Origin of the sequence: Paraburkholderia fungorum (assembly GCF_046026025.1) — a bacterium.
GTDB classification, from domain to species: Bacteria; Pseudomonadota; Gammaproteobacteria; order Burkholderiales; family Burkholderiaceae; genus Paraburkholderia; species Paraburkholderia fungorum_E.
Genome location: NZ_JAQQFL010000055.1, coordinates 1 through 40,565 on the forward strand (window position 1 = coordinate 1; position 40,565 = coordinate 40,565).

Sequence of the window (40,565 nt, forward strand, 5' to 3'; positions counted from 1 at the left end):
TCGTTGACAACTATCCTGGCCGCCGGAGACGACGAGCCATCGGCGCTGCCGGATCGACGGGCCTAGGATGGCTGACTGAAGCTAAAAAGAAACGGTCAGCCCATGTCTGAAACCCGCATCACCGACCAACAGGTCCGGCTCTATATGAACAAGCGCAAACACAACACCCAGGAAGCCGCCGCTGCCAAGGTAGGCATGAGCTCGCGCACGGCTCGACGCATTGAGCGCGCGACCAGCTTGCCTTCGCAGAAGGCGGAGCGTGATTGGCGTACCCGTACAAACCCGTTCGCCGACGTTTGGGAAGGCGAAGTGGTCCCGTTGCTGCGCAGTGCCCCGCGGCTGATCCCGGTCACGATCCTGCGCAAGCTGCAGGAGGATCACCCGGGTCGGTTTCCGGATAGCATGCGACGCACGCTTGAGCGGCACATCAGCCAATGGCGTGCGCTCGAAGGTCCGGGCAAGGAAATCTTCTTTCCGCAGGAGTATCTACCAGGGATACGAGGCCTGTCGGACTTCACTCACATGGAGAAACTGTGCGTGACTCTCGGCGGTGTCCCGTTTGACCACCTGCTGTATCACTTCATACTGGCGTTCTCGCGCTGGGAGTACGCCTGCGTGATTGATGGCGGAGAGAGTTTCGAAGCGCTCGCGACAGGGTTACAGAATGCGCTGTGGCAGGCTGGCGGCTGCCACGCGAACACCGCTCGGACAGCCTGTCGGCGGCCTTCAGGAATTTGCAGGAGCAGGAGGACTTCACAACCCGGTATGCATCGCTGCTCGAACATTACGGCATGGAGGGCACGCGCAATAACCGGGGTCTCGGTCACGAGAACGGAAGTGTGGAATCCTCGCATCGCTACCTGAAGGACGCCGTCGATCAGGCCCTGGAACTGCGAGGTCATCGTGATTTCGCTGATCGTTCAGCCTATGACGAGTTCGTACGCGGGGTAGTGATGCGTCGGAACCGGCGCAATTCGGCAGCGTTTCGCGTCGAGCGTGAACACCTGCAGGATCTGCCTGAGCTCCGTACCACGGACTTCGTCGAGGAAGAGGCGCGCGTGACCCGCTGCAGTACCTTCACCGTGTGCAACATTCTTTATAGCGCCCCGTCTCGCCTGATTGGTCATATGCTCAAGGTGCGTCTGTACATCGACCGACTTGATTGCTATCTGTCTGGCGCGCTGGTGCACAGCACGCCACGGGGAACGGTTACGCCCGGGCGCAGCCGTGTAACGCATTGACGATGTCAACTTTGCGCCATTAAAGTTGTCAACTGGACGGGATCTCGAACCGTGAATAACGTGCAGGCATGCTGGGCAATGGATTCCCGTGCGCGAATTAAACATGTCAACTGCCGCCGGAAGCGCACCGGGTTCCGATCGGGACGAGGCTGCGTATCCAATCCAATCATGCATGTGCAACGAGCTCACAGCATCCGGTCTATCAGGCGCTCGCGAAGGACGGTACAGTCGAACGTGGCGCCGGTTTTACGGATGGTCATTCGGCTGGATCAGTTGATCCAGCCGAATGACCATCCCACTGCGGTTCGACAGGACACGCGACGTGTCTGCGAGGTGAACGGCGGTGACGCAAGTTCTGCAGTCAGTTCAAGCCGTATTCAGTAACCTCCTCCAGTTCCCGCAACGAACGCGGCACTTGCGGACTGCGTGCAAATAGCCGCACAGCGGTCCGGCTGGCGCTGCCATTTTCGAAGTCAATCGCCATCACGTACGGTCGAGCGAGATTGAGAAGTGCGACCGGGTCGGACTACCGGGTTGGCCAAGGTAGCGGGCGGGTAACGCAAACGCCGCGTCAGGCGACGTTGCCGGTCCGCGACCATGGAATGCAGGTCGCGCGGTTGAATGCAGGCTCAGTTGCAAATAATCCGGGTTCGTGCGCGCCGTCGGTTGCAGCTTAGGCTGGCGCAAAAAGCGTGGATTGCAGGTTCGGCTGTTTTGGATTGCAGTTCATACAATTATGCAACGTCATCGTACCGGTCCCTCAGTCAGCGTTTTCCTTGGCACCTAGCGCAAACGGATGAAGTGACCGACTTCCGTCGGTCCTCACGGGCCAGGTTCGCCTTGCTACTTCAGGATTGGTTCAGGCGACCCCGAGCAGGTTTCTCCACTCCGGAAGGCTTCCCTTGGGATCCAGTGCTTTGACCAACGGTGCGGCACGCGTCGCCAGGTCCTGTTGTACGTCGGCGATAGCATTTGTGAGGGCACTCGACATTCCTAAGCCGTCTAGCATTAACGCTGCTTCGCGCATCTCTTCGGCGCGCCGTTGCCCGTGTTCTACCACGCGACCGATCAGATACGCTTCGTAGCCCTTGTCCCACCCTACACCCGGAAACGTTGCCGCGAGCGACGCAAGCACGCGGCCGTCCACGTCGAACTGTTTGGCCGCCAGCATCGACTGAACGCATAGCGCCTCCATGCCCTTGATCATGATGCTGCGGCATAGCTTGATGGCTGACGCGAGGCCGACTTCCTGCGCCACCGCTTCCGTGCGCATCCCCAAACCATTGAGACGGTCTGCCGTTTGTACAGCGAGTCGGCCGCCCAACAGCATCGGCACCCGTATGCCTTGCGGCGGAACCGGCGCCATCACCGCGGCTTCCACGTAGTCGGCGCCATTGCGCTCGATCTGTTGGCAGTTGCGTTGTTTGACGGCGGGCGAAACCGAATTGAGGTCGAGGAAGATCTGGCCGCTTGTCAGATATTCCGCTGAAGCTGTGGCGACCGCTTCCGCCTGGCTCGCGGTGACCGCGGAGAAAATGAGTTGCGCATCGCGCAGTGCCGCAGGGAGATCGTTGGCTACGTGAACTTTGCATTCGTGGGCCCGCTGCATGATCGTCGGGCGCGTAGCCGCATCTTGCAGCTTGATGTCGAAGATCGACACGTCATGGCCGGCCGCGGTCAATGCGCGACCGAAAATAGGCCCCACTTCTCCGAAGCCGATAATTGCGATGCGGCCAATAGGCTGAGTGCGATTTTGAGCCATGCTGATTCTCTGCGAGTGAGGGTGGAAAATGACAATATGAAGTGAAGGAGCGCCGTGATTTGTGTCGCGACCTCAACGCGGATGTTCAGACGCCCAGACTGTCACCGGTCCGGCTGACGGCGCGTGACGGTCGCTCACGTAGGCGTCGAGTTTCTGCTGGCCGAACATGCGCTCCCATTTTGACAGCACGAGCGTTGCCGATCGCGTTGGCCGTCGACGTGGCGATCGCGAGCACGCGATCCATGCCCAATAGCCACCCCACAACCGAGGTGGGCAGCATGCTCGATGGCCGGCGTTCCAGCAGCCGTTCGCCGAGCGTTTCTTCGAGTTCCCGCACGGAGCGCGTCACGGCTGATTGCGCGCGAAAGAGCAGTGCCGCTGCCCGGCTTGCGCTGCCGTGTTCGACAACGATGGTGAACACCCGCAGTTGGGCGAGATTGAGCAGTTCGGCGGTCAGGGATCTGGAGTTGGCCATGAGAGCGGACGTGCGAAGTAAACGCAAGGTCAGGCAGCGGTGCCGTAGAGCGGCAATATTTTCGATTCGAGCATGGCGATCGCCTGAATGGCAAGTTGCGACAGCGTGTGCTTGCTACTGGTTGCGATTGCAAGACGGCTGAAGAGCGTCGGCTCGGTAATGCGGATCACCTGGAAACGCCGCTTGAGTGCATCGCTCGTAGTTGCATTGAGCGATAGCACTGCATAGCCGATGCCTTCGCTGACAAGATCGAGAATGGAGGTCACTGCATCGACCTCCAGTTCGATCCGCAATCTTACGCCCTGTTCCGCGGCAGCCGCCTCGACCATCCGTCTGATCGCGTGCATGCGGCCAGGGATGATGAGTGGGTAGCGCACGATTTCCCGCAGCGCGATCGTTGTTGTGGACTCGCCTACTGCCTCTGTGAGTGTATCGCCACTGTCCGGACCGATCAGAAACAGTTCTTCAGTAAAAATGGTTCGCTTGTCGATCAGCGGCGTATCAAATGTGTCGTACAGGACAGCGACGTCGATGCGGCCCATCATCAGCCATTCGATCAGATAGGTGGACAAACCTTGCGCCACCGAGATAGTCGCCCCGGGAAAGGAGGAACGAAAGCCACGCACGAGTTCATGCGTGGCGACCCTGGCAAAGCTGGGGGTAATGCCGATGCCGAAATGACCACCGGGTGCGCCGTGCAACTCGTCCAGATCCTGCGAGGCGCGCTGCACCTGCTGAAGGATACCTTTCGCATGCGCGAGCATCCGTTGGCCGGCCGGCGTCAGCGTCACGCCGCGGCCGGTGCGTTCGAGCAGCGTATGCCGCAATTCCACTTCCAGATGCCGCACCAGCCGGCTCAAGGCGGGCTGATTCGAGTCCAGCGTAATCGCGGCACGGGTAAAGCTGCCGAGTTCAGCGACGTGAACGAATGCCTCGAGCTGCTTCAGGTCCATTGTCGATAACTCATGTGAAATTCACATATCAGCTAGTTGAATATGGCGATTGTATCGATCCATCGTCGCGGCCACAATGCATACAACCCATAGAAAGCCGCGCCATGCGGTCTGACATTGAGACGACGCTCATGAAATCCTGCCTGCCGCCCGATCCCCAACCCGTTCAACCCACCCAGCGTCTGCCTGCCGGTGCTTGCGATGCGCACTGCCACGTGTTCGGGCCGGCCGAAATCTTTCCATATGCGCCGGACCGCAGCTATACGCCGCCCGACGCGCCTTTCGAGCGGCTTGTTGCGCTGCACGATTTTCTCGGCGCGAGCCGCGGCGTGATCGTCCAGGCAAGCTGCCACGGCACCGATAACACCGCGATGCTGGATGCGATTGCGCGCGGCAACGGACGCTATCGGGGCGTCGCGATTGTCGACGGCGACGTCACCGACGAACAGTTGGCTGATCTCGACGCGCGCGGCGTGCGCGGCGTGCGATTCAATTTCGTCGCGCATCTGGGCGGCGCACCCGATCTCGACGTTTTCGACCGCGTGCTCGAACGTATCGAGCGGCTCGGCTGGCACGTCGTGCTGCATCTCGATGCACAGGACATCCTCCAATACGCCGAACGGATTGCGCGTATCAAGGTGCCGTTCGTGATCGACCACATGGGTCGCGTACGCGCGGAAGCCGGAGTCGATCAGCAGCCGTTCCGCCAGCTTCTGGAACTGATGCGCAATCCGCTTGCCTGGGTCAAGGTGTGCGGGGCCGAGCGCGTGTCCGCGGGTCGCCGTCCGTTCGACGATGCGATTCCCTTCGCGCGCACGCTGATCGAAGCCGCGCCCGACCGCGTGCTGTGGGGTACCGACTGGCCGCATCCGAACATCAGCAAGGACATGCCGAACGACGGCGAACTGGTCGACCTGCTGTTCCGCTTCTGTGCGGACGCAGCGCTGCGCGAACAACTGCTCGTCACGAACCCGGCGCGGCTTTACGGGTTCTGAGCGAACCGCTCCCTTCTCTCACTTTTGAACTGCCACACCAAGAATGGCAGTCAGCCGGAAATCCGGAATCGACCGGCTTTCCGCTCACCATTCGAATCAGGAGACGACGATGACCGATATGTATCGCCACGCGGCTAAGGCAGCCTCTTTGGCCGATTCAGGAGCAGCGCCATGAACGATAGCGCTGTCATGACGCCCCCCGCGCGCAGCGCGAAGAAACCTTTCTATCGCACGCTGTATTTTCACGTTTTACTCGCGATCCTGCTCGGCGTGCTGCTCGGTCATTTCGCGCCGTCGCTTGCCGTGCAAATGAAGCCACTCGGCGACGCCTTCATCAAGCTGGTCAAGATGGTGATTGGCCCGATCATCTTCTGCACCGTTGTCACCGGCATGGCCGGCATGGGCGATATCAAGAAGGTCGGGCGTGTCGGCGGCAAGGCGTTGCTGTATTTCGAAGTCGTATCGACGGTGTCGCTCGTCATTGGGCTCGTGGCCGGACATCTGTTTCATCCCGGCACCGGCTTCAATCTGAATCCCGCGACGATCGATACCAAAGCGCTCGCCGGATTCACGACTGCCGCGCATGAACAGAACACGGTCGAGTTTCTGATGCACATCATTCCCGACACCGTCGTCAGTGCATTCTCGACCGGGAACGTCCTACAGATTCTGCTGATCTCGGTACTGTTCGGCGCCGCGCTTGCGGCTACGGGAGAATATGGCCGGCCACTGGTTCGCATGATCGACCGCTTTGCGCAGACGTTCTTCGGCATCGTTCACATCATCATGAAGGTAGCGGCGATCGGCGCGTTTGGATCGATCGCGTTCACGGTCGGCACCTTTGGGATCGGCGCCGTACTGCCGTTGCTCAAGCTGATCGGGACGTTCTACCTGACGCTCGCCTTCTTCGTGCTGGTGGTGCTCGGCATCATTTCCCGGTTACTCGGTTTCAGCATCCTGCGTTTCCTGAGCTATATCCGCGAGGAAATCCTGATCGTGCTCGGCACAAGTTCGTCGGAGGCCGCGCTGCCGCGGATGCTCGAAAAACTCGAACGGCTCGGCTGCTCGAAATCAGTGGTGGGTCTCGTGATTCCGGCGGGCTATTCATTCAATCTGGACGGCACCAACATCTACCTGACGATGGCCGTGCTGTTCATCGCGCAGGCCTTCAACATCGAACTCACGCTGACGCAGCAGCTGACGCTCGTTGGCGTGGCGATGCTGACGTCGAAAGGTGCGAGCGGCGTGGCTGGCGCGGCCTTTGTGATGCTGACGTCGACATTGATGGTGTTCCCGATTATTCCTGTGTCCGGAATGGTGCTGATTCTCGGCATTCACCGCTTCATGGGAACGGGACTCGCGATCGCCAACACCATCGGCAATGGTGTCGCCACCCTGGTGGTGTCCGCCTGGGAGCACGAGCTTGACCGTTCGAAACTGAACGCCGAAATGTCGCGCCGTCACACTGAATGACCGGCTAGCCCGCGAGAAAAGCCCTCGTGTATTTCTGTCTGCGTGCGCCACCGGTGCGCGCAGCGGGAAGCGTTCGCGCATAAAACAACAACCTGGTTTGGAGACGAAACATGATGTCAGTAAAAAACAGCGGCACCAGCACACCCTTGAAACTCCATGCGGCATGCCTGGGCGCCGCACTGCTCGCGGCCGGTGGGTTCGTCGCACCTGTCGCGTACGCCGACGATTCGCAGGTAGCGGCCGGCGCAGCGACGATGTCTGGCTCTGCAGTTCAGCTGTATGGACTGGTCGGTATGTATCTCGACAGTTCCAAACTGAGCACCACGCGAGCAAGCACGGTACAGCTAGGCGGCGGTGGGATGACAACGTCGTTCTGGGGCATGCGTGGCCGGGAAGACATTGGCGGTGGCAATGCGGTGTTCTTCGCGCTCGAAAGTTTTTTCAGGCCGAACACAGGGCAGATGGGGCGCAACACGACGGATGGCCTGTTTTCCCGCAATGCGTATGTTGGCCTGACCGGTGCATACGGCACGTTCAAGTTCGGAGAGCAGACCAATCCAACTTATTTCAACCAGATCTTCGTCAATCCGTTCGGTGGATCGGTGGTGTTTTCGCCGTTGATCGTGCAGTCGTACACGGCGAGCTACAGCAATACGCAGATCGGCGACACAGTCTGGCAAAACGCCATCACGTATGTTTCGCCTAGCTACGGCGGCCTCACGGGCACTGCGATCTATGGCGTGAGCACCACCACGGGTCAACAGGGGAAGGACAACATCGGTTTGCATCTGACCTATGCAAACGGGCCGCTGACGGCGGCGTTCTCGGCGCAGCGTGTACGAGCGGCGGCGGTCGCGCCGTCGAGCGGTCAGTATCTGTATCTCGCAGGCGCTGCGTACGATGCGAAGATCGTCAAGGTCTATGGGGCTGCGCAGATGACAAGTAACAACGACGTTGAGACCGGTTCGCATACGTATGAGCTAGGGGTTTCCGTACCGTTTTCACCGTCGAACATGATCCTTGCCGAATGGGCGCGCACGAAGAAGAGCGCACCGCTGAACCATAGCAACGTACGCAACACCGGCTCCATTGCATATGACTACATTCTGTCCAAGCGCACGTATGTGTACGTGGTCTATTCCTACGACAAGCTGACGGCCAATCCGTCGGGCAGTACATACGGTGTCGGCATGCAGCATACGTTTTAGGGCGAGGCGAATCTGCAGCCGAAAAAGGTTCGCTAACGAAGTCGGCGCGCATGTCATCCGCACCATCGCGCCGGTAACTCAACCAGTTTTTTGGAGCGACGATGATCATCGACATTCACGGCCACTACACCACCGCGCCGAAGGCGCTGGAGACGTGGCGCAAGCGCCAGATTGCTGGCATCACAAATCCGTCCGAGGCGCCGAAGGCGTCCGAATTGCACATCGGCGACGACGAGTTGCGCGAGTCGATCGAAAGCAACCAGTTGCGTTTGATGCGCGAGCGCGGCCTTGATCTGACCATTTTCAGCCCGCGTGCGAGCTTCATGGCACATCACATTGGCGACTTCGAAATATCGAGCACGTGGGCCGCCATCTGTAACGAACTCTGCTACCGGGTGAGCCAGCTCTTTCCGGATCATTTCATTCCGGCTGCGATGCTTCCTCAGAGCCCGGGCGTGGACATCGCCACCTGCATTCCCGAACTGGTGAAGTGTGTCGAACAGTACGGCAACGTCGCGATCAATCTGAATCCGGACCCGTCGGGCGGCCACTGGACCAGCCCGCCACTGTCCGACCGCTACTGGTACCCGATCTACGAGAAGATGGTCGAGTACGACATTCCCGCCATGGTTCACGTGAGCACGAGCTGCAACGCATGCTTCCACACCACTGGCGCACATTACCTGAACGCGGACACGACTGCCTTCATGCAATGTCTGACGTCGGACCTGTTCCGCGACTTCCCAACCTTGCGCTTTGTGATCCCACATGGCGGCGGCGCCGTGCCGTACCACTGGGGGCGCTTTCGCGGGCTCGCCCAGGAGCTGAAGAAGCCGCTACTGACGGAGCATCTGCTCAACAACGTCTTCTTCGATACCTGCGTTTATCACCAGCCGGGCATTGACCTGCTTACGCGCGTGATTCCCGTTGACAACATCCTGTTTGCCAGCGAGATGATTGGCGCGGTGCGTGGCATCGACCCGCAGACCGGCGACTACTTCGACGACACGAAGCGTTACATCGAAGCGGCGCACATCGATGCAGATGAGCGGTACAAGATTTACGAAGGTAACGCCCGACGTGTCTACCCGCGTCTGGATGCAGCATTGAAAACGAAGGGACATTGATCATGTACGAACTCGGAGTTGTGTATCGCAACATTCAGCGGGCAGACGGCGACGTCGCCGCGAAGCTCGGTGCTCTCGGGACCGCCACGGTGCACGAAGCGATGGGACGTACTGGACTGATGAAGCCCTATATGCGTCCGATCTATAGCGGCGCACAGGCGAGCGGCACGGTCGTCACGGTCCTGCTCCAGCCGGGCGACAACTGGATGCTGCACGTCGCAGCGGAGCAGATCCAGCCGGGCGACATGGTCGTTGCCGCGGTCACGGCTGATTCCACCGACGGTTTTTTCGGCGACCTGCTGGCGACCAGCTTCAAGGCGCGCGGCGCGCAAGGGCTCATCATCGACGCAGGCGTGCGCGACGTGCGCGTGCTGGCGCAGATGAACTTCCCGGTATGGAGCAAGGCGATCTCTTCCAAAGGGACGGTCAAGGCGACGCTCGGATCCGTGAACATTCCCGTCGTTTGCGCCGGGGCGCTGGTGAATCCGGGAGATGTCGTCGTCGCGGATGACGATGGTGTGGTCGTGGTGCCCGCAGCATTGGCGGCGCAGGTGCTCGAAAAGGCAGCCGCGCGTGAAGCCAACGAAGGCGAGAAGCGCGCCAAGCTGGCCGCCGGCGTGCTCGGCCTGGATATGTACAACATGCGCGAGCCATTGCAACAGGCCGGCCTGCACTATATCGACTGAAAGGCAGAGAAACCATGAGTGGGCAGATCACCGGCATCTCTTCGATGGCCACGCGTCAGGTTCTGGCCGAGCTGGTCGAAGAATACGGGCGGCTATCGGGGCGGCTGGTGGCCATCGAGTCGGTTGGCGGCGTCGCCGCTGCCCGGCGAGTCCAGGAAGGTGAGCCGTTCGATATCGTCGTGCTTGCGGCCGACGCGCTCGACCCGCTTGCCGCAGCCGGCCGGATCGATCCGGCCAGTCGGGTCAACCTGGTCCGTTCGGGCGTGGCGATTGCGGTAGCAGCAGGCGCGCCGCGGCCCGAGATCGGCACTGAAGCCGCGCTGCGCGACGCCATTCTGGCCGCGCGTAGTATCGGGTATTCGACGGGTCCGAGCGGTTCACACCTGAGTCGCCTGTTCGAACACTGGGGCATCGCCGAGACCATTGCGCCGCACATCGTGCAGGCGCCTCCAGGTATTCCGGTCGGCGCGCTCGTCGCGCGCGGGGATGTCGAGCTCGGCTTCCAGCAATTGAGCGAGTTGATGCACCTGCCGGGCATCGATGTCGTCGGTTCTTTGCCCCCGGAAGTGCAGATCATCACTACCTTTGCGGCCGCCATATGCACGGCATCCCGACAAAGAGATGCCTCGAGGGCATTGCTCTCATTTCTGGCCTCCCCTGCGACCGCCCCCGCCAAGCTTCGTCACGGCATGGAGCCGGCATGACAAAAGGCGGACCTTGCTGAAACCCTGTTGCCCCTATCGCGATAACTCATAGATCAAGGTTGCATGAAACTCGCCACCAAACTCTGGATTTCAACTGCGTTGCTGCTTGTGCTGATTTTCGGCACCGTTGGCTTGTCGATGTGGCGGTTCGCGAGCATGGAGGCGCAAAGGGACACCTCGCTGAAGATGCTGTCTGGAAAAGTGACTGCTGCCTACGCCTGGTCGAAACTCGCGGACATTGCGGCATTGCGCACGCAGGCGATGATTATTAGCGCCGATCCCGCTTTATCGGATGTCTTCAGCAAGGATAATGCCGCGACGATTTCCCAGATCGCAGTGGTGCAGAAGACGATAGCCGTCCTGGCGCACACCCCCGCAGACCGGAAGCAGCTCGACGCTATTGCAGGGTTGCGCAATCAGGTGCTGGCGACCCGCGACAGGATCGCGGCAATGCGATCCAATGAAGCCCGGAAGCCCGCGGCGCTTGCCATGTTGAACGAGGAATACATGCCGGTTCAGACTGCTTACGGTAAGGCGATAAGGACGTTCGTCGAACTGCAGGAGCAGCAACTGGCGACGGCCCAGGCAGATTTCGAACGTCAGCGATACATCATTGTTGCGACAACTGCGATACTGATTGTGGTCCTCGCGCTGAGCGTACTGACCGGTGCTGCTGCACTGATCCGGTCAATCCGCAAGCCTTTGCTCGAAGTCAATCATCTTGCAGCGAGAATCGCGCAAGGTGATCTGAGTGCAGAGCTGACGGTAACCAGAGTCGACGAATTCGGTGAACTGATGGAATCCATCCTCGCGATGAGTCGTTCATTGGCGAGCATCGTTCAACGCATTCGGGCCGGGGCCGAGAGTATAGGTGCGGCATCGAGCCAGATTGCATCTGGCAATCTCGACCTGTCGCAGCGCACGGAGCAACAGGCGGCGTCGCTCGAAGAGACCGCGGCCAGCATGGAAGAGTTGACCGGCACGGTAAGGCAGAACACTGAGAACGCGCGGCAGGCCGGTACGCTCGCGTTGAGCGCTGCCGGCACCGCCGAGCGGGGCAATGAGGTCGTAAGCCGCGTTGTCGCCACGATGACCGAAATCAGTCAGCGTTCGGAAAGGATTGGGGACATCATCGCGATCATCGAGGGGATTGCATTCCAGACCAACATCCTCGCGCTCAATGCAGCGGTTGAAGCTGCCCGGGCCGGAGAACAGGGTCGCGGCTTTGCCGTGGTCGCGGGGGAAGTGCGCACGCTTGCACAACGCTCGTCGTCTGCGGCAAAGGAAATCAGGGATTTGATTGAAACGTCCGCAGAACGTGTACGTGCCGGAAGTTTGCTGGTTGGGGAGGCCGGCCAACGGATGAATGAGATCGATACAAGCGTGCGGCGCGTGACAGATATTATGGGTGAGATATCCGCCGCTTCAGCGGAGCAACAAACCGGTATTGAGCAGGTGGCACTGGCGGTCACGCAGATGGACGAAGTGACCCAGCAGAACGCCGCGCTCGTCGAAGAAGCGGCGGCCGCCGCGCAGTCACTGGAGGAACAGGGGCGCGACCTGAAGGCGACCGTTGCCCTATTCAGATTGTCGGACTATAAGCGCCTTTCGGGCGATGCGTAAGGAGTGTCTCACGGTAGCAGCTCCGACGTGAGGAGCGCGGTAGGGTGTGGGACTAAATACTGAAATATGTCGCCCCGGGGCGTTGGACTATCGTGCGGCAAACGCCTGATTGGGGTCGCTTCAGAAAATGGAAATAATGCACGTTAAGCAGGTGACGCCCGTCTGGCTCGGCATTCTGACTATCTTCACGCCTGTCGCCAGCTCGATATCCCCGATGGACTCTCCTCGCGCATAACGCTCGACGGCATTCACACGAAGCTGGAAAGCGCAACGATCGTCGTCACCGAATTCCGTATAGGCGACGCCGGGCCAGGCCGCAACGTCCTGAGCCTGAAAATCAGTACGCCGCCGGTTCATGCCACTTCTCCAACGGCGGCAAACTCCGTGAGCAGCGACAATTCGTGCGCGCGTAGTTCCGGTGCCTGCACACGGCCGGCATGCAGCAAGCCGAAAACTGCGGCACGCACGAGAACTGGATCCCCGGTCGTGAACTCGCGCTCAATCGAAAGTAGCCGATGCGGACGAGCAACAAAACGCTCAATCGCGCTACTGAGCGACGGAGGTACGAGGCCACGCGTGGCAACGAGGCAAGGGAGCATTCGCTTCCGGTTCGCTATCCACGCGCGCGAGGCAGCGATTTCAGATGACTGGACCGACCTGACCGTCAGCCCTGCATTGTCGAGGACGGTCTCTGGTTTTACAGAGGGCTCGGAATCCGAGTCAAATAGGATAACTAACTCTTGATGATCAAAGTAACGCACCCAAAAATCCGCGAGGTAGCGCTTCCCTTCAGAGTGGATAAAACCCGGTCGCTCACAGAACGCCGTGACCGCTGGCTCCGCCTCAAGAATTACCCACTGCTCGAGCGCGGACTGGCGGTACAGCGTCAGTCGTCGGTCCGCCTTCAGGCTGAACGCTTCAAGGCGATGGGCGCTGCGGGGACGGTCAAGCGCGATCGGCTGACAATCGAGAATAATGTCCATAAGATCAGTGGCTTACGGAGAAAATTCGAAGTCTAGGATGCGGATTGACGAATTTAATGCAGACTTATGCGAATTGACGATTTTATTTCGTTCGGACTGGAAATAAACATGTCAACTCCTGCCGTGGAAGTCAGCCTTTACAAGCATTCCGGATTGACAGATTTATTGCGTTCTACAGGAAGAAAGCACGCGCTACTTCAAGTCCGGTCGCCCCTTCCTGCAGCGCTACCTTCCATTCTGGCTCGCGAGCTTTATCGAAAGGCGACTGCTGATCCTGCTCCCCTTCATGGCCTTACTGATAGGTTTGCTTCAGGCATTGCCGCGCATGGCGGAGGCTCGGATAAAAAACCGGCTCGTGGTTTGGTATCGCGAAATCAAAGCGCTAGAAGACGAGATATGGAGAAACAGGCAACCGACCCCGGACCAGATTGCGCACTGGCGGGATGAAATCGAAAACAGTGATGCGCATGCCAGCCGGATTCGGATTCCGCAGCGCTATCTTCAGGATGTTTACGCCCTCAAGCAGCCGACTAGGCTCGTACAGGACCGGATTTTCCAGGTCGGCTCTGACCGATAGGCAAGGCATTGGACCAAGGTCCAATAGCGGCCTTTACAACAAACTAATAGCCTATTGGTCGGGGCGTGTAAATCCATGTGACTGCCCTTGCCACGTCGCTGCGCGCCGGCGCCAGCCGAAACCTTCGAGAATCGATGCGTGGATAACGGGATGGGCACTGTGACCGGCAACGCGATTCGCAAGGCAACCGATGGCATCGCTGACTTCCTTAGACTGGAATCGGCGGGCGGCTTACTGCTGGTGGCCGCGGCAGTACTCGCGCTGATCTGCAGTAACTCGCCGCTTCGACAGGCGTATGACGATCTGCTGAAAATCCCTGTGGAAGTGCGCTTCGGGTCGTTCGCCGTCGCGAAGCCACTGCTGCTGTGGATCAACGACGGTTTCATGGCTATCTTCTTCCTTCTGGTCGGACTGGAGGTCAAGCGCGAAGTGATTGAAGGGGAACTGTCCACCCCCGCACAGGTTGTTTTACCGGTCGTCGCCGGGTTGGGCGGAATGGTTGTGCCTGCAATCATTTACCTTGTGTTTAACCACGGACATGATGCGACCTTGAATGGCTGGGCCATCCCCACGGCCACGGACATTGCATTCGCGCTCGGCATTCTTTCCCTGCTGGGCGACCGGGTGCCGGTGTCGTTGAAAATATTTCTGACCGCAGTGGCAATCGCCGACGATCTGGGCGCGATCGTCATCATTGCGCTGTTTTACACCGCCGAGCTTTCCCTCCCCATGTTATTTTTGGCGGCGGTGGCCATCGCGGTGTTGATCGCCTTGAATATGCAGAACGTCACACGTATCGCGCCTTACGTTATTGTCGGTGTGATCCTGTGGGTATTCGTTCTGAAGTCTGGCGTGCATGCAACGCTCGCGGGTGTTGCAGTCGCTTTCGCCGTGCCGTTGAAGTCAAGGGACACTGAGGGCCACCCGCCCCTGCACCAGCTGGAACACGGCCTCCACCCCTGGGCGGCCTTCGGCATCTTGCCGATTTTTGCCTTCGCAAATGCCGGGGTCTCGTTCGCTGGCGTCACGGTGACGGCGCTGGCAGAGCCACTGCCGCTCGGCATCGCGTTAGGCCTTTTCGTGGGGAAGCTCGTCGGTGTCTGCGGTGCAAGCGCCGCGCTGATTCGGCTCGGTCTGGCCAGGCTTCCTGAAGGGACTCAATGGAGCCAGCTGATTGGCGTCTCCGCACTGTGCGGGGTCGGCTTCACGATGAGTCTTTTCATCGGCTCCCTCGCTTTCGAAAGCCCAGAATATTTCACGCCCCTGCGGCTAGGCGTGATCGTGGGTTCAACACTATCGGGCGTTACCGGTTATCTGTTGCTCAGGTTCGCGTCGGATCATCCCATAAGAAGTCCATCGCACGGCGCCAACTAACCGGTTTTTCAACTGGAGAGGACCATCGTGAGCCTCGATACCCTGGAAACGTTGATGGCCGCCTCGCTCGTACTCCTGATCGGGCGAGTGATCCTTGCCCGAACACCCATACTGCGAACTTACAGTATTCCCGAACCGGTGATCGGCGGACTGCTCGTGGCGTTGCTGGTGTTTGCGCTTCGCAGCACCTTAAAAATCGATGTGCGTTTCGACACGGCGCTTCAAGTGCCGCTGATGCTCACCTTCTTCGCCACCATTGGTCTTAACGCGGATCTGGCCGGGCTGAAAGCCGGAGGGCGTGCGCTGATCGTCTTTCTCGGTGCGGTGGTTGGCTTGCTCATGATGCAGAACGTGCTCGGCGTCGGCCTCGCCTGGGCGTTGGGACAGGAGCGCATTCTCGGCCTGCTCGGGGCGTCGGTCACCCTGTCAGGCGGCCATGGCACCGGTGCCGCGTGGGCCAAGGTGTTCTCAGAGCGTCACGGGCTCCAGGCGGCGACGGAGATCGCGATTGCATGCGCCACGTTCGGCTTGATACTCGGGGGATTGATCGGCGGCCCAGTCGCGCGTTTCCTGATTACGCGCTATGCCCTTGTCCCGAACCCCGAAGCAGATTCCGCGGGCACGAGCGGCTTCGAGCAGCCCAAAGCAGTTCGCCCGATCACCGCGGACGCAGTCATCGAGACAGTGGCGCTCATTGCCGTTTGCCTCGCCGTCGGCTCGGCGCTCGGGGTCTGGTTGAACGGCACGGCGTTTGAATTACCTGCGTTCGTATGTGTCTTGTTCGTTGGCGTCATTCTGCGCAACGGGCTCGCTGTACGTGGTTGGTATCAGGTCTTCGAGGGCGCAACGGCGCTGCTCGGCAATGTCAGCCTCGGGCTCTTTCTGGCGATCGCGCTGATGAGCTTGCGCCTGGGGGACCTAGCCTCGCTTGCACTTCCGCTTCTTGCCATCCTCGTCGTGCAGGCGCTGGCCATGGCTGGCTACGCCATTCTCGTCACGTTTCGGGTCATGGGCCGCAATTATGATGCGGCGGTGCTAGCAGCCGGGCACTGCGGTTTTGGCCTTGGGGCCACGCCAACTGCGATCGCCAACATGCAAGCTATCACGGGACGCTTTGGGCCGTCGCATCTCGCTTTTCTGATCGTACCTATGGTGGGAGCGTTCTTTATCGACATCGCGAATGCGATCGTGATCAAATTATTCCTGCTGCTGCCGATTTACGGATAGGCGTGGTGGGTGGACGGCGATGCGAATCCGGTCGATGCGCCGTTCAGAGCACACACGACACGTAGCCGACGCGCGAATTGTGGTAAATGCTGACCCGACCATCGCTCAGATTGACGACCTTGTGGAAGCCATTGCCGGCGAAGGTATGTGACCAGTACACGCTTGCGCCTCCCCAGCCGTAGACGCCTCCTGCGTAATGCGAGTCGCCTTTTGGTGCGACGATCGCGTAACTGCTCCTCATAGCCGCCCCGTCAGTCTTGTTCGCGTAGGCGAACAGTGCTTTCAGTTCTTCGAGTGTTGGTAGCCGCATGTCACGTATCGAACACTGATACAGCGCGTCGTGATAGTCGTACTGAGCCACCCGGGCTCCACTGAAAGTGTCTGGGGGGCTCCTGCGCGCGCCCGGGATCTTTTTCTCCCACGAATAGCGCTTGGTGACAGGCCGGCTAAAGCAGGTCTTGTTGTGAGAGAAGACCGTCGAGTGCCGAGCTAAAAGCGGACAAGGTGTGCGAACCAGGCTCCGCACGGCGGCGTGCGGGAGCAGCCTTAGAACCGCTTGCCAATGCCAACCATCGCGGCCGTCGTGGCGACGCCCGGCGCCACAGGTTGCCCATATTCGATCGACTGGTTCATCGTGCCCTTGTTATCGACGTACCCAACGTACGCGCAGAGCGTGCTGGTGACAGACTGTAATCGGCTCCGACGACATATTCTGTCGACTTGTTGGCCGAGAGATTCTCATCCTTCAGGTAATAGACGCCGCTCGTCACTTCGAATGCTGGAGAGAAGCGATAATCCAGGCCACCCGCGGTGTGGTCGAGGCATCGACCAACTCGAGGGGGTTCGCCTTCATCTCTCTGGTCGCACTTGTCGTTATCGCCGTCCGGTGGGTGGGATGGCTATCGCCAACCGGGCTGAGTCTGCCAGTACGTGACGCAGCGAACCTGCTTGCACTCTTGTTGCTTCCCGCCGTGATTGCCATGAAAGTGTTTGGCTCGCACACAGTGACGAAAAATCGAATTAGTGGAGCGATTGCGGTTTATATATTGGCCGGACTCGTTTGGGCAGACGCGTATCAGCTCGTCATGCTTGACATTCCTCACGCCTTTGCCGGAATTTCGACACTCGAGGGTGCCGTCGACCGATCGACCTGGGTGTACTTCAGTTTCGCGACGCTAACAACCGTGGGATATGCGACATCGTACCGGGCGCACCCATTGCGCGCTTGCTTTCCAATCTCGAAGCACTGATCGGCCAGCTCTATCCGGCTATCGTGCTTGCGTGACTGGTGTCGCTTCAGGTAGCCGATGGCAGTTCAGGAGCGAAGGAATCCTGATACTGGCATTCCTGTACCCGCCCGTATCGCGTCACGCATCAGGCGCAGCTCAGATCGGATCGTCTGCGACGTGAGGCTGCCAGAACCGGCGTTGTGCGAGCAACAACAGTGGCGTCGTAAACATCGACAGCGCCACAACCAACGTCACGAGAGATGACAAGCGCTGGTCGATAACGCGCGAAGCGAGTGCAGTAGCGAGAACCACGAAGGCGAACTCACCGCCTTGCGAAAGCAAAATGGCAAAGTATGCTCGTTGCGAGGCCGGCACTTCAAATCGATTGGCCAAAAACCACTGTGCGATCGCTTTTATACCCACGAGAGCCAGGACCACCGCGGCTACCCGTGCTGGCTCACGAGCCAATACGCCAAAATCAATCGACATGCCCACCGCGATGAAGAACAGTCCGAGCAGCAATCCTTTGAACGGCGCGATGTCGACCTCGATCTCATGACGGAACTTCGAATCGGCCAGCAGCACGCCAGCAACAAAAGCTCCCAACGACATGGACAAATGGACGCTCTCCATGAGTAGCGCGATTCCTATCACCCAAAGCAGCGCAAACGCCGTAAATATCTCCCGGACACCCGTGGCCGCTATGAGGCGCATTGCGACGTCCAGCAGGTAACGGCCGGCGAGGACCACAGCACCCAGCACGGCTAACGCTTTTATAACGAGAAGCCAGCCAGGCTCTGCCGCAGGTTCGACTGCGCCCGGACCGAGCAGCGGCAAGAGCGCGATCAGCGGGATAGCCGCCATATCCTGGAAGAGCAGAATGCCAAACCCGGCGCGACCTGTCGGCATGTCCATTAGGCGACGTTCCTGGAGTTCGGCGATCACCATCGCCGTCGACGACAGGGCAAGCGCAAGTGCACCTGTCAGCGCGACACGCCAGGGTGTTCCGAAGCTCAAGAATACAACCGCCAAGACCAATGCACAGGTGGCCATCTGCATCGCGCCATAGCCGAAGATCGAGCGGCGCATCGCCCACAGCTTGTCGACGTGCATTTCGAGGCCAATAACGAACATCATCAATACGATGCCCAGCTCGGAGAAGTGAAGGATGGCGTCGACGTCAGTCACCAGCCTCAGTACCCACGGTCCGATGATGACGCCAGCGATCAGATAGCCGAGTATCGCGCCAAAGCCGAGCCGCGTCGCGAGAGGTACAGCGATCAACGCCGAGACGAGAAAGATGACAACATCGATCAGCAACTTCGTCATCTGCCCTGCTCCCGGATGTCCTATATGTCACCGCGCGTCGGCATTGTGACGCTTTCGTCAGGCAGTGCGGCGCCTGTCCACGCGAGAGGCCGGTGGCGACCGCGGGCCGCAGGTCATGGCGATGCCCTCGAGCGGATCGCTGCGGCGATATCCTGACTCACTGCCCCAAGGGCCTCGCTGTACGCAGCTACCACCGCGTCGAAACCCGGTCCCGTGCATGGCTTGCGTACGGTGCTTCGGCCCTCCGCGCGTCGCCCTTTGCCAGGCGGAGAGACCGACCACAGTACCTCGACCGTAGCGGCATCGCCAAGCGCCGCTTCGAAGCGCTGCACGTCGATCTGAACCCGATATGCGGCCGCTGGATCGCCGCCCATCGGAGACGCTGCGACACGCGCGCCATTCAGTTGTTGCGCAAGATCTGCCCGTATTACGCGTGGAATCTGGCTTTTTACCGAGTCGGCCCAACGGGCGTATTCGTCGATGTCCACCTTGTTGTCGCCGGCATTCACCACGATCTGCGGCCGGTCGATAAGCTCCGGCACAGAGACCGCGCCGATCAACACGGTGATCGGCGCCGCAGGCGGCGGGCTAGCGGGGGGCGCGGCGACACTCAGCGTATAGAAGTCCGACTTGGGCGAGCTCGCGCACCCCGCCAACGCGGCGACGCACAAGGCAATGGCCACCGGTAAGGTTAGGCGTGTCACTTTTTATCCTCCAGCTTGCCGCGAATCAGTGCCTCTGGGTGCCGATCGAGGTAGTCCGCGAGCGTGCGGAAAGCCGCCGCAGTACGCGTCAATTCACGCATCGCATCATCAGTACTCTGCAATAGCGACGAATCAGGCTGCAGCGCACTGTTGGCCGAATTGAGCGCCGTCTGTGCCGCAGCCAGCGTGTCGCGTGCCTGGGGCATCACCTCCGTGCTCAACTGCTTGAGGAGCACATCCGCGTCCGCCAGCGTCTGTTTCGCGTTGTTGCCGATTCCTTCAAATGGAATCTTGTTCAGCTTGGCGACGAGACTGGTGACTGAATCCTGCAGCGACTGCAGTCCGCCAGGTTGAGTGGGTAATTCCGGCGGGTTGGCGCGCCAGTCCACCGTTGCCTTCGGCGCGTTGGGGAAAAAATCGAGCGCGACATAGAGTTGTCCGGTTAACAGGTTCCCGGTTCGCATCTGCGCACGCAAGCCACGGGCGACCAGAAAATCCGTCAACTGGCGGCGAGCCGCCGGATCCGAGGTGAGTCTGCCTCCTGGTCCACCCGCCTGATATCGCGACGTGAAGCGCTCCGGATAAAGGCGGATCTCGACCGGAATACTGAAGCGCTTGTTGACTGGATCGAAGCGCGTATAGATTGCCTGCACCTCTCCCACCACGATGCCCCGGAAGTCGACCGGTGCGCCCACCGTGAGTCCCCTTACCGATTCGTTGAAATTGAACACATAGGTATCGACGATGCTGTCATGCCGCTTCATTGCCTCCGCCCGATCGTGGAACAGCGGGTACACGCGCTGGGCGTTTGCTTCAGGAGCGTTGGCGACAGATGCGGCGATGTCATCAGGCGCCTGGAACGCGAGTCCGCCGATCAGAATGGCCACCAGAGATTCGGTATTAACCTTGACGCCAGTCGCATCAAGCGAGACGTCGACACCACTGGCCTCCCAGAAGCGCGTTTCGTCCTTCACATACTTGTCGTACGGTGCATTGACGAACACGTGCATCGTGACGCCGTTACCGTCCGGATCAAGCTGATACGAGGTGATCTGTCCGACCTGCAAGCGCCTGAAGAAGATCGGCGAACCCACGTCGAGCGAACCCATATTCTCGCCCTTGAGCACGAACTCCCTGCCTGGGACACCGCTAGCGAAGACTGGTGGCGACTCGAGTCCGACATAATCGCGGCGCGACTTCGCGTCACTGCCGACATCCATACCAATGTAGGAACCCGACAGCAACGTACCGATACCCGACACCGTTCCGCCGGAAATGCGCGGACGGACCACCCAAAAGCGGGTGTCGTCAACCAGCAGATCAGACGCGTCCTTGGAGAGCTCCGCGGTGGCGATCACGTTGCGGTGGTCACGCGAGAGCGTGACGCTTTTTACCACGCCTACGTCGACGTTCTTGAACTTGATCTTGGTCTTGCCTGCCTCGAGACCCTCGCCGGTTACAAAGCTGATAGTTATGGTCGGGCCTTTGTCCAGCACTGCCTTGACGGCCAGCCAGCCGCCAATCAGCACCGCGATGATCGGCACGAGCCAGACCAGTTGCAGGCGCCAGCGGGAACGCGATGAGGCGATGGCCTCAGGAATCTCCGGCTCGTTGGGCGACCCGGGTTGCTCAGGAGGCCTAGCCATGATCTGTCTCCACCTTGTCATGGTTTGCCGTCGTTGCACCCATCCGGTCCCAGATCAGACGAGGATCGAACGACATCGCGGCGAACATCGTCAGGACCACGACCGAGCCGAAAGCAATCGCGGCGGGTCCCGCCTGGATGGTCGCCAACCCCTGGAACTGCACCAGCGCCACCAGGATGGTAATGACGTAAATATCGAGCATCGACCAGCGACCGACGAGCTCGACGAGACGATAGACCCGCGCTCGCTGTTGCGGACTGAGCGTTGAGCGCATCTGGGCCGAGACCACCAGAACTACCAGCGCCAGGATCTTGAGCATGGGAACCGCCACGCTCGCGATAAACACGACGATGGCCAGCGGCCACGAGCCGGACGTCCAGAGATAGACAACGCCGCTCATGATGGTGTCCTTTTCGCTGCCGAACAGAGAGCTGGTATTCATGACCGGCAGCAGATTCGCCGGAATGTACAGGACCATTGCGGCAAGCAGGAACGCCCATGTCCGCGAAATACTATTCGGCTTGCGGGCGTGCAAGTGGCCGCCGCAGCGCGGGCAGATTGCATCGTGCCGATGCGCCGCTGACTTCACCAGCAGCCCACAACTGTGACAGGTCGCCAGTCCCCGGCCGATCGCGGTAGGTGCGCCAGGCGTCGCCGGCAGACCGCCGTCCAGGTCCGGCCCCGCGCCCTGGGCCGCTCGCGTACGTGACCACACTTCTTGCGGATCGAATGCGGCACTGGCGGCCGCGAGCAACAGCATGAGGGCGGCGAACGACCACAACGCCGAACCTGGAACAACACTGGCGACGTGAGCCAGTTTGACCAGCGCGACTAGCATGCCAAGGATCAATACTTCGGTCATGCCCCACGGACGCACCAGTTGCAGCAGCCGAAATACCAGATCGGCGCGGTAGGGTGCCCGATCGAAGCGAAGGGGCATCAACAAATAGGTCATGGTAACCATTTGCAGCATGGGCATCACGAACGTCGTTGCCAGCACGAGTCCTGCGATTGGCCACATGCCATCTTCGTATAGCACGCTCGCTGCACCGAGCAAGGTCGTCTCGACCAGGGTGCCGTTGACTTCCAGACCCACAATCGGAAACGCGTTGCCGACCGCGAACAGAACGATTGAAGCAAGCGTGAAAGCCAGCGCGCGATCCAGGCTGTCGGGGTGGTTGCGGGACAGCTCCGCCCCACAGCGGCGGCAGCGCAGCACGCCGTTGCGCGGCAGTGGACGCTCGAGCTGCAGCAGATCGCATTCGTGGCATGCAATCACACTGCCCGTGGATATCACAGCGGTTGCGGTCCTGTTGGTCATCGTGGCAGCTCCGCAACCGACTGTTCCGCACCGGGCGCGATGCTGCTGGGCTGCTCGCCCGGTTGTCCGGCTGGCAGCGGAGCATCCTTGTCCTCGTGCGTCATCTGCTCTGCCGTCACCACCCAGCCGCCGCCCATGGCCTTATAGAGTGCCACGACGGACTCGTAGACCAAGCCGTTGGTCTGCGTATAGCTAAGCTGGGCGTTAAACAAACTGCGCTCCGCGTCCAGCACCTCGATATAACTCGTATAGCCGCCCTCAAAACGCAAGCGCGCAAGCCGCGCATAGTTCTTGAGCGAATCGACCTCCTGGCCCAACACCACAAGCTGCTCTCGCGACTTCTGCAGCGCAATCAGCGCGTCGTCCACCTCCTGAAATGCGGTCTGGATCGTCTCCTCGTACTGGTACAAAGCCTGTTGTTGCTGCGCTTCGGCTTGCTTGACCTGCCCGCTGATACTGCCGGCCGTGAAAATCGGCACGCTCACCGAACCCGCGAACGCCCAGATCTTTGCCGGTCCGGTGAACAGTTTCGAGAACTCGCCACTGGCGGATCCGAATAGGCCGGTCAAGGAAATAGAAGGGAAATAGAGCGCACGGGCCGCACCGATCAATGCATTCGCCGCCACCAGGTTCTGCTCGGCCTGCACCACATCCGGTCGACGCTCCAGCAGATCCGAGGGCAGTCCCGCGGGTACCGAAGGAATCGCCAGATCCGACAGTTCTCGCCCGCGTAAGATGTCGCCCGGATTGCGGCCGAGCAACACCGATAGCGCGTCTTCCTGCTGCGCGATCTGGACCTCGAGCTGCGGAATGGTGGCGAGCGAAGCTTCATATTCCGACTGGCTCTGCGCGAGTTCCATTTGCGATACGTCTCCGCCACCGAAGCGTAGCGTGAATACGTGCACCGATTCCGCACGGCTCTCAGTCGTAGCCTTGGCAATCACCAGTTGTGCGTCAAGATCGCGCAGATTGATGTAGGCCGTCGCCACCGAAGCCACCAGCGAGAGGATCGTCGCCCGGCGCCCCTCCTCGCTCGCCAACAGGCTCGCCCGCGCCGATTCCGTCTCGCGCCGCACCCTGCCGAACACATCGATTTCCCACGCCGCCGAGAACGCAGGCTGAAACGTGTTGAATACCGGCGACACCCCTGGTGGCAGCTGCGCCAGTCCAGCCAGCGACGCACGCTGGCGTTGCGCATCGAAGCTCGCGTTGAGCTGCGGAAACAGCCCCGCACGGGTCGTGACGAACTGCCCAAGAAACTGGTCCACCCGCGCGGCCGCGATCCTCACATCCTTGTTGTCAGCAAGCGCGACGGCGATCAGATCGTTCAGCACCGGATCCTGGAACTGCTCCCACCACGCTGTGTTCGCCACCTCGGTGGCCTCGCCTGCGTTAAAGCGATACGTCGCCGGTGTATCGATCGTAGGCCGCACATAGTCGGGTCCGAGCAGGCAGCCGCTCAGCCCCAGTAAGACAGGCAAAAGGACGGGAAAAAGCGCTGAGCCACGCATGATCACACGTCCTCGCGTCGAGCCAGCGGTTTGACGCTCGGGCAGCCCGGGCCCGCACCGAGATCGTGCGGAGGCGGCTCATCGGTCGGCCCCGGTGTCTTCTTGCCGCCGCTTTTCTCCGACATCGTCTCGAGCACGTAGAAGAACATCGGGATGAAGAACACCGCGATGACCGTCGCCCCGAGCATGCCTCCGATCACGCCCGTGCCGATCGAATGACGGCTGTTCGCGGATGCACCGAGTGCAATCGCGAGCGGAACGCAACCGAGAATGAAGGCAAGCGAAGTCATCACGATCGGGCGCAACCGTTCACTCGCCGCCGAAATGGCCGCGTCGTACACGGACTCGCCCGATTCCCGATTCAGCACTGCAAATTCGAAAATCAGAATGGCGTTCTTCGCCGCGAGCGCCACCAGCATGGTGAGGCCGATCTGAAAGTAGACGTCGTTTTCGAGCCCACGCAGCAAGATGGCAAGCAGCGCCCCGAACAACGCAAACGGCACCGCCATCAGCACGCCAAACGGCAGGCTCCACTTTTCGTATTGCGCCGCCAGGATCAGGAACACCATGATCAGGCCGAAGACGAACACCAGCCCCGAGGTCCCGCCCGACTGTCTGGCCTCATACGCTTCCCCACTCCATCCCAGGTTATAGCCGGGCGGCAACACCTGGCTACCCACCTCTTCGATCGCACCAATTACCTCGCCGGAACTGCGACCCGGTGCGGCATTCACGGTCAGTTTCACGGCTGGGAAATTATTGAATCTCGTCACCAGATCCGGGCCGGTCACGTATTTCGAGGTCACCACGGCCTTCAGCGGCACCATGTTGTCGCTCTTGCTGCGCACGTAAATCTGATCGAGATCCAGCGGTGAAAGCCGGTACGACGGCTCGGCCTGCAGGATCACTTGCCATAAGCGGCTCGAACGGTTGAACTGCGACACGTAGAGTGACCCGAACATTGTCTGCATCGCGCTATACACCTCCTCGATCGGCACACCGAGCGTCTCCGACTTGTCACGGTCCACATCGACCAGTAACTGCTGCGCTGAGGCATTGAAGGTTGAGGTAACGCGCCCGAGTTCGGGGCGCTCCTTGGCCTTGGCGACAAAATCCTGCACGACCTGGGCGAGTTGCGGGATGGTCGCGTCGCCTTGCGCCTGGACCCATACCTCCGTCCCACCGGTGGTTCCAAGGCCTGGAATGGAAGGTGGATTGACCGGCAAAATGATCCCCTCTTTGACCTTCGAGAGGGTCTCGTAGGCGTCAACGATCACCGCTCGCGCATTTTGCGTGCGGATATTGGCGAATTTGTAGCGCTCGTCAAAGCTTTTGAAGCCGATAAAAAACGTGCCGGCGTTATTCTTGTTCTGGCTGTCGAGCAGGCTGTAACCGTCAACTGTCGTCACGGTGCTCACGGCCGGCTGCTTCATGAAGTAGTCGGTGACCTTCTGCGATACGTCGCCTGTACGGTCAAGACTCGCGGCATCCGGCATGATGACCGCTCCGAGCAGGTAGCCCTGATCCTCGGGCGGCAGAAATGAGGTTGGAATGGTCTTCATCATCACCACCGCCAGCGCGATCATGCCGACGAGCAGGCACAACGCTACCCCAAAGCGTTTGATGACAAGCTTGACTATATTCGAATAGCTAACCGTCATCCGCGCAAAGGCATTGTCGAACCAGCGAAAGAAACCGCGTTTTTCGTGGTGGCCCGGCTTCAGCAAAAGCGCAGCCAGTGCCGGCGACAGGGTGAGCGCAACAATGCCGGAGAGCACTACCGAAATGGCGATCGTAATGGCGAACTGTTTATACAGTTGCCCGGTGATGCCACCCAGAAACGCAACCGGCACGAACACCGCACACAGCACGAGGACGATGGCAACCACCGGACCCGACACTTCGTCCATGGCGCGCGTGGCTGCCTCTTTGGGACTTAGCTTGTGGACGTTCATGTTGCGCTCGACGTTCTCGATCACCACGATGGCGTCGTCGACCACGATGCCGATCGCCAGCACCATACCGAACAGCGTCAGCATGTTGATCGAAAAGCCGAGGGCCAACATTCCCATGAACGTGCCGACAATCGATACCGGCACCGCAAGTACCGGAATCAACGTCGCGCGCATGCTCTGCAGGAATACGAAGACGACGATCACGACGAGAATCAGCGCTTCGAAAAAGGTATGGATCACGTCCGAAATGGATGCCCGGGTAAAATCCGTGGTGTCCATCGCGATGTCGTAGTCCATCCCTTGAGGGAACTGCTTCTTCATCTCGGTCAGCGCCGCATGCACCTGCTTCGACACGTCCAGCGCGTTGGCTCCGGGTTGCTGATAAACCGCGATGACGGTAGCGGGCTTACCCTGGAACCTGCTGCGAATCGAGTAGTCCTTCTGGCCGAGTTCGGCACGGCCGATGTCTTTGAGACGCACGATTGCCGCATCGCCATTGGCCGCGCGAATGATGATGTTTTCGAACTCTGCGGGGCTCGTCAGCCGCCCGGTCGTGGTGACGGCAAACGACTGTTCAACCGGTACTCCCGTTGGCGACTGGCCAATCCGCCCCACCGCAAACTGCTGGTTCTGATTGGCCACCGCCCTCTGCACATCCGCGGCCGTCACCCCGAGCTGCGCCATGCGATCCGGCTTGAGCCAGATACGCATCGCATAGTCAGGCGTACCGAAGATCGCTGACTGGTTCGCACCAGGAATACGCTTGAGCGCATCGAGCACATAGATATTGGCGTAGTTCGCAATATAGGTCGCGTCGTAACGGTCGCTTGGCGAATAGATCGCAATGACCATCATGAAGGCCGATGACTTCTTCTGCACCTGAATGCCCTGAGACTGCACGGACGAAGGCAGTTGCGGCAACGCCAGATTCACGCGGTTTTGTACATCTACCTGCGCCAGCTCGGGATTGGTGCCGATCTGGAAATAGGCGTTGAGCGTATACACGCCCGTCGATGAACTCGACGAGTTCATGTAGATCATGTTGTCGGCGCCATTGACCTGTTGCTCGATAGGCGCCGCGACATTGTTGGCTACCACGTCCGCACTCGCGCCTGGGTAAGTGGCGGAAATCGTGATTTGGGGCGGTGTAATGTCTGGATACTGCGCGATCGGCAGGCTGACCATCGCGAGCGTGCCACCCAAGGTGATCACGATCGAAATGACGGACGCGAAAATCGGCCGGTCGATGCAAAAGTGGGAAATGTTCATCTCGGGCCGCCCGCCTATCTCGTCACGGGCTGGTTGGACGCCTGGGCCACAAGATGCTGTAACTCCCCGTCCGATGTTACTTTCGCAGCAGCAGGCGTGTTTGCTAACGGTTTCGGTTCCCCGGTTATCTTGAGCGGTGTGTCCGCAATGACGCGAATCGCGCCATCAACGACGACCCGCTCGCCCGCCTGCAGACCATCGGCAATGAACCAGTCGTCACCGTGCCATTCGCCGGTTTCCACGACGCGTTCATGGGCCTTTGAATCGTTGTCGACCACCCAGACAAAATGGCTCTTGGCGCCCTGAAGGACGGCGCGCTGAGGCACGAGGATCGCATTCGGGCGAATCGCACCTGAGACCCGGGCACGTACAAATTGCCCCGGCCGGAGAGTGCCCTTGGGGTTCTCGAACGAAGCTCGCACGAGGAAGGTGCCGGTCTGGGAATTGAACGCGGGGTTCGTGAAGTTGATGTGCCCAACCGAGGGATACAGCGTGCCGTCGGCTAGCACAACGGAGACTTCGAAATCGTTGTTCGCCGGAAAGATCAGCTGCTTTTTCTCGATCTGGTCACGATACCGGAGCAGCTCATTTTCGGAGACACTGAAATTCACCCACATCGGATCGAGCTGATACACATACGTCAGCAGCCCCGCAGCGGTGGCGGTCACATAACTGCCGTCCTGCTGTCGGGCGAAACTCGACAGTCCCGTCAGAGGCGACTTGATCGTCGTATAGCTCAGGTTGAGTTCGGCCGTCTGTACCTGGCCCTGCGCAGCGATCATAGCGGATTCGGCTTCCTTTTCATTGCCCGTCGCATCGTCCAGATCCTTTTGACTCAAAGCGTTCTGTTTCGTAAGCGGGATCACACGGGCAAGATTGGCCTTGGTCACGTAAAGCCGAGCCTGCTGTTGCGCAAGTTGCCCCCTGGCAGTCTGCAGCATGGCCTCGAACGGCTTGGGATCCATCTGGAAGAGCACCTGGCCGGCATGGACGAGCTGGCCCTCGGTATAGACGCGCTTGTCGAGAAAGCCATCGACACGTGCCCGGATCTCCACTTCGCGCGAGCTTTGCGTCTGCGCGGTAAATTCGAAGTCCACCGGCGTGTCGTGTGGCTCAACCTTCATCACGGTCACTTCGACTGCGGGAGTGGGAGGCGCCGCTGGTGCCTTGTGACAGCCGGCACAAAGCACGATAGCTGCAAAGGCCATCGCTATATTTTGATCGGCAAGTGGGCGCGGTGTGAGTCGTTGCAACCAGGAATTGAGCGGCAGGCATTTCATGGCATCACCCGTCACGGCAGATTTGGCGTGCAAGCGCCGAACAACATATAGGCGTCTTCCCGATTGACAAGCGAAAGGGTCATCGTGCCATCGGCCGTGTCAAGCGCGATCACCCACGCGAAGCCGAGTTCCATACCTTGAAGCAGAAGCTGACCGGCGCCCGCTTCCATGAAGCGAATGGGTGTCGTGCGCGCTGGCCCAACTACGGTCTTCCTTGAGAAGTCGATGCGCAGGAATTGCGGCACGCCCAGGTCAGCCGGCAATTTCCTCTCGCAGACCTGCCCTGGATCGCACGAGTGCGCGTCGATCGTGGCGCATAGCAGTGGCTTGCTGCCATCGAAGTCGGCCCCCCATGCGGACGCGCAAGTCGCACATGCTGCGCAGCAGAGCCATACGGTTGCCCACATCGTTCGAGCTGTTATCGTCGTCGCCATGTCCAGATCCCTCGCTGACCGGTCCTGTAACCACGTTTTTTGACTCTCAACTACTGAACCGTGTATCCCCGGCCCGTCATGCAAGCTCCCACCGCCCGGTTGAAGGTCGCCATCTCCTGCGCGACCTGTTGCTGTCCTCCTTGTTGCTGCGCGGCCGCAGCCTGGTTCATGCGCCGCTGGCGCAGCCCGCCAGCCGCCGTCCCTGTTACCGCGCCGATCGCAGCGCCTTTGCCGGCATTACCGGCAATCGCACCAACCGCAGCGCCAAGCGCGGCCCCGCCGGCAGCGCCCTTGATCGCTCCGCCTTGCTGCTGCGGAGGACCGCCTTGTGTGGTGGATTGCTGGGCGATTGCTACTGGATCGACGCCCGTCGTCTGCTTTGCCCACAGCTGGCATTCCGCGGTGTCCGTGTTTTGCTTCTGAGGACTCTGCCCTTTGGCCGGATAGATGATGGGCTGCTGCGCGGCGGCTGCGAAGCTCAGCGCCCACACCATCAGGCCGATTGGGAGTCGCTGCATTCGTTGCATGGATTGAGCACCTCAATGTTCTACGGTCGAACTGGTCACTGGAGATCTGCGAGATGCGCGAAGGATTTCCTGGTTACCTCGCAAGGACTCCTGATCGCGCGTCCAGCGCGGCGTACATCACCGAGGCGATTCGCGTAAGAGCATCGTTCGCTATTGCTTATTGCTGCGCGCAGATATTGCGCACTTCACTGGTCTTCAAACTTAACGATCCTCTGCCCCTGAATGCCCAGACCCGCCATCAAGCCCTGCTGGCCAAAAATGATCGCAAAGACATCGGATTGCATAGTCGTAGTTGTCATCGATTTGGCCGTCCCCGCATCCACCACCACGACGCTCGGTCCCACACCAACGGACAATCCGGTGCCGCTCGTGAGCGACGTGATTGCCGCGTCGGTCATCAAAAACATCGCCTCCGAAAAGGTTTGTGCACCAGCTTGCAGCCCGTATGAAGCCCCGCGCGCTCTGTAGTAACCAAGGATCGTGCCGTCCGGACCAAACATCACGCCCTTTCCACCTTGCGCACCGACCAGGAACCCGGCCTTGACGATGTCCGGAAACACGACGACGGCTTTCATCTTTGCCTGGAGCTCCTTTGATCTCGGCGTAGTGTCGTATAGTGTCTGCAGCGCCTGACGTGCTTTCACCTCTAACTCGGGGTCCCCTCCATTGGCAACGGTCGGGTTCGTCGAACACGCCATGCCAATCAGCAAGAGGGGAATGGCGAGGATAAACCGAAGGTACCTGATCATGATGCGTGCTCCATTCAGAAATTGACATCACGGTATGAAACGCATTTCCGCCTCAAATTCTCGGCGGGTTACGTCAATGGTGGTATCGGTGTCCCGTTAAAGCAATTGGACTTTGGTCCAATAGATCCTTCAGTTGCGCCTCGATGAGGCGCTAAGACATGTCAAGGATCGCACGCACAGTCTTGATAAGAAGCTCGTCACCAAAGGGTTTGCGCAGGTACGCAACGGCACCGGCAACAAGCGCCTGTTCACGTACACCTATCTCGTCGTGGGCCGTGATGAAAATGATGGGCATACCCGTACCCGTCAGGCGCCGCTGGACCTCCAGTCCATTCAGGCCCGGCATCTGAACATCGAGAATCACACAAGCCGGTTGATATGACGGCACGGACGACAGAGCTTCAAGAAAAGCATCTCCACTCGAAAAGGAGTCCGATGCTACGCCGATGGAACGCAACAGTCGCTTGATCGCCCGGCTCACCGACTCATCGTCATCCACGACGACAATAAATGGTTTAGTTTTGACCATTGTGAAAGTCCGGTGGCATGGATACACGAGTACTCGCCTACCCCAGCCATCAGACTAGGGGACACGACCGGATTGTGGTATTGGACTTTGGTCCTGTAGGCCCGCCTTGGCCGTAGCCGCCGCGGCGGGACCGCACAGGACAAGCAGTCAGGCAGACGGACGATTGTCGCCATCGGAAAGAACGTCGACCCTGTCGATGATATGGATCAGTTGCGCGAGCGATGTGACCTCCATCTTCGTCATCACCTGCGCCCGATGGGCCTTGATCGTCTTCTCGGCAGTGCCCAGTTCACCCGCCACCTGCTTGTTCAGGCGCCCGGTGACGACCAATGCCATGACTTCGCGTTCGCGAGGGGTCAGCCGGTTGTAGCGCTGACGCACCGTATCACGCTCGCAGCGGCTTGCGAAGCGCTGCTTGGCGGACTCGAGTGCGAACTCGATCGCCCGTAGCAAGTCTTCATCGCATACCGGCTTGGTCAGAAAGTCCGTGGCCCCAGCCTTCATGGCGCGCACAGTCATGCCGATATCGCCGTGGCCCGTTAGAAAGATGATCGGCAACGTGGCGTCAATCTGGTGTTGCAATTGCAGACCATCGAGGTCCGGCAATTGGACGTCCAGCACCAGACACGCGGGCCGCGCGTCCACATCGACTTCCCCTAGAAACTCGCGGGCCGAGGCGAATACTTCGACAGAATGGCCAGCTGAGCGAATCAATCTGGCCAACGCGCGACGGACTGAATCGTCATCGTCGACAACGAACACAAGCGTTTCTGGCTCACGCATGGCTAGCACCGCGACTTCGGGTCCCCTGCATCGTTTCCAATAGGTAACGTCACATAGAACGTCGCGCCTCGATCAAGATTGTTTTCGGCCCAAATCCGGCCACCGTGTAGTTCCACGATGGACCGGCTGATCGACAGTCCGAGCCCCAGGCCGTGGGGTTTGGACGTATAGAACGGCTTAAAGATCGTATCGAGCTTGCCTACCGTCAGTCCATGCCCACAGTCGCGCACTGCGATGCGAGCTATGTCGTCACCCTGGCGCGTCAGTTCTACCCATACCACCCGTTCCTGTGGCGCCACCTGACTCATCGCATCAAATGCGTTTAACAAGAGGTTCAGTGCAACCTGCTGCAACTGCACCTTGTCGGCGCATACGGCCGGCACATCGTCAGAGATTTCGAGCGTCACGCGTGTCTCGCGCACGATCGCATCGGTATGCAGAAGAAAAACCGCATCGCGAAGCACCGTGGCGAGATCGAGAGGGACCAACTCCTTGTCGACCTTTTTGACCGTCGCCCGAATGCGCCGCAGGACCTCACTGGCACGGTAGTCATCCTGAACGATGTCGTTCAATATCTCGCGCACCTCCGCCACGTCAACCGGATCGGTTGCCATAAAGCGCTGCGCTGCTTGCACATTGCTCAGAATCGCCGTGAGCGGCTGATTCAGCTCATGAGCGAGGGATCCGGCCAACTCTCCCATCGTCGAAACGCGGGTCAGGTGGGCGAGATCTTGCTGGTTACGCTGGAGCTCGTAATGATCAGACCTGTCCTCGACAAAAACGAGGGTCGACGCGTCATCCTGAAAGGACGATCGCCTGACGACGATTTGGACTGGAAATTCTGCGCCCTGCTTGCGTCGGGCCACAGCGCGGCACGCCGATTCAGACGGCCGGCCCGGTGAACCGGAGGGAAATCCATTGCGGCACAAGGGGCAGCGTGGATCATCGAGCTCGGCAACGAGTAAGGAGACCGGCTTGCCGATCATTATGCCGTCCTCGTAACCAAACAGGATTTCCGCTCGCTCGTTGGTTGCCACAACTTCGCCACGGCTGTCCAGCATGAAAACGCCAAGCGGCAACGATTGCCATAGGTCCCGAAAGCCATCAAGGAGGCTGTCGCGCGAAGCCCGCGTCTGTGTGACACGCTCATTGTCTGGACCCGGACCTCGATGAGCTGATAGCGCTCGCTGAACGGCCCGGAGCGTCGCCATATGGCGCCTCCCGGCAACGGGAGGCCTGGCGTGATGCACGCCCGGCGGCGCCTTATGAAGCGGGTCTTTGATACCTGTCTGGCCGAACTCCACGGAATTGTCCCGCGGGATGTGCGGCCCGTTCGGCCTGCCGAAAAGTTCGACTATCCAGGCTAGCCGCCTGGTATGTATCCTGGTTCCGCGAGAGTGCGGACTCGACCCGCCTGCAGGTTGATCGGGTAACTCGGCCTGTCCGCATCCGCCACCTGGCAGTTCAGTCCGACCGCGCTGCATAAGCGACATGAGCAGCCACACGATGACGGCGGCTTGCGCAAACACAATTGCCGGAAATACCATGTTCACGACAAATCTCTCCTGAGTCTGGCCATACTCAAAGGACTGTATTGCACATAAAAATGCGATGCGTTTATGGTAAACACCGTGAACGACATGTTGTGAGCAGCTACTTCCAAATGCCAATTGCAACGGTGGTGCGCCGATCTGGATTTCGACAGAAACGCCAGCAGATTTCAGCCTGCCTAATTAAGGAGAGGCGGACGTAGGAACGCATGCAGTTGATGCATGCAGCTAGAGCAACTGCGCGTGGAGTGCTGGTCTTATTTTGTCAACCGTTGCCGTTTTCAAAACGGCGCTCTGCATTACCAGAACTGCACCGTAACGTTAAGCATGCTGCTAACGCAAAACATTCGTTTAACGAAATTTAATTGGAGGTCTGTATTACATACGTTTCCATTTTACTTGTCGATACCAATAAGGAAAACAGATTTTTGGCAAATTTTACTTCATCACGCGTCCTTTGCAGCCCTACGTGAAATGGAGGTTGGCGTTTGATCGTCGAATGTACGCAACCTTACGTTTACCCATTCCAACCTGGGACACTCAAGGTCCTCACCGGTGGAGCCGATCAGTCTTGCGCTAATTGCAACCGCGGCTGTTGGCTGTTCTATAACAGGTCTTTCCACTCGGGCTTTTATACACACCGTTGCCGTTCTTCGTCTTGGCTTCGCCACCCCTGCTGGTCTGCGTCGTCGTCACACCCGCCTGATTTTTCTGGGCTTTCCACGCGTTTCCGGTGTTCGCGTTATATCCGCCTGCAGTTTGTCCATTGCCGCACGCAGCGGCGCCGCGGCCGTTGGTGGCACACTCTGCGAATGCGCCTGAAGAGAGCAGCATGCACACCAACATCACTAGCATCTTCATGACCGTCTCCGTTGCGTCCGGCACGTAGTCAGGTTGTCGCGCTGGTACGCCTCCAATGCTAGGCATATTCGACGGGGGGCGCATTGGACCTTAGTCCTATAGCTGGGCGTCGCAACGCTCCTCACTATCCAGCTATCGGAAGGCAATTCGCACGATCCTGAACACAGTTCCACTGGCGGCACAGTTAGCCGCGAATCTCGCCTGGTCATGAGGGCTCATCACAGGCATCGGCGGCGATTTCCAGACGGTCACCCTTGCGCTCCAATCCCACTGGTTTACCCGCTGAACCGCAGCCGACGCATTCGCCGCCCATATACTCTGTACTGCGTCAAGTCGCGGCTGGTTATTGGCCGAGCATGACAAGCGCATCGCGCATTGGTGCAAGCGAAACGGTGAACACGCCATCGAGCGGCGTGTTCAGTTCGAGAATCAGGAATATGGCTCCACACGTGGATAACGCCCCCAAAACCAGCGCGGCAATCACGGTGCCGTTGGGCGGGGCGAACAAGCCGAAAGCGCCAAATATGATTGACAGCCACACGACCAGCGCTACCAGCAGTGGCATAGGAATCGAGCCCTGCGCTTGTAGTAATGTCAGCCAGCGCACGGCCAACACTTCGTCGGCAATTTGAACGGCGCGTGCCTGCAGCCGATGCTGCAACGGGCTCTGTGGCGTAAGCGCCTCCAGTTCGCGTTGCAGTTCCTCCACGCGGTTAATCGCCTCTGTGCTTCCCAGTCGCTTCATCTGCGCAGCGTTGCCGGAAGCAAGTATCTGAATCGAGGCGGCATAACTCTGCTTGATGTGGCCACGCACCTCCTGCGTTTCGGGCCCGTATCGGGCCAGCACGCGATCAAGCAGGACGATGCTCGCGGCGTTGTGCACCAGCTCGTTGTTTACTGCGTCGAATGAGCTTTTCGCCGACGAAATCAGCAAGCCAAGCACGAGTGCCGCCATCGTAGCGATCAATCCGGTTGCCAGTTTGACGACGCTCGTGGAATCATCACCCAGATGGTCCCGCGGCACCACGGCGCGCAGATGCGAACCAAGCAGCGCGCTGCCAAATACACACGCAAACACGATCCCGGCGATGGCGAGGTGGTTCAACGTCCAATCCTCCGTCTCAGACTGCAAACATGCGCCAAAGGCTGTCCCAATCCAATGGGGCAGCCGGGTAAAGCAACCACGTCTGCTGACTGAGCGCGTTTCACGGCGCGGCTACGACGCGGTAGAAAACACCATTTGCGCCGTAGGCGGGTTGGAACCACGTATTGCCACATAGGTAGTAGGTGCCGCCGTGAACCGACGGTGAGATGCATCCGGTGGGCAGCACCGCGTAGATCGCACCGGGCGCAAACGAGGTATTGACAGTGGCCGATTGAGGAGGCGCCGTTGTCGCTCCGGCGACGTAGCCTGCGTTATATGCGTTCGCAGCAACGGCGGTGTTGTGGGCCCAAACCACCGCCGCGCCGGCCACCACACCGACGGCGACACCTGCTGCCGCAGCCCCCGCCGTGGACCAGCCGCCGCAGTTGTAGCAGCTCGATCCATACGTATTCACTGCGACGGGGGATGGTACGCGGGGTACCTGGCGCCATAGTATGCGCTGTGGTACGCGGTCGCGCCGGAGGCGCTGGTGTAGGTCGAATAACCGGAACCAGTCCCGTGACTCGCCGTGCCACCATAGGCGTTGGTGGCGGTCGTTCCCTGTCCGTAGGTATGCGTCGCCGTGCCGCCGTAGTGATTGGTCGCGGTCGTTTGACCTGAGCCTTGCGCGTGCGTCGCCGTATCACCGTAGCGACCGGTCGCGGTCGTGCCTTGCCCGTAGGTGTGCGTTGCGCTGCCACCCATGGCGTCGGTGCGGGTCGTCGAGCCCGAGCCTTCAGCATGCGACGTACTGCCTCCGTAAACGTTGGCATGGGACCACGCCCCGGCCGGCCCGGTGACGAGCGCCGGAATCAGCATTGCCGCGAAGCACATGAGGGCTTTCTTCATGATGCGTCTCCTCATTGAGTCCCGATTGGCCTGTCCCCAGGCGGCGGTTTCATGGCCGGCGCACCGCTCGCTTCGGGCGCGCAAACGCAATGCGTGCCGCACCGGCAGCTTTGGTCGCAACGAAGGCATCTGCCGGCAACGAGTTATCCAGTTGCCAATTGGAGAGTTCCAGCACATGACGCAGTCGGGCGTGATCGTTGAGGTAGATGGCATAGATACGGCGCGGGAGCTTATCGTCGGTGCCGAACCAGATCTGCACGAAGACGTCCCCGGTGACATACGCCACCATGTCGGTGGTGGTGCCGCCGACGACGCTCGATTGCCCCACGTAGAAGGCGATCTTCAGCCCCTCGGCGAGGTCCTTATAGGGATCTGCGACGATCACGTCGGTAAACGGGAAATAGATCGCCCCGGTATCGAAGGCGACGCGTAGTGCCTCGTCGATGGTGGGGGGTGGGGGGCGCGTCGGCAACCGCAACCAGATTCTCCTTTGGCGCAAACGCGGTCATGGTCTTGCCGTCGTAATAGAACTCCGATGGCGGCCCATCACCGAGGGTGAGGACCTTGAGCTTGTCCGGGCGTTGTACCGTCACCTCGGACTGGGTGGAATAGACCAGCGGCAGACCAAGGCGGCTCGGACTCTCATAGGAGACGACCGCCGTGAAGGACATGGTGTTGGCCGCGGCAAGGCGCGCGCACGCCGCTTTAAGAATCTCAATCGCATGAGGTTCAAGTCCGCCCTGGAACGCCGGCGCGACAGACTTCATTGTGTGCTTCACCGGCGCTTTCGGCGGATGCTGAGTTGTTTGGGCGTTGCCATTGAGGGCCAGACACGAGCCCAATACCACGACGGCCAGTCTCCACTTCAATTTCTCGCAGGTCATCGCAACCTCGATGAATATTTCTGATTAGCAATGCCTGGGTCGTTAATCACGGAATCATGCCGCATTCAAACATCTTGTCGGCAATCGGAGCCGCCACCCTGGCGATAAAGGCGGCGCGCATCTGCGGGTCGCCCTGCAGCACCTGGACAGCCTGCTGCTCTCGCGGGGATTTTGGGCGCCCCTGTTTTGCGGCCCGCTCCTGCCACAGCTGCTCACAGGAGGATTGCTGGTACCGTTGCACAAGCCTGTCGGCGACCGCGTCCATCATCGGGTATTGAGCGGCCGCGACACCCGCACGCAGTAACGCCACCACCGCTGCAAACACAAGTAGAGGCTTGTTCATGGATGGCCCTCGTATCGTCATCAAACGTTCTTCACTCAGCAACCGGCCGGAATGAGTGCTTTCGTGTGCGCAATCTCGCTGTTGAGCCCTTGGCGCTGCCGTCTACGGACGCAGCCTCAACCGTACTGCCCAACAAGCACACTAGGTGAACAACACGCATACCGGTATTAGACCTTGGTCCAATACGTGTAACGCTTCAATGCGCAGATCAAATAGGACCAAGGTCCCATTGCCGGAGCGTCGCCAGCGGTCTACTTTCCAGGCACAGGGGAACAGGGAAGACCATGCGTAGCCCAGGAATGCGAATCAAAATGTCGACACGTGCGCTGGCGCTTGCGCTCTCCATGATGTCCGCTGGCGCTCGTGCGGGGCAGGACCCGGGCTGGCCGCGTGAGATCACAAAAGACGACGCAACGCTCATCTACTATCAACCGCAGATCGACGAATGGAAGGACTTCAAGGAAATCAGCGGTCGTATGGCGATCAGCGTAACGCCACGTGGCGGCAAGCCTCGGGTACCGTCGCGAACTGTTCAGCGCGAAAAGCGAAGCACGGGATTCCGACCAACCCGGACTGTTCAACGAAGCCGAAGCACTCGGCGCGGGCAGCGCGCCCGCGCAGGAAGACACGTCAGAAACGACGGTCGCCGCGTACACGCGCAAGCGGCGCGGTCACCGCAAGCCGCTCGATCCCAACCTGCCGCGCGAGTTCGTGCGCCACGAACTGTCCGAAGCCGAACGCTTCTGTGCGAACGACGGTCATGCGCTCGTCGAGATCGGCGTAGAGATAAGCGAGCAGCTCGATGTGATCCCGGAGCAACTTCGCGTGCTCCAGCACCAGCGCGTCAAATATGCCTGTCCGTGCTGCGATCTGGGCATCAAGGTCACGCCAGCGCCGCCGCGTATCATTCCGCGTGGGCTGCTGAGTGAATCGGCGCTTGGATGGATCGCCACCGGAAAATATCAGTTCGGAATGCCGCTATACCGTCAGGCCGGACTGCTACGTCGCTTCGGCGGCGACATCTCGTCCAACACCATTGCCGCGAGCATGGTAGGCGTCGGTCTGGCGACGCAGCCGGTGATCAACCTGATGCGTGATGCGCTGCTCGATGCGGATCTGGTCTACTGCGACGAGACAACATTCCAGGTCCTGAAGGAGAAGGGGCGCAAACCCCAGACGAAGAGTTGCCTCTGGTCGCAGATGACCGAGGCTGTGTGGAAACGCGTATTTCGGGGGGCGTAGCGGCTGCACAGCGACGCGACAGGGTAGCGCAATTTATTTCCAGCCCAAGGCACGCTCTTTATCACGGCCGCCAGAATCACATAGAAACACCTCTCGGTGCTTCATGCGCCAGCCAGTCTCATTGCTTTTAGCGTCTTTGCAATGCCCAATATCTTGATGACCCGTTTGAGGTTGTACGCAAGAACATGAAGGCTCATCTCCGTACTCACCCGCTCAAGCGAGCGAGTAAGGAAGTGAGTTGAGCCCATTCAGTGCTTCAGCGTACCGAACACGTGCTCGACCGTGCGTCGTCGAACTGTCATCGCGTCGGGCCACCGGTCGAGGCGACGTTGCATGGCTTCCAGTACTTCTTCTTGCTCCCATCGACGAATGCGACGATATGGGCTTGGCGAACATTGTTCTTTCAGAGGGCAACGGGGGCAGGCACTGGTCCAGTGCACCCGTAGATTTAATCCTTGGTGGCCCGTCGGGAATCGATAGATCGCACGCTGGCCCGCCGGACATTTGTATTCGTCGTCTTTCGCGATGTAGACGAAGTCGGTTTTTGTGAAGAGACCTTTTTTCCGCGATGCGGAGGTAAGCGGTTTGGGCACATAAGCCGCGATGCCAGCTGTATCACAGGCGAGAATTTCCAGACCACTGAAGTAGCCACGATCGGCCAGCACCTTTAGTTCAGGCTTGCCCATTGCGGAGCTTGTGGCCAACGCCATCCTGCTGAGTTGCCCGTGATCGTTGCCAACATTAGTCACCTCGTGCTCAACGATCAGGTGATGTTTCGCGTCAACGGCAGCCTGTACGTTGTAGCCAACCGTGCCTGTGCCCTTACCATTGCTGGTCATCGAACGCGAGTCCGGGTCCGTCAGCGACAGTTGCGCGTCAGTCTGCTGCTTCAGTTGCTCCTTGACCTCGTGAAGGTCTCGCATCTGCTGCCGCAATCTCGCGATCTTCTCTTTCAGGCGCGTCGTCTTTGCTTCAAGTCCCGGAGCATGCGTTCGGTCGGCGGTCTCTATCGCATCAAGGTAGCGCTGAATGCTTTCCTCGATCTGCTGGCGACGTCCCTCGATCTTGCCAGCCGTGAAGTTTCTGTCCCGGCTGTTCACGGCCTTGAATTTGCTGCCATCGATCGCCACTAGTGCCTGCGAGAACAGCTTGAGTTCGCGGCAGATCTCCACGAAGCGTCTGCGCACGTTGCGGATGGCCGGACCGTTGTCGCGACGGAAGTCGGCAATAGTTTTAAAGTCTGGCGCCAGGCGGCCAGTCAACCACATCAACTCGACGTTGCGCTGACATTCGTGCTCAAGGCGTCGGCTGGACTGGATCCGGTTGAGATACCCGTAGATATAGATCTTGAGCATCTCGCCGGGATAGTATGAGGGGCGGCCTGTGATCGCCGGCGTGACGCCTTTGAAACCGAGAGCCGGAAGGTCCAATTCGTCGACGAAGGCATCTACTACTCTGACCGTGTTGTCCTGTCCAATGTAGTCGTCAACGCATTCTGGAAGCAGCGCGACCTGCTTACGGTCATCACCCTCAACGAATCGCTTCATGAGTCACCTGGCCTGAACGCGTTGGTTCAGTTTAGGCGATCAATGCGTTTTCACACAGCCTCGACCGATTCGGGACATCCGGTCCGCTGCGTCACATGCACGCCCGGACGCGGCGCGCAGCTGGTCGATAAACTGTTCATGGGTATCCGCAAGGGCGCAGTCCTGATGACCGATGGCTATGAACCCTATAACGGCATCGCCGAACGATACCAGCTCGTGCATCTTGGATGCTGGGTTCACTGTCGGCGCTACTTCGTCAAGGCAGAAGAAAATGTGCCCAAAGCTGCGCGTTCGCGCGATCTGCTGGCCACGCGCTTCATCAAGCTGATCGGAAAGTTGTTCGCGGCCGAGGCACGCACTGCGAAACGAGAAGCCAACCAGCGACAGCGATTGCGACGGCGCTACAGCGCACGTGTGCTCGACGCCATTCACGATCTGATGCTCGAACAATCACCCGGCGTCGTGCCCAAC

35 protein-coding genes and 7 pseudogenes are annotated in these 40,565 nt (G+C 59.7%); 14 read left to right on the forward strand and 28 right to left on the reverse strand.

Features of this window, described 5'->3' with window-relative positions:
• Window positions 1-102: 102 nt before the first annotated feature.
• Together istA and PQR67_RS36455 are read left to right on the forward strand one after the other, a co-directional pair.
• Window positions 103-1,208 (forward strand): annotated as a pseudogene (istA, locus tag PQR67_RS36450) (IS21 family transposase); the annotation flags it as partial.
• A gap of 155 nt (window positions 1,209-1,363) precedes the next feature.
• A pseudogene (locus PQR67_RS36455) lies at window positions 1,364-1,518 on the forward strand (hypothetical protein); the annotation flags it as partial.
• Window positions 1,519-2,100: 582 nt separating this feature from the next.
• Here the strand turns inward: PQR67_RS36455 and PQR67_RS36460 are convergent.
• The 3 genes and pseudogenes from PQR67_RS36460 to PQR67_RS36470 form a co-directional block, all read right to left on the reverse strand.
• Entirely contained in the window at window positions 2,101-3,003 is a 903-nt protein-coding gene (locus PQR67_RS36460) for an NAD(P)-dependent oxidoreductase (RefSeq protein WP_408467643.1), read from the reverse strand.
• A 262-nt stretch (window positions 3,004-3,265) separates the two neighbouring features.
• A pseudogene (locus PQR67_RS36465) lies at window positions 3,266-3,478 on the reverse strand (helix-turn-helix domain-containing protein); the annotation flags it as partial.
• A gap of 29 nt (window positions 3,479-3,507) precedes the next feature.
• Window positions 3,508-4,431 (reverse strand): LysR family transcriptional regulator, encoded by a 924-nt coding sequence (locus tag PQR67_RS36470; RefSeq protein WP_408467644.1) that lies wholly within the window; start codon window positions 4,429-4,431, stop codon window positions 3,508-3,510.
• 131 nt (window positions 4,432-4,562) lie between these two features.
• Here PQR67_RS36470 and PQR67_RS36475 point away from each other — a divergent pair, with 131 nt between their 5' ends.
• From PQR67_RS36475 to PQR67_RS36505, 7 genes are all read left to right on the forward strand, one after another.
• Window positions 4,563-5,426, forward strand: coding sequence for an amidohydrolase family protein (locus tag PQR67_RS36475; protein ID WP_408467645.1), 864 nt, complete (start codon window positions 4,563-4,565; stop codon window positions 5,424-5,426).
• A 171-nt stretch (window positions 5,427-5,597) separates the two neighbouring features.
• A complete protein-coding gene (locus PQR67_RS36480) occupies window positions 5,598-6,899 on the forward strand; it encodes a dicarboxylate/amino acid:cation symporter (protein WP_408467646.1) in 1,302 nt (433 codons plus the stop codon).
• A gap of 113 nt (window positions 6,900-7,012) precedes the next feature.
• Window positions 7,013-8,107, forward strand: coding sequence for a porin (locus PQR67_RS36485; protein WP_408467675.1), 1,095 nt, complete (start codon window positions 7,013-7,015; stop codon window positions 8,105-8,107).
• Between the two features lie 101 nt (window positions 8,108-8,208).
• A complete protein-coding gene (locus tag PQR67_RS36490; protein ID WP_408467647.1) occupies window positions 8,209-9,234 on the forward strand; it encodes an amidohydrolase family protein in 1,026 nt (341 codons plus the stop codon).
• A gap of 2 nt (window positions 9,235-9,236) precedes the next feature.
• Window positions 9,237-9,920, forward strand: coding sequence for a 4-carboxy-4-hydroxy-2-oxoadipate aldolase/oxaloacetate decarboxylase (gene ligK, locus PQR67_RS36495; RefSeq protein ID WP_408467648.1), 684 nt, complete (start codon window positions 9,237-9,239; stop codon window positions 9,918-9,920).
• 14 nt (window positions 9,921-9,934) lie between these two features.
• Window positions 9,935-10,624, forward strand: a complete 690-nt coding sequence (locus PQR67_RS36500) for a substrate-binding domain-containing protein (protein ID WP_408467649.1) — start codon at window positions 9,935-9,937, stop codon at window positions 10,622-10,624.
• 63 nt (window positions 10,625-10,687) lie between these two features.
• On the forward strand, window positions 10,688-12,247 hold the full coding sequence (locus PQR67_RS36505; protein ID WP_408467650.1) for a methyl-accepting chemotaxis protein: 1,560 nt from the start codon (window positions 10,688-10,690) through the stop codon (window positions 12,245-12,247).
• 120 nt (window positions 12,248-12,367) lie between these two features.
• On the opposite strand, the gene PQR67_RS36510 is transcribed toward PQR67_RS36505, so the two are convergent.
• Together PQR67_RS36510 and PQR67_RS36515 are read right to left on the reverse strand one after the other, a co-directional pair.
• Window positions 12,368-12,604, reverse strand: coding sequence for a hypothetical protein (locus PQR67_RS36510; RefSeq protein WP_408467651.1), 237 nt, complete (start codon window positions 12,602-12,604; stop codon window positions 12,368-12,370).
• Entirely contained in the window at window positions 12,601-13,230 is a 630-nt protein-coding gene (locus PQR67_RS36515) for a hypothetical protein (RefSeq protein WP_408467652.1), read from the reverse strand. The genes PQR67_RS36510 and PQR67_RS36515 overlap by 4 nt, the downstream gene beginning before the upstream one ends.
• 172 nt (window positions 13,231-13,402) lie before the next feature.
• On the opposite strand from PQR67_RS36515, the pseudogene PQR67_RS36520 reads away from it, so the two are divergent.
• The 3 genes and pseudogenes from PQR67_RS36520 to gltS all read left to right on the forward strand — a co-directional run.
• Window positions 13,403-13,807, forward strand: a pseudogene (locus PQR67_RS36520) (TAXI family TRAP transporter solute-binding subunit); the annotation flags it as partial.
• A 150-nt stretch (window positions 13,808-13,957) separates the two neighbouring features.
• A complete protein-coding gene (nhaA, locus tag PQR67_RS36525; protein ID WP_408467653.1) occupies window positions 13,958-15,181 on the forward strand; it encodes a Na+/H+ antiporter NhaA in 1,224 nt (407 codons plus the stop codon).
• Between the two features lie 27 nt (window positions 15,182-15,208).
• Window positions 15,209-16,408, forward strand: a complete 1,200-nt coding sequence (gltS, locus tag PQR67_RS36530; RefSeq protein ID WP_408467654.1) for a sodium/glutamate symporter — start codon at window positions 15,209-15,211, stop codon at window positions 16,406-16,408.
• Between the two features lie 43 nt (window positions 16,409-16,451).
• On the opposite strand, the gene PQR67_RS36535 is transcribed toward gltS, so the two are convergent.
• The 22 genes and pseudogenes from PQR67_RS36535 to PQR67_RS36640 form a co-directional block, all read right to left on the reverse strand.
• Window positions 16,452-16,769, reverse strand: a complete 318-nt coding sequence (locus tag PQR67_RS36535) for a hypothetical protein (RefSeq protein WP_408467655.1) — start codon at window positions 16,767-16,769, stop codon at window positions 16,452-16,454.
• 185 nt (window positions 16,770-16,954) lie between these two features.
• Window positions 16,955-17,229, reverse strand: a pseudogene (locus PQR67_RS36540) (porin); the annotation flags it as partial.
• Window positions 17,230-17,793: 564 nt separating this feature from the next.
• Window positions 17,794-18,966, reverse strand: a complete 1,173-nt coding sequence (locus PQR67_RS36545; RefSeq protein ID WP_408467656.1) for a monovalent cation:proton antiporter-2 (CPA2) family protein — start codon at window positions 18,964-18,966, stop codon at window positions 17,794-17,796.
• 113 nt (window positions 18,967-19,079) lie between these two features.
• A complete protein-coding gene (locus PQR67_RS36550) occupies window positions 19,080-19,670 on the reverse strand; it encodes a PqiC family protein (RefSeq protein ID WP_408467657.1) in 591 nt (196 codons plus the stop codon).
• Window positions 19,667-21,316, reverse strand: coding sequence for a PqiB family protein (locus PQR67_RS36555; RefSeq protein ID WP_408467658.1), 1,650 nt, complete (start codon window positions 21,314-21,316; stop codon window positions 19,667-19,669). Before PQR67_RS36555 ends, PQR67_RS36550 begins: the two co-directional genes overlap by 4 nt.
• Window positions 21,309-22,637: a paraquat-inducible protein A gene (locus PQR67_RS36560; protein ID WP_408467659.1), complete on the reverse strand. Its 1,329-nt coding sequence runs from the start codon at window positions 22,635-22,637 to the stop codon at window positions 21,309-21,311. Before PQR67_RS36560 ends, PQR67_RS36555 begins: the two co-directional genes overlap by 8 nt.
• Window positions 22,634-24,148 carry an efflux transporter outer membrane subunit gene (locus tag PQR67_RS36565; RefSeq protein ID WP_408467660.1) on the reverse strand — a complete coding sequence of 505 codons (1,515 nt, stop codon included), beginning with the start codon at window positions 24,146-24,148 and terminating at the stop codon, window positions 22,634-22,636. The genes PQR67_RS36560 and PQR67_RS36565 overlap by 4 nt, the downstream gene beginning before the upstream one ends.
• Before the next feature lie 2 nt (window positions 24,149-24,150).
• On the reverse strand, window positions 24,151-27,372 hold the full coding sequence (locus tag PQR67_RS36570) for an efflux RND transporter permease subunit (protein WP_408467661.1): 3,222 nt from the start codon (window positions 27,370-27,372) through the stop codon (window positions 24,151-24,153).
• 14 nt (window positions 27,373-27,386) lie between these two features.
• Window positions 27,387-28,580, reverse strand: a complete 1,194-nt coding sequence (locus tag PQR67_RS36575; RefSeq protein WP_408467676.1) for an efflux RND transporter periplasmic adaptor subunit — start codon at window positions 28,578-28,580, stop codon at window positions 27,387-27,389.
• An 83-nt stretch (window positions 28,581-28,663) separates the two neighbouring features.
• The gene (locus PQR67_RS36580) at window positions 28,664-29,086 is read right to left on the reverse strand and encodes a hypothetical protein (protein WP_408467662.1); all 423 of its coding nucleotides are present in this window, start codon (window positions 29,084-29,086) and stop codon (window positions 28,664-28,666) included.
• 50 nt (window positions 29,087-29,136) lie between these two features.
• The gene (locus tag PQR67_RS36585) at window positions 29,137-29,613 is read right to left on the reverse strand and encodes a YMGG-like glycine zipper-containing protein (protein ID WP_408467663.1); all 477 of its coding nucleotides are present in this window, start codon (window positions 29,611-29,613) and stop codon (window positions 29,137-29,139) included.
• A 185-nt stretch (window positions 29,614-29,798) separates the two neighbouring features.
• Window positions 29,799-30,362, reverse strand: coding sequence for a lipid-binding SYLF domain-containing protein (locus tag PQR67_RS36590; protein WP_408467664.1), 564 nt, complete (start codon window positions 30,360-30,362; stop codon window positions 29,799-29,801).
• Window positions 30,363-30,513: 151 nt separating this feature from the next.
• Complete coding sequence (locus PQR67_RS36595) at window positions 30,514-30,891, reverse strand: response regulator transcription factor (protein WP_408467665.1); 378 nt, start codon at window positions 30,889-30,891, stop codon at window positions 30,514-30,516.
• Between the two features lie 147 nt (window positions 30,892-31,038).
• The gene (locus PQR67_RS36600; RefSeq protein ID WP_408467666.1) at window positions 31,039-31,674 is read right to left on the reverse strand and encodes a response regulator transcription factor; all 636 of its coding nucleotides are present in this window, start codon (window positions 31,672-31,674) and stop codon (window positions 31,039-31,041) included.
• Between the two features lie 2 nt (window positions 31,675-31,676).
• Window positions 31,677-33,221: a sensor histidine kinase gene (locus PQR67_RS36605; RefSeq protein WP_408467677.1), complete on the reverse strand. Its 1,545-nt coding sequence runs from the start codon at window positions 33,219-33,221 to the stop codon at window positions 31,677-31,679.
• A 579-nt stretch (window positions 33,222-33,800) separates the two neighbouring features.
• Window positions 33,801-34,085 carry a hypothetical protein gene (locus tag PQR67_RS36610; protein WP_408467667.1) on the reverse strand — a complete coding sequence of 95 codons (285 nt, stop codon included), beginning with the start codon at window positions 34,083-34,085 and terminating at the stop codon, window positions 33,801-33,803.
• Window positions 34,086-34,428: 343 nt separating this feature from the next.
• Entirely contained in the window at window positions 34,429-35,190 is a 762-nt protein-coding gene (locus PQR67_RS36615; protein ID WP_408467668.1) for a bestrophin-like domain, read from the reverse strand.
• Window positions 35,191-35,290: 100 nt separating this feature from the next.
• Window positions 35,291-35,644 carry a hypothetical protein gene (locus PQR67_RS36620; RefSeq protein ID WP_408467669.1) on the reverse strand — a complete coding sequence of 118 codons (354 nt, stop codon included), beginning with the start codon at window positions 35,642-35,644 and terminating at the stop codon, window positions 35,291-35,293.
• A complete protein-coding gene (locus PQR67_RS36625; RefSeq protein WP_408467670.1) occupies window positions 35,641-36,078 on the reverse strand; it encodes a hypothetical protein in 438 nt (145 codons plus the stop codon). The genes PQR67_RS36620 and PQR67_RS36625 overlap by 4 nt, the downstream gene beginning before the upstream one ends.
• A gap of 49 nt (window positions 36,079-36,127) precedes the next feature.
• Window positions 36,128-36,556: a DUF2092 domain-containing protein gene (locus tag PQR67_RS36630; RefSeq protein WP_408467671.1), complete on the reverse strand. Its 429-nt coding sequence runs from the start codon at window positions 36,554-36,556 to the stop codon at window positions 36,128-36,130.
• Window positions 36,441-36,962, reverse strand: a complete 522-nt coding sequence (locus PQR67_RS36635; RefSeq protein ID WP_408467672.1) for a DUF2092 domain-containing protein — start codon at window positions 36,960-36,962, stop codon at window positions 36,441-36,443. The genes PQR67_RS36630 and PQR67_RS36635 overlap by 116 nt, the downstream gene beginning before the upstream one ends.
• A 46-nt stretch (window positions 36,963-37,008) precedes the next feature.
• A complete protein-coding gene (locus tag PQR67_RS36640) occupies window positions 37,009-37,305 on the reverse strand; it encodes a hypothetical protein (RefSeq protein WP_408467673.1) in 297 nt (98 codons plus the stop codon).
• A 516-nt stretch (window positions 37,306-37,821) separates the two neighbouring features.
• Here PQR67_RS36640 and PQR67_RS36645 point away from each other — a divergent pair.
• Window positions 37,822-38,508 (forward strand): annotated as a pseudogene (locus PQR67_RS36645) (transposase); the annotation flags it as partial.
• A 140-nt stretch (window positions 38,509-38,648) separates the two neighbouring features.
• Here PQR67_RS36645 and PQR67_RS36650 read toward each other — a convergent pair.
• A pseudogene (locus PQR67_RS36650) lies at window positions 38,649-40,094 on the reverse strand (IS1182 family transposase).
• 21 nt (window positions 40,095-40,115) lie between these two features.
• Between PQR67_RS36650 and PQR67_RS36655 the strand changes: the two are divergent.
• Window positions 40,116-40,565: IS66 family transposase (locus tag PQR67_RS36655; protein ID WP_408467674.1), on the forward strand; the 450-nt coding region annotated here is incomplete at its 3' end.

What these genes read in the sequence shown, in the direction of transcription:
- PQR67_RS36460 (WP_408467643.1), bottom strand. Translation starts at nt 3,003, where the DNA reads ATGGCTCAAAATCGCACTCAGCCTATTGGCCGCATCGCAATTATCGGC.
- PQR67_RS36470 (WP_408467644.1), bottom strand. Translation starts at nt 4,431, where the DNA reads ATGGACCTGAAGCAGCTCGAGGCATTCGTTCACGTCGCTGAACTCGGC.
- PQR67_RS36475 (WP_408467645.1), top strand. Translation starts at nt 4,563, where the DNA reads ATGAAATCCTGCCTGCCGCCCGATCCCCAACCCGTTCAACCCACCCAG.
- PQR67_RS36480 (WP_408467646.1), top strand. Translation starts at nt 5,598, where the DNA reads ATGAACGATAGCGCTGTCATGACGCCCCCCGCGCGCAGCGCGAAGAAA.
- PQR67_RS36485 (WP_408467675.1), top strand. Translation starts at nt 7,013, where the DNA reads ATGTCAGTAAAAAACAGCGGCACCAGCACACCCTTGAAACTCCATGCG.
- PQR67_RS36490 (WP_408467647.1), top strand. Translation starts at nt 8,209, where the DNA reads ATGATCATCGACATTCACGGCCACTACACCACCGCGCCGAAGGCGCTG.
- ligK (WP_408467648.1), top strand. Translation starts at nt 9,237, where the DNA reads ATGTACGAACTCGGAGTTGTGTATCGCAACATTCAGCGGGCAGACGGC.
- PQR67_RS36500 (WP_408467649.1), top strand. Translation starts at nt 9,935, where the DNA reads ATGAGTGGGCAGATCACCGGCATCTCTTCGATGGCCACGCGTCAGGTT.
- PQR67_RS36505 (WP_408467650.1), top strand. Translation starts at nt 10,688, where the DNA reads ATGAAACTCGCCACCAAACTCTGGATTTCAACTGCGTTGCTGCTTGTG.
- PQR67_RS36510 (WP_408467651.1), bottom strand. Translation starts at nt 12,604, where the DNA reads ATGAACCGGCGGCGTACTGATTTTCAGGCTCAGGACGTTGCGGCCTGG.
- PQR67_RS36515 (WP_408467652.1), bottom strand. Translation starts at nt 13,230, where the DNA reads ATGGACATTATTCTCGATTGTCAGCCGATCGCGCTTGACCGTCCCCGC.
- nhaA (WP_408467653.1), top strand. Translation starts at nt 13,958, where the DNA reads ATGGGCACTGTGACCGGCAACGCGATTCGCAAGGCAACCGATGGCATC.
- PQR67_RS36545 (WP_408467656.1), bottom strand. Translation starts at nt 18,966, where the DNA reads ATGACGAAGTTGCTGATCGATGTTGTCATCTTTCTCGTCTCGGCGTTG.
- PQR67_RS36555 (WP_408467658.1), bottom strand. Translation starts at nt 21,316, where the DNA reads ATGGCTAGGCCTCCTGAGCAACCCGGGTCGCCCAACGAGCCGGAGATT.
- PQR67_RS36560 (WP_408467659.1), bottom strand. Translation starts at nt 22,637, where the DNA reads ATGACCAACAGGACCGCAACCGCTGTGATATCCACGGGCAGTGTGATT.
- PQR67_RS36565 (WP_408467660.1), bottom strand. Translation starts at nt 24,148, where the DNA reads ATGCGTGGCTCAGCGCTTTTTCCCGTCCTTTTGCCTGTCTTACTGGGG.
- PQR67_RS36570 (WP_408467661.1), bottom strand. Translation starts at nt 27,372, where the DNA reads ATGAACATTTCCCACTTTTGCATCGACCGGCCGATTTTCGCGTCCGTC.
- PQR67_RS36575 (WP_408467676.1), bottom strand. Translation starts at nt 28,580, where the DNA reads ATGGCCTTTGCAGCTATCGTGCTTTGTGCCGGCTGTCACAAGGCACCA.
- PQR67_RS36580 (WP_408467662.1), bottom strand. Translation starts at nt 29,086, where the DNA reads ATGGCGACGACGATAACAGCTCGAACGATGTGGGCAACCGTATGGCTC.
- PQR67_RS36585 (WP_408467663.1), bottom strand. Translation starts at nt 29,613, where the DNA reads ATGCAACGAATGCAGCGACTCCCAATCGGCCTGATGGTGTGGGCGCTG.
- PQR67_RS36590 (WP_408467664.1), bottom strand. Translation starts at nt 30,362, where the DNA reads ATGATCAGGTACCTTCGGTTTATCCTCGCCATTCCCCTCTTGCTGATT.
- PQR67_RS36595 (WP_408467665.1), bottom strand. Translation starts at nt 30,891, where the DNA reads ATGGTCAAAACTAAACCATTTATTGTCGTCGTGGATGACGATGAGTCG.
- PQR67_RS36600 (WP_408467666.1), bottom strand. Translation starts at nt 31,674, where the DNA reads ATGCGTGAGCCAGAAACGCTTGTGTTCGTTGTCGACGATGACGATTCA.
- PQR67_RS36605 (WP_408467677.1), bottom strand. Translation starts at nt 33,221, where the DNA reads ATGGTATTTCCGGCAATTGTGTTTGCGCAAGCCGCCGTCATCGTGTGG.
- PQR67_RS36610 (WP_408467667.1), bottom strand. Translation starts at nt 34,085, where the DNA reads ATGAAGATGCTAGTGATGTTGGTGTGCATGCTGCTCTCTTCAGGCGCA.
- PQR67_RS36625 (WP_408467670.1), bottom strand. Translation starts at nt 36,078, where the DNA reads ATGAAGAAAGCCCTCATGTGCTTCGCGGCAATGCTGATTCCGGCGCTC.
- PQR67_RS36635 (WP_408467672.1), bottom strand. Translation starts at nt 36,962, where the DNA reads ATGACCTGCGAGAAATTGAAGTGGAGACTGGCCGTCGTGGTATTGGGC.
- PQR67_RS36640 (WP_408467673.1), bottom strand. Translation starts at nt 37,305, where the DNA reads ATGAACAAGCCTCTACTTGTGTTTGCAGCGGTGGTGGCGTTACTGCGT.